Source organism: Rathayibacter sp. Leaf299 (assembly GCF_001423055.1).
GTDB classification, from domain to species: Bacteria; Actinomycetota; Actinomycetes; order Actinomycetales; family Microbacteriaceae; genus Rathayibacter; species Rathayibacter caricis.
This window is the reverse complement of sequence record NZ_LMNT01000001.1, coordinates 1,237,502-1,292,847: the sequence shown is the minus strand read 5'-3', so window position 1 is coordinate 1,292,847 and position 55,346 is coordinate 1,237,502. Positions and strand designations below refer to the sequence as shown.

Genomic DNA, 55,346 nt, shown 5'->3' with positions numbered 1-55,346 from the left:
ATCAACGAGCCCGGCCCGGCGATCAGCCCCGAGGAGGCGAAGGCGCTCTCGGAGCTCATCTGCGACCACGTCGTCGCCGCACCGCGCTGGCTCGTCGCGTGCGGCAGCGTCCCTCCGGGACTCGGCGACGACTTCTACGCGTCGCTCGGCCGACTCGCCCTGCACTTCGGCGTCCCGCTCGCCGTCGACACCTCCGGAGCCCCGCTCACCGCGATCATCGCGGCCGGCACGGCGACCCTGGTGAAGCCCAACCTCGAGGAGCTCGAGGAGCTCCTCGGCCGCTCGCTCCCGACGGTCGGAGACGTCGTCGCCGGAGCACGCGAACTCCTCCGCCTCCCGGACGCGCGAGCGCTCGTGAGCCTCGGAGAGCACGGCGCCCTCCTCGTCACGGCCGACGCGTCGTGGTGGGCGGGCGCACCCGCCGTCGTGCCCCTCAGCACCGTCGGCGCCGGGGACAGCACCCTCGCGGGCTACCTCTCGGCCACCGACGCCACGGAGGCGGAGCGCCTCGCGACAGCAGTCGCGTGGGGCACCGCCGCCGTCCGGCTCCCGGGCAGCGAAGCCCCGGGGCCCGACTCCCTCCGACTCGACGACGTCACCGTCGTCGCGTCCCCCGACCCCCACCTCCCGATTGGAGAACTGAGCGCATGACTGCACTCACCGAGGCCTCGACCGTCATCGTCGACCTGACCGCCGCCACCAAGGACGAGGCCACCGCGCAGCTGGCGAAGACGCTGGCCGACGCGGGCCGCGTCACCGACCTCGACGGGTTCCTCGCCGACGTCCGCGACCGCGAGGCGCAGATGGCCACCGGCATGCCCGGCGGCATCGGGATCCCCCACGCCCGCTCCTCCCACGTCGTCGCCCCCAGCGTCGCCGTCGGCATCGCGAAGCAGGGCGTCGACTTCGGCGCCCCCGACGGACCGGCCGACCTGATCTTCCTGATCGCCGCCCCCGACGGAGCCGACCAGGCGCACCTCAAGATCCTCGCCCAGCTCGCCCGCAAGCTGATCCACGAGTCCTTCACCGGGTCCCTCCGCGCCGCGTCCAGCGGCCAGGAGGTCGCCGACATCATCGCCCGAGAGGTCGTCGTCTCATGAGGATCGTCGCCGTCACCAGCTGCATCGCCGGCATCGCGCACACCTACATGGCCGCCGAGGCCCTGGAGCAGGCCGCGAAGAAGAAGGGGTACGAGATCCAGGTCGAGACCCAGGGCGCTGCGGGCTCCGACCCGATGTCGGACCAGACCATCGCCGACGCCGACGTCGTCATCCTCGCCGCCGACCTCGAGGTCCGCGGCAAGGAGCGCTTCGCCGGGAAGCCGACCCTCGAAGTCGGCACCTCGGAGGCGCTCGCGAAGGCCTCGGAGGTCATCGACCGCGCGGTCGCCACCGCCCAGGCCGCACCGCCCGCCGCTGATGCGACCTCCTCCGACGCCCCCCGCTTCGTGGCCGTCACGAGCTGTATCGCGGGCATCGCGCACACTTACATGGCCGCGGAAGCGCTCGAGCAGGCCGCGAAGAAGCGCGGCTACCCGATCCACGTCGAGACCCAAGGCGCCGCCGGCTCCGAGGAGATGACCGCGGGCGACATCGCCGCCGCGGACGTCGTCATCCTCGCCGCCGACCTCGAGGTCCGCGGCAAGGACCGCTTCGCCGGCAAGCCGATCCTCCAGGTCGGAGTCGCCGAGGCGCTCGCCAAGCCGGACGAGGTGCTCGACCGCGCACTCGCCCTGCGCAGCGCGAAGCCCGCCGACGCCCCTGCCCGCGCGCAGGCCGCCGCCGCTCCCGCCGCCGCCCCCAAGAAGGTCGGCGTCGGCACGCGCATCCGCCAGAACCTGATGACCGGCGTGTCGTACATGATCCCGTTCGTCGCGGCTGGCGGTCTGCTGATCGCCCTGTCGTTCCTGTTCGGCGGGTACCAGATCGTCAGCTTCACTCCGCAGCAGATCATCGACAACGGCTTCAACCCGGTGAACATCACCGACTGGGCCGGAATCATGTTCCTGATCGGAGGAGCGACCTTCGCGTTCCTCGTGCCCGTGCTGTCCGGCTTCATCGCCTTCGGCATCGCCGACCGCCCCGGCATCGCCCCCGGCTTCCTCGGCGGCGCGGTCGCCGTGACCGTCGGAGCCGGCTTCCTCGGCGGACTCGCCTCGGGCTTCATCGCCGGATACGCGGCGCTGTACATCTCGCGGATCAAGCTGCCCGCGGCCTTCAAGTCTCTGATGCCCGTCGTGATCATCCCCCTGATCGCGACCTTCATCACCGGCTTCCTGATGTTCGTCGTCCTCGGAGCGCCGCTGCGCGCGCTGAGCGAGGGACTCTCGTCCTGGCTCTCCGGCCTCACCGGCGGCAACCTGATCGTGCTGGGGGTCATCCTCGGCCTGATGATGGCGTTCGACATGGGTGGCCCGGTCAACAAGGTGGCCTACGCCTTCGCGACCACCGGTCTCGCCTCCGTCCCCGCCGACGGCGACCCGAACTCGGTGCAGTTCAAGGTGATGGCGATCGTCATGGCCGCCGGCATGACGCCGCCGCTGGGTCTCGCCCTGGCGACGACGCTGCGCAAGCGCCTCTTCACCGACGCCGAGCGCCAGAACGGCAAGGCCGCCTACCTGCTCGGCGCGTCCTTCATCTCGGAGGGGGCCATCCCGTTCGCCGCGGTCGACCCGCTGCGCGTGATCCCCTCCGCGATGATCGGCTCGGCCGTCACCGGCGCGCTCGTCGCCCTGTTCGGCTCGACCCTCCGCGCCCCGCACGGCGGAGTCTGGGTCACCGGCCTCGTCGGACAGCCGATCCTCTACCTCGTCGCGATCCTCGTCGGAATGGTCGTCACCGCGATCGCCGTCATCATCGCCAAGAGCATCAAGCGCGCCCCCGTGGTCGCCGAGGTGCCCGAGCCCGTCACCGCTCGCCCCGTCGCCGCGGTCTGACCCGCGCCGACCCCCGAACGACCGTCCTGAGCGGTCTCTCCGACAGCCCGCGCCTGCGCCGCCTTCTTCTTCTCCGAGGGAAGGTGGCGCAGGACGCGGGCTGTTCCTTTTTCCGCGGCGGTCCCCGCCCGCCGCGGCGCAGTCGGCTTCGCGACGGGGACGCGTTTCCGAGAGCGGGGCGCGGACGGCTACGACGAATCGCTGGGACGCGATCCGCCGGTTCACCTGAGCGGTGGCGCAGCGGTCCCCGCCCGCCGYGGCGCAGTCGGCTTCGCGACATGGTCCGTTTACGGGAGCGGGCAGCGGACGTCTACAGCGAATCGCTCACACGCGATTCGCCGGTTCGCCGTCACCACGGGCGGCGGTCCCCGCCCGCCGCGGCGCGGGTGGCTTAGCGGTGGGGCGCGTCAGCGAGGGCGAGGCACGGACGGCGAGGACGAATCGCCGGCATGCTGTTCCCCGGGGCGCCTCCTCGACGGGCGGCGGCGGTTTCGCCGTGCGCAACCTCAACTCGGAGAGGGGTATCCCGGCTGTCAGCGGTTTCACCCCTGTCACAGCTGAGGTTGTGATGCCGGGGCCGACGCGGAGGTGAGGACACCGGGTGCGCCGCGGATGGCCCCCGACCGTCGGGGGGTCGGGGGCCAGAACCTGAGCTGTGACGCGTGCTCGGCCACCATCGTGGCTGAGCGGCCCTCCTGGCTGACGTTCTGCGCAGCGGGAAGAGACGCGGCGCCCGGGAGGGCCGTGTCGGCGGCCGAGAATAGACTGCTCCGGTGACCAAGAAGCTCCTCCGCATCGCCTCCGTCAACGTCAACGGGGTCCGCGCCGCGTTCCGCAAGGGCATGGGCGACTGGCTCGCCGCGCGCGACGTCGACATCCTCGCCCTGCAGGAGGTGCGCGCCTCCACCGACGACCTCACCGGGCTCCTCGGCGACGACTGGGACGTGCTGCACGACGAGGCGACCGCGAAGGGCCGCGCCGGAGTGGCGCTCGCGTCCCGCAACCGCGCCACGATCCACCGGGTCGCCCTGGGCGCCGACGACTTCGACTCGGCCGGGCGCTGGCTCGAGGCCGACTACGAGGTCGGCGACCGCACGATCACCGTCGTGTCGACCTACGTCCACTCCGGTGGCGTCGGCACCCCGAAGCAGGACGAGAAGGTGAAGTTCCTCGACGCGATGACCGAGCGGCTGCCCCAGTTGCAGGCGCACAATCCGCTCGCCGTCGTGATGGGCGACCTCAACGTCGGCCACCGCACCCTCGACATCAAGAACTGGAAGGGCAACGTCAAGAAGGCCGGCTTCCTCCCCGAGGAGCGCGCCTACTTCGACCGCTTCCTCGGCGCCGAGGGCGAGGAGGGCTACAACGCCGGTGCCGGGCTCGGCTGGATCGACCTCGGCCGCCGCTTCGCGGGCGAGGTCCCCGGGCCCTACACCTGGTGGTCGCAGCGCGGCCAGGCCTTCGACACCGACACCGGCTGGCGCATCGACTACCAGCTCGCCACCCCCGAGCTCGCCGCGCTCGCGCGCAGCTACGAGATCGACCGTGCCGACAGCTGGGACACCCGCTGGTCCGACCACGCCCCCGTCGTCGTCGACTACGAGCTCTGACCCTCCACCACTCCCCCGCGCGATCACCGCGCCACCGCACCGCAACTGAGGCCTCACCATGACCCCCACCGCTCCGGGCGCGAAGCCCGTCATCTTCTCGGGCATGCAGCCCTCCTCGGGCTCGCTGCACCTCGGCAACTACATCGGCGCGCTCACGCAGTGGGTCGCCATGCAGGAGGACTTCGACGCGTACTTCTGCGTCGTCGACCTCCATGCGATCACCGTGCCGCAGGACCCGGCCGAGCTGCGCGAGCGCACGCGCGCGACCGCTGCACAGTACATCGCGGCCGGCATCGACCCCGAGCGCTCGACTCTGTTCATCCAGTCGCACGTGCCCGCGCACGCCGAGCTGGCGTGGATCCTGAACACGGTGACCGGCTTCGGCGAGGCGAGCCGCATGACGCAGTTCAAGGACAAGTCGGCGAAGCAGGGCACCGAAGCCGCCTCGGTCGGCCTCTTCACCTACCCGATCCTCATGGCGGCCGACATCCTGCTCTACCAGACCGACGCCGTGCCCGTCGGCGAGGACCAGCGCCAGCACCTCGAGCTCACCCGCGACCTCGCGGGGCGCTTCAACACGCGCTTCGGCGAGACCTTCGCGATCCCGGAGCCGCACATCGCCCGCGAGACGGCGAAGATCTACGACCTGCAGAACCCCGGCGCCAAGATGTCGAAGTCGGCGGAGTCGGACGCGGGCCTGCTGAGCGTGCTCGACGAACCGAAGGCGACCGCGAAGAAGATCATGCGGGCCGTCACCGACACGGAGTCGGAGGTGCGGTTCGACCGCGCCGCCAAGCCCGGCGTCTCGAACCTGCTCACGATCTACTCCGTTCTGGCCGACCGCACGGTCGAGTCGCTCGAGCAGGAGTACGCCGGCCGCGGCTACGGCGACCTGAAGAAGGGTCTCGTCGAGGTCGTCGCCGCGACGTTCGACCCGATCCGCGCCCGGACGGCCGAGCTGCTGGCGGACCCGGCCGAGCTCGACCGCGTGCTGTCCCGTGCGGCCGACCGCGCCTCCGAGACGGCGGAGAAGACGCTCGCGACCGTCTACGACCGCATCGGCTTCCTCCGCCGCACCCGCTGAGCCGTGCTGCGGCTCGCGCTCTTCGACCTCGACGACACCCTCTTCCAGCACGCCCGGGCGGTCCGGAAGGGGATCGTCGCGCACGCGACGGCGCTCGGCGACGCGTACTCCGGCGAGGCGGGTGAGATCCAGCGCCGCTGGTACGACCTCGAGGAGGAGCACTACCACCGCTACCTGGCGGGCGAGCTCGACTACGAGGGGCAGCGGCGCGCCCGTGCGACGGCCTTCGCAGCCGACGCGGGCGTCGAGCTGTCGCCGGAGGAGGCGAGCGAGTGGTTCGCCGCCTACCTCGAGCAGTACGTGGCCGCGTGGACGCTGCACGACGACGCTCTGCCCGCCCTCGACCGGCTCGACGCGGCGGGCGTCCGGATCGGCGTGATCACGAACGGCGACCTCGAGTTCCAGACGCGCAAGATGGACGCGATCGCGCTGTCGGAGCGCGTCGAGCACCTGATCGCGTCGGGCGAGGTCGGCGTGACGAAGCCGGATGCGCGGATCTTTCAGGTCGCCTGCGAGCGGTTCGGAGTGGCTCCGTCCGATGCGCTGTACGTCGGCGACCGCCTCGGCACCGACGCGATCGGCGCAGCGCGAGCGGGACTCCACGGGATCTGGCTCGACCGGGTGGGCGGGCCGGAGCACGGCCGCGGGCTGCCCGCCGACGCCGTCGAACTCGGCGTCCGACGCATCGGCTCACTCGACGGGCTCGACGATCTGGTCGAGCGCCTTCGCTGATCGTTGCCGACGACCGACCGCCTCCGAGCCGTCAGCGGCCGCGGGCGGCCGCGATGAAGGCCACCAGGGCGCACGAGTCGCAGATCACGGCCGTTCCCACGCTGTGCGGCGTGGCCTGGGGAGCGGTCAGCGCGAGTACGGCACCGATGCTCACGGCGATGCCGAGGACCAGGTTCCAGGCCCGGCGACGCCGACGGCCACCCTCCCTACAGCGGCAGGGGTGCCGCCTACTGTGATGTCGTCGCTGTCATCCACCCTGTCGACCTCCTCCGGGACACTGTTCTGGCGTTCCAGCTTGCCATACCAGTATGGCTCGTGCCGCTCTGGCGCTGGAGAAGTCATGCGATGTCCCTCCGCATCACCACGACCGCCGAGACCATCGCCGCCGCGATCAGCCACCCGGCTCCGACGAGGATGCCGATGCCCTGATCGCCCGTCCCGGTGGCGCCGCTCGGGTCGCGTCCGGTCGCCAGCAGCCAGGCGACGATCGGAGCAGTCCACCGCGCCCACGGCTGGGTCGCCGCGAACGGCATCGACGCGACGAGCAGCGTCGGAACGAGGAACAGTGCCGGGATGTGGAGCCCGATCACCGCGCCGACCGAGAGCCCCCAGAATCCCGCGCCGGCACTGAGTCCGGCAGGCGGCCACGAGCCCGGCTCCCGGGCCCCCGGTGCCGGCCACCGAGTCGAAGGCCAGCGCCCCCGAGAACGCCACCAGCACTGCGAGCAGCGCAGATTGGCGCGGAACACGCGAGGGCCCGCGCACGGGATGTGCGCGGGCCCTCGTCGAGCGGTGCGGCGGTGCTACGACACGTCCTCGTCGACCCAGTCGAAGGTCTTCGTGACGGCCTTCTTCCAGAGGCGGTACTGGCGGGCGGCCTCGTCCTGGTCCATGGAGGGGGTCCAGCGCGAGTCCTCCTGCCAGTTCTGGCGCAGGTCGTCGAGGTTCTCCCAGAAGCCGACGGCGAGGCCCGCGGCGTACGCGGCTCCGAGCGCGGTGGTCTCGGCGACGACCGGGCGGACGACCGGGACGCCGAGGATGTCGGCCTGGAACTGCATGAGCAGGTTGTTGGCGATCATGCCGCCGTCGACCTTGAGCTCCTGCAGGGGCACACCGGAGTCGGCGTTGACGGCGTCCAGCACCTCGCGGGTCTGGAACGCGGTCGCCTCGAGCGCGGCGCGGGCGATGTGGCCCTTGTTCACGTAACGGGTCAGGCCGACGAGCGCACCGCGCGCATCCGACCGCCAGTACGGAGCGAAGAGACCCGAGAACGCCGGCACGAAGTAGGCGCCGCCGTTGTCCTCGACGGTCGCGGCGAGTGCCTCGACCTCGGGCGCCGAGCCGATGAGGCCCAGGTTGTCGCGCAGCCACTGGATGAGCGAGCCGGAGACCGCGATCGAGCCCTCGAGTGCGTAGTGCACCTCGCCGTCGCCGAGCTTGTAGCCGATGGTGGTGAGGAGGCCGTTCTTGGAATGGACGATCTCGGTGCCGGTGTTGAAGATGAGGAAGTTGCCGGTGCCGTAGGTGTTCTTCGCCTCGCCCGGATCGAACGCCGCCTGGCCGAAGGTCGCGGCCTGCTGGTCGCCCAGGATGCCCGCGATGGGCACCTCGCGCAGCAGCGACGAGGACTCGACGTGGCCGTACACCTCGGAGGAGGAGCAGACCTCGGGGAGCATCGACTTCGGGACGCCGAACGCCTCGAGGATGTCGTCGCGCCACTCGAGGGTCTCGAGGTCGAGGAACAGCGTGCGCGACGCGTTGGTCACGTCGGTCTTGTGCACGCCGCCGTCGATGCCGCCGGTCAGGTTCCAGAGGACCCAGGTGTCGGTCGTGCCGAAGATCAGGTCGCCGGCCTCGGCCTTCTCGCGCGCACCCTCGACGTTCTCGAGGATCCAGACGATCTTGGTGCCCGAGAAGTAGGTCGCGAGCGGGAGGCCGACGATCGACTTGAAGCGGTCCGCTCCCTCGTCGCCCGCGAGGCGGTCGACGATCGACTGCGTGCGGGTGTCCTGCCACACGATCGCGTTGTAGACGGGCTTGCCGGTGGTCTTGTCCCAGACGACCGCGGTCTCGCGCTGGTTGGTGATGCCGACCGAGGCGATGTCGTGGCGGGTCAGGTCGGCGCGGGAGAGCGCCTGGCCGATGACCTCGCGGACGTTGTTCCAGATCTCGATCGGGTCGTGCTCGACCCAGCCCGCGCGGGGGAAGATCTGCTCGTGCTCCTTCTGACCGGTGGAGACGATCGAGCCCTTCTTGTCGAAGATGATCGCGCGGGACGACGTCGTCCCCTGGTCGATCGCGATGACGTAGTCAGCCATGTGCAAGTACTCCTTCGTAACGAGTGTGGGAGGAAGCGGCGCGGAGCGCGTCAGAGGATGGGGAGCAGGACCAGCGAGGACCAGCCGGCGAGCAGTCCACCGACGATCGGGCCGGCGATCGGCACCCACGAGTAGGACCAGTCGCTCGAGCCCTTGCCCTTGATCGGGAGCAGCGCGTGGGCGATGCGGGGGCCGAGGTCACGGGCCGGGTTGATGGCGTAGCCGGTCGGGCCGCCGAGGGAGGCGCCGATCGCGATCACCAGGATCGCGACGGGCAGCGCGCCGAGCGCGGCGAGTCCGCCGTCGCCCTGACGACCGCCGCCGAATCCGATGACGACGAAGACGAGCACGAAGGTGCCGATGACCTCGGTGACGAAGTTCCAGCCGTAGGAGCGGATCGCCGGGCCGGTCGAGAAGACGCCGAGCTTGTTGGCGGGGTCGGGCTCCTCGTCGAAGTGCTGCTTGTACGCGAGCCAGCAGAAGACGGCACCGAGGATCGCACCGAGCAGCTGCGCGGCGATGTACGACAGGATCGACACGATGTTGACCGGGACGCCGGAGCCGAACTCCTCAGCGCCGCTCGCGACGAGGCCGAGCGTGACCGCGGGGTTGAGGTGCGCGCCCGAGTTGTACGAGACGATCACACCGGAGAAGACCGCGAAGCCCCATCCGATGTTCACCATCAGGAACCCGCCGTTGAAACCCTTGTTCTTCACCAGCGCGACGTTGGCGACGACGCCGCAGCCCAGGAGGACGAGCAACGCCGTCCCCACCAGCTCCGCTAGGAACACCACTCCGAGATTGTCCACGATGACCTTTTCCTCCGATTCGAGCGGACGCGCGCACGCATCCGAGTCGAGCACCGATGCCCGACGTGTGTGAAGTTATCCGCGCCCCGGCACTCCGACAAGGAGCGACGCGTGCACGTTCGTGCGTAAAACCACGGAAGTCCCGGCGCGATCGTGCTCGTGCCGGGACTTCCGCTTCGCTCCGCCTGTCTCCGCTTACGACGCGGGGACGGCGGTCGGCGTCTGGACGGAGGTGCCTCCGACGTCCACGCCGTTGTACTTCTTCAGGTGCGAGATGGTCGCGTCGACCTCCTCGGCGCGCTTCGCGTCGTCCCAGCCCAGGACGGCTCCGGTGTGCTCGGCCAGCTCCTCGAGGAGCTCGCGGCTGAGACCGCCGGTGAAGGCGTGGTTGGTGCGGCGCATGACCAGGTCGATCAGGTGCACGACGCTCTCGCGCTGCGCCAGGTAGCGGATCTCACCGGTGGTGAAGTCCTTGTCGAAGTCGAGCGCCTCGTCGTGGCCGTCGGCCAGGGCCTCGATGACCTCCTTCGCCCGGGTGCCGTAGCGCTCGAGCAGCTGGCCGGTGCGGGCCGAGGACAGGCCGGAGCGGTGCTGGCTGATCCACTGCGCGCGGGACGCGTCGGTTCGGGGGAAGCCCTTGCCGCCTCCGATGGCCGTCTTCACGGTCGAGACGCGGCGCGTCACTCCGATCTTCGTGAAGACCTCGTCGGCGAGGTGCTCGGAGAGGGCGCGGAACGTCGTCCACTTGCCGCCGACGAGGCTGAGGACCGGGGTCTTCCCGCCGGGCAGCGTCGAGGGCTCGATGCGGTAGTCGCGGGAGACGAAGCCGGGGGCCTCGTCGTCGTGACGCGGCAGCGGGCGGATGCCGGAGAACTTGAAGACGATCTGCTCGCGGGTCACCGGGATGGAGGGGAACACGTGGTTCACGAGGTCGAAGAAGTAGTCGATCTCCTCCTCCGTGCACACCGACGGCTCGTTCGGGTCGGCCTCGATGTCGGTGGTGCCGACCATCACGCGGCCCTTGAGCGGGTAGATGAGGACGATGCGGCCGTCGCTGTGCTCGAAGAACATCTCGCGGCCCTCGCAGGCCTCGACCAGCTCGGGGTTGTCGAGGACGATGTGCGAGCCCTTGGTGCCGCCCATGAACTTCGTGGTGGTGCCCAGCGCGGTGTTGGTGAAGTCGGTCCAGGGGCCGGAGACGTTGACGACGACGTCGGCCTGGAAGGCGAACTCCTCGCCGGTCTCGCGGTCGCGCAGCAGGACGCCGCCCTCGGAGGTGCCGACGGCCTCGACGTAGTTCGCCGCGCGGGCCTTCGCTCCGCCGACGAGCCCGTCGCGGAGGACGTCCAGCGCGAGGCGCTCCGGCTCGTGCACGGAGGCGTCGAAGTAGGTGGCGGTGTACTTGATCTTCGGATCGAGCTTCGGCAGCTCGTTCAGCGAGCGCTTGCGCCCGTGGAACTGGTGGCGCGGGACGACGCCTCCGTCGCGCGAGAAGAAGTCGTACAGCGTGAGGCCGACCTTGATCAGCAGCGCGCCGCGCTCCTGCGGCTTGCCCGACTTGTGCGTCAGGAAGCGCAGCGGGGCCGCGAGGATGCCCGAGAAGGTGGAGTAGATGGGGATGGTGGTCTGCAGCGGCTTCACGTAATGCGGCGCGATCTTCAGCAGGCCGTTGCGCTCGTGCACGCCCTCGTTGACGAGGCGGAACTCGCCGTTCTCGAGGTAGCGGATGCCACCGTGGATCATGTGGCTCGAGGCGCTGGAGGCGCCCGAGACGTAGTCGCCGCGCTCGACGAGCGCGACGTCGACCCCGTTGAGCGCGAGCTCGCGGAAGGTTCCGATGCCGTTGATGCCACCGCCGATCACGAGGACGGTCGCTCGGGGGGTGTCCCGCAGGGCGGCGACGCTCTCGCGGATGGCGGGGGTTCCGGGAGTTCCGACAGACTGTGCCACTTCGTACTCGCCTTCGTGTCGTGTGTGATTCGTCCAGTGGTTCTTCGACCAGCCTCCGCATCAGTCTCGGCACCCGAGGTGGACGATTGATTTCGCGAAGGAATACAGCCATCCTTGACCCGGGAACACATCCGGTCAAGACGGGTGGAAATACGTGCAAGGAGCATCAGTGACCCCTGTCCGACCGGTCGTCGAACTCGACGAGACGACGCACGCGACCCACCCCGACAAGACGCGGGACGCGCTCCGCGCCGCCCAGCTCTACTACATGCAGGACCTGACGATGGACGCCATCGCGCACGAGCTGCACACGTCGCGCTCGTCGGTCTCGCGGCTGCTGTCGCACGCCCGCGCGACCGGACTGGTCGACATCCAGATCCGCTCCCCGCTCGATCGCGCGAGCGCTCTCTCGGCGGAGGTGCGCGCGCACTTCGACATCACCGCGCACATCGTGCCGGTACCGGACCACACGAGCGAGATCGACCGGCTCGAGCGGGTCGCCCTGTCCGCGGCGCGGATCCTCGGCCAGTTCATCGACTCCAACATGATCGTCGGCATCGCCTGGGGCTCGACGATGAGCGCCATCAGCCGCCACCTCATCGCCAAGGAGACCCACAACACCCAGATCGTGCAGCTGAACGGCGCGGGCAACACCGAGACGACCGGCATCAACTACTCCAGCGAGATCCTCCGCCGTTTCGGGGACGCGTACGCGGCGAAGGTGCAGCAGTTCCCGGTGCAGGCGTTCTTCGACGACCCGCTGACCAAGCAGGCGGTCTGGCGCGAGCGGTCGACGAAGCGGGTGCTCGAGCTGCAGCAGCGGATGGACGTGGCGCTCTTCGGCCTCGGCTCACCGTTCGCGGCGGTGCCGTCGAAGGTCTACATCGGCGGCTACCTCGAGCCGGACGACTTCACGTCGCTGAGCGCGTCGGGGGTCGTGGGCGACGTGGCGACGGTGTTCTACCGTGCCGACGGGACGTGGGACGACATCCCCATGAACGAACGTGCAAGCGGTCCGGACCTCTCCACGGTGCGCCGCGCGGCGCGCCGGATCTGCGTGGTGTCGGGGGCGTCGAAGCTCCCGGGTCTGCGCGGGGCGCTGGCGGCCGGGCTGATCACCGACCTGATCCTCGACGAGGGCACGGCGCGCGCGCTGATCGCGGACTGACGCGACTCGGCGACTCCCGCGAGAGGCCACTCCGGTCGGTCCGCCGCGGCTTCTCGCGGCGCGCGACGGCGGAGAGGTCAGGATTCGCGGGCGTGGGAGTCCAGGAACTCGTAGACCTCGGCGTCGTCGATGCCGGGGAACGTGCCGGAGGGCAACGGAGCGAGCACGTGGGCGTGCAGGCGCGCGCTCGGCCAGGCGTTGCCGTCCCAGCGGGCGGCGAGGTCCGCCGGTGCGCGGCGGCAGCACGACTCGTCGGGGCAGCGGGACTGCTCGCGGCGGTCGGTGTCCCGACCGCGGAAGAAGCGCGCCTCGGCGAAGGGCACGCCGACGGTGATCGAGAACTCCTCCGTCGCCGTCGTGCCCGTCTGCGACGCCGACCAGAACGTGCCGGCGGGGGTGTCGACGTACTGGTAGTACTCGGTCGTGCGGTTGGTGCGGCTGAACGCGGAGCGGGCCGACCAGTAGCGGCAGACCACCTGTCCCTCCACCGCCCCCGTCACATCGGTCGGCAAGGGCAGATCGTCGTTCTCGTACGCCTTCTGGATCGACCCGTCGCCGAGGACGCGGAGGAAGTGCATCCGGATGTCGAGGTGCGAGGTCAGGAGGTTCGTGAAGCGCAGGGCGGCCGCCTCGTGGGTGACGCCGAAGCCGTCGCGGAAGTCCTCGACGGAGATGTCGCGGCCGCGCTTCGCCTCCTGCAGGAACGCGACCGCCGGCTCGAGCGGCATGAGGCAGGCGGCGGCGAAGTAGTTGATCTCGAGGCGCTGGCGGAGGAAGTCGGCGTAGGTCACCGGGCGCTCGTGCCCCAGCAGCCGGTGCGCCATGGCCTGCAACGCGAGCGCGCGCAGCCCGTGGCCGCCGGGGATCGAGGCGGGAGGGAGGTAGATGCGGCCGTTGGCCAGGTCGATCACCGACCGGGCGGAGTGGGGCAGATCGCCGACGTGGATGATCTCGAAGCCGAGGTGCCGCGCCATCCGCGAGACCGAGCTGTGCGTCAGCGCTCCCCCGCGGTGCCCGACGGTCCGCAGCATCTCGCCGGCGACCGTCTCGATCTCGGGCAGGTAGGCGTTGCTGTCGCGCAGCTGCAGCCGCTGCGCCGTGTTGGCGCGCCGCGCCTCCTCCGGCGTGGCACTCGCCTCGTTCCTGCGGCGCGCCAGCTCGCGGTAGACGCCGAGGAACGCCTGGAGGACGGGCGTCGTGAGCCCCTTGTTGACCTTGAACTCGGGCAGCCCCAGTGAGCGGTAGAGCGAGCCCTTCTGCACGCGGGCGAGCTCGATCTCGAGCGCGGCGCGCTCGCTCGGCGGCTCGTCCGAGAGCAGAGCGGCCAGCTCGACTCCGAGCGCCGTGGCCAGCCCCTGCATCAAGGAGAGCCTCGGCTCCCGGCGACCGGTCTCGATGAGCGAGAGCTGACTCCCCGAGACGCCCACGTGCTCCGCGAGCTGACCGAGGGTCAGGCCCCGGCGGGTGCGGAAGTGGCGGATGCGCTGCCCGAGCAGCGCGGCGTCGGTCCCGGTGGGGGCGGCGGAGGGGTCTGTCACGTCGAGCTCCTGCGATCGGTTGTGACGTACGGAGAAAAAGGGCCGTTCTTGACGGGTCGGACCGCGTCAAGACACCCCGATCCTCCTCCATTCTGGCTCCAGGCGCCACACGACGCCCCTCGACGCAGACGACTGATCGAGGCCGACTCCCCACCCGTCGACGACGACACACGAGAAAGCGGAGCGACCATGACCATCTTCACCAACACCGTGCGGCTCGAGCCGAACACCCTGACCGCGCCCACGGCGACGCCCGCGCCGGTCGTACCCCCCGCTCCCCTCGCTCTGCGCAGGTGGGTGCGCGAGATGGCCGCGATCCTCGAGCCCGACGCGGTCGAGTGGACCGACGGCTCCCCCGAGGAGTGGTACCGGCTGACCGGTCGCATGGTCGAGGAGGGCAAGCTGATCGCTCTGAACGCGGAGTGGCGCCCCGGATCGTTCCTGGCGCGCACCGATCCCGACGACGTCGCCCGCGTCGAGGACCGCACCTTCATCTGCACCACCGACGAGGCCGATGCGGGCCCGACCAACAACTGGCGCGAGGCGTCGTCGATGAAGGCCGAGATCGCTCCGTACTTCGCGGGCTCGATGCGCGGCCGCACGATGTACGTCGTCCCGTTCTCGATGGGCCCGGTCGGCGGTCCGCTGTCGCAGCTGGGCGTGCAGCTCACCGACTCCGCCTACGCGGTGCTCAACATGCGGATCATGGCGCGCGTCGGCGCCGCTCCGCTCGCCGCCTTCACCGAGGACACCGCCTTCGTGCGCGGAGTGCACTCGGTCGGCTTCCCGCTGCGGGACGCCGACGGCACGACCCGCGAGGACGTCGCCTGGCCCTGCAACGAGACGAAGTACATCACGCAGTTCCCCGAGACCCGCGAGATCTGGTCGTTCGGCTCCGGCTACGGCGGCAACGCCCTGCTCGCCAAGAAGTGCTTCGCGCTGCGCATCGCCTCGGCGATGGGCCGCGAGGAGGGCTGGCTCGCCGAGCACATGCTCCTCATCCGCATCGTCTCGCCCGAGGGCCGTCGCTACCACGTGGCGGCGGCGTTCCCGAGCGCGTGCGGCAAGACGAACCTGGCGATGATGCAGCCGGCCCTGCCCGGCTGGCGGGTCGAGACGCTGGGCGACGACATCACCTGGATGAAGAAGGGCGAGGACGGGAGGCTCTGGGCGATGAACCCCGAGACCGGGTTCTTCGGCGTGGCTCCCGGCACCGGGCAGACCTCGAACCCCAACGCTGTGCAGACCCTCTGGGGCAACACGATCTTCACCAACGTCGCGCTGCGCGAGGACGGCGACGTGTGGTGGGAGGGGCTCACCGACGACGTGCCCGAGCGCCTGACCGACTGGCGCGGCGAGCCCTGGACGCCCGCCTCGTCGACGCCGGCCGCGCATCCGAACGCCCGCTTCACGGCGCCCGCGCTGCAGTGTCCGTCGCTGTCGGACGACTGGGACGCCTTCGAGGGCGTGCCGCTGGACGCGATCGTCTTCGGCGGCCGCCGCGCCACGAACGTGCCGCTCGTGACGCAGGCCACCTCCTGGCAGCACGGCGTGTTCCTCGGCGCGACCATCGCCTCCGAGAAGACCGCGGCGGCGGAGGGGACTGTCGGCGAGCTGCGCCGCGATCCGTTCGCGATGCTCCCCTTCTGCGGGTACAACATGGCCGACTACTTCGCGCACTGGCTCGCGATCGGCGAGGACCTCGGCGCGAAGGCGCCCGCGATCTTCCAGGTGAACTGGTTCCGCAAAGGTGCCGACAGCTCCTTCCTCTGGCCGGGCTTCGGGGAGAACGCCCGGGTGATCCAGTGGCTGGTGCGCCGGCTCGAGGGGGCCGCCGACGCGCGGCGCAGCCCTCTGGGCGACCTGCCCGTTGAGATCGACACGCACGGGCTGAACCTGTCGGACGCCGTGAAGCGCGAGCTGTTCGCCGTGCCGGTCGAGGCGTGGCTGGACGAGTGCGCGCTGACCGAGGAGTTCTTCGCGAAGTTCGGCGACCGGCTCCCCGCCGAGCTCACCGCCGAGCTGGAGGGACTGCGCTTCCGGCTGCTCGCGCAGGAGCTCACCGCGGAGCCCGCGGTCTGACCGACTCGCAGGCCCCGAGCCTGCGCACCCTGTGGCCCGCGGGAGGAGCATCCCCCTTCTCGCACCCCCTTCCGCGGGTCCACGTCCTTCAGAACCGCGGATCGCCGCGGAGCAGGAACACTGGAGCACATGACCGACCGCATCACCCTCCGCTTCCTCGCCGCTCCGCAGGACGCCACCGCCGACGGCCGCAGCGCCCAGGCCGGCCGTGTGCTCGAGTGGATCGACAAGGCGGGCTACGCCTGCGCCGTCGGCTGGAGCGGCGGGTACTGCGTCACCGCCTACGTCGGCAACGTGCATTTCACGCGGCCGATCGTCGTGGGCAACCTCATCGAGGCGACCGCGCAGGTGATCCACACGGGACGCAGCAGCATGCACGTGCTCGTCCGGGTCGGCCAGGCGGATCCGCGCACGGGCGTCTACGAGCCCGCCACCCACTGCCTCCTGATCTTCGTGGCGGTCGACGGCGAGAAGCGGCCGCGCGCGGTGCCGGAGTGGCGGCCGCGCTCGATCGAGGACGGCGCGCTCGCCGAGGGCGCCGCGGCCCGCATCGCCGGTCGCCGCGCGCTGCACGAGGTGATGCGGGAGCAGCGGTACACCGACGAGGGCACCGGACCGCGGATCGTCTTCCGCTTCCTCGCGGCCCCCGGCGATGTCAACTGGGGCGGCAACGCGCACGGCGGCATCGTCATGCGCTGGATCGACGAGGCGGCCGACACGGTCGCGCAGCGCTGGAGCGGGCGCGACGCCGTCGCGGTCTACTCCGGCGGCATCCACTTCTACCGCCCGGTCCGCATCGGGCACCTCGTGGAGGTGGAGGCGCGACTGATCCACACGGGCGGCCGGAGCATGCACCTGGCGATCCACGTGCGCTCGGGCGACCCGCGCACCGGCGAGCTGGAGCTCACGACCCAGTGCATGAGCGTCTTCGTGGTGCCGGGACCGGACGGCACCGCGGAGCCGGTGCCGCGGCTCGAGCAGGTGACCGACGAGGACCGCCGACTGGATGCCCACGCCCTCGAGCTGATCCGCCTGCGCGCGGAGCTGCCGCCGCTCCCCCTGGACCTCGCGGCGCTCGCTCCGGTGGAGTGAGGATCCTCGACGCTAGGGTCGGAGCGTGACCCTCCCGATCCTCGTCGTCAACGGACCGAACCTGAATCTGCTCGGCACGCGCGAGCCCGAGCTGTACGGCTCGGCGACGCTCGCCGACGTCGAGTCGCTCGCGACCGATCGCGCCGGCGCCCTGGGCCTCGACGTGGAGTTCTTCCAGGCGAACTCGGAGGGCGCGATCATCGACCGCCTCCACGCGGCGCGCAGCACCTGCTCGGGGGTCGTCCTCAACGCGGGCGCCTACACCCACACCTCGATCGCGATCCGCGACGCCGTGCTGGCGACCGAGCTCCCGATGGTCGAGGTGCACATCAGCAACGTGAACCGCCGCGAGGAGTTCCGGCACCGCTCCTACCTCTCGGACATCGCGGTCGCCGTGATCGTCGGGGCCGGCATCGCGGGGTACGGCTACGCGATCGACGTGCTGCACCGCGGCCTCGTAGCCTCGGAGGCATGACACAGCAGGATCCCGCCCGTTCCTTCGGCAGTGCCGTCGACGCCTACGACCGCGGGCGGCCCGGCTACCCGGACGACGCGGTCGACTGGATCGTGGCGCACGCGCCGGCCCGGGCGCCGGGCGCTCGTCTGCCGGAGCGCGCTCGTGCCGCCGGGGCGGACGCCTCCGATCGCCTGCGCGCGCTGGACCTTGGTGCGGGGACCGGCAAGTTCACGGCGTCCCTCGTGGCGCGGGGTCTCGACGTCACCGCCGTGGAGCCCGACGGCGCGATGCGCGGGCGGCTGGTGGAGTCGCTGCCCTCGGTGACCGCGCTGCCCGGCACTGCGGAGGAGATCCCGCTCGCGAGCGCATCGGTCGAGCTCGTGACGATCGCGCAGGCCTGGCACTGGGTCGATCCCGTCCGGACGAGCGAGGAGATCGCGCGGGTGCTCGTGCCGGGCGGAGTCGCGGCTCTCGTCTGGAACATCCGCGACGAGAGCGTGCCGTGGGTGCGCCGCCTCGGCGAGGTGGCCGGCTCCTCCCCCGCGGAGCGCTTCGAGACGCTGCAACCGCCGCTGGGACCTGCGCTGGTGCGCCGGGCCTTCGCGGCGTTCGACTGGACGTTCGAGCTCGAGCGCGCCGCCCTGCTCGACATGTTCGCCTCGCGGAGCTACGTGATCGCCCTGCCGGAGGAGGAGCGGGCTGCGGTGCTCGCCGCGGTGTCGGGAGTGGTGGAGGGGCTGCCGGGCGACCGCGTCGGGATGCCCTACGCGACCCGGGTCACGCTCGCGGGGCGCGCGGGCTGACGCCGCTCTGCCGGTCCTACGCGACCTCGTTCGGGTCGCCGCCCACGCGGCCGGCCCGCTCGAGGGCCGTGATGGCGTCCCGCTCGTCGTCGGTCAGCTCGAAGCCGAAGACGTCGATGTTCTCGACGATGCGCGCCCTCGTCGACGACTTGGGGAACACGATGTGCCCGCGGTCGAGGTGCCAGCGCAGTACGACCTGGGCCGGAGTCACGTCGTGCGCCTCCGCGGCTCCGGTGATCACGGGCAGCTCCAGCAGCGGGTACTTGCCCTGCCCCAGCGGGCCCCACGCCTCTGTCGCGATGCCGTGCTGCGCGCCGAACGACGTCACGGTCGGCTGCTGGTGGTACGGGTGCAGCTCGATCTGGTTGACGGCGGGCACCACCTCGGTCTCGGCGAGCACGCGCTCCAGGTGCGGCACGAGGAAGTTCGAGACGCCGATCGAGCGGGTGCGGCCGGCCGCCTGCAGCTCCTGCATCGCCTCCCAGCTCTCGACGTAGCGGTCCTGCGCGGGGCTGGGCCAGTGGATGAGGTAGAGGTCGACGGAGTCGAGGCCGAGCTTCTCGAGGCTGCGGTCGAGGGCTCCCGGCGCGGTGTCGCGGCCCTGGTCGCCGTTCCACAGCTTCGTGGTCACGTAGAGCTCGTCGCGCGCGAGCCCGGAGGAGGCGATCGCACGGCCGACGCCCTCCTCGTTGCCGTAGATCGCGGCCGTGTCGATGTGCCGGTAGCCGGCCTCGAGCGCCTCGGACACGATGCGCTCCGTCTCGTCGGGGTCGACCTTGAAGACGCCGAAGCCGAGCTGCGGGATCGAGGTGCCGTCGTTGAGCGGGAGGGTGGGGATGCTGGTCATGCGTCCACTCTGGCGGCGAACGCCGACATCCGGCACCGGCTTGCGCTCGCGGACGGCTGCGCTCACGGAGGTCCGCGCTCACCGCCGGGGCGAGCCGTCTGGGCGACTACCCTCGAAGGGCGCCCGCGCGGGTGCACCGACCGCACGAGGAGCAGTACGTGAGCATCATCGCCGCCGCAGACGGATCCGCCCTGGGCAATCCCGGCCCCGCGGGCTGGGCCTGGTACGTCGACGACGCGCGCTGGGCCGCGGGCGGCTGGTCGCACGGCACGAACAACATCGGCGAGCTGACCGCGGTGCTCGAGCTGCTGCGCTCCACCGCGCACGAGGACGGGCCGCTGCACATCCTCTGCGACAGCCAGTACGCCATCAAGGCGTGCACCGAGTGGCTGCCCGGCTGGAAGCGGAAGGGCTGGCGCAAGGCCGACGGCAAGCCGGTGATGAACGTCGAGATCATCAAGGCCCTCGACGAGGCCCTCCAGGGCCGCGCCGTCACGTTCGAGTGGGTCAAGGGCCACGCGAACCACCGGATGAACGAGGCCGCGGACGTCCGCGCCCGCGCCGCCGCGACGGCGTTCCAGCGCAGGCAGCCCGTCGATGCCGGACCCGGCTGGCCGAGCGCCGCACCCGCTGCCGCCCCGTCCGCGACGGCCGTCGAGGACTCTTCCGCGACGCTGTTCTGAGCATCCGCACGGAAGCGGCCGTGGTCAGGGCAGGACGAGCATCCCGGTCGCGATCAGCTCCCGCACTCCCGGCAGCACGGAGGCGCTGACCGCCTCCTCCTCGACCTGCAGGATCGACGCCACGGCGGCGATGATCGCCGCGAGCGAGAGCTCGCCGTCGCAGGCCCCGACGACCGCGGCGAGGGCCGTGTCGACGTCCTCGGTGCGCGAGAAGCCGCCGCCCTGGCGCAGCCGCAGCACGGTCGGGTCGTCGTTGCCCGGCCAGTAGTGGCGCTCCTCCGTCACATCGCGCGCGACGACGAGCGACAGCCCGGCGAGCGCGCGGTCGCCGAGGTCGGCGAGCCGCTCGAGCGCATCGAGGCAGTGCGCGAGATGGCCGCCCAGGCCCGCCGTCGAGAGGGCGCCGTCCACCCGCTCGAGGCGGCGGAGCGGGGGCCGCGGACGGGCGGGCAGCCGCAGGGTGACGTAGCCGAACCCGACCCCCGTCACTCCGCGGTGCTCGAAGTCCTCGAGCCAGGCGTCGACCAGCGCGTCGAACTCCGCACCGCGGGTGGTCCCTCCGTCGCGGATCCACGTCTCGGCGTAGACCGCCGGGTCCTGCTGCTCGCGCTCGACCACCCAGACGTCGAGCGGCGACGCGGAGCCGTCGATCCACGCGTCCAATCCCGCACGACCGGGTTCTAGCGCCTGCTCGAGCGGAGCCCTCGCATCGGCCAGCCACGCGCGCACCCGGTCGAAGGCGTCGGCCGTGGCGCGGTACTCCCAGTTGCCGAGCAGCTGCGCGATGCCGCCCGGAGCCAGGTGCTCGGCAGCGCCGAGCACGACGCGGCGCACGATCTCGTCGCCCTCGAGCCCGCCGTCGCGGTACTCGTACGACGGCACGCTGGCACTGCGCGGAGTGATGACGAACGGCGGATTCGTGACGATGTGATCGAACCGCTCGCCGGCGACCGGCTCGTACAGGCTGCCGTGGCGGAACTCGATCGAGTCGATCCGGTTCAGCTCCGCGTTGAAGGCGGCGATCGCCAGCGCCCGGTGCGAGATGTCGGTGGCCACCACCCGGTCCGCGTGCCGCGACGCGTGGAGCGCCTGGATGCCGCAGCCGGTGCCGAGATCGAGGACGCTGCCGACCGGGCGCTGGATCATCAGTCCGGTCAGGGTCAGACTGGCGCCGCCGACGCCGAGGACGTGGTCCTCGGACAGCGCGCGGCCCAGCGCCAGCTCGCCCAGATCGGAGGCGATCCACCAGGACGCGGCGCCGTGCAGGTCGACGAGGTCGTAGGGCCGCAGATCCAACGCGGCGACGACGACGGCTCCGGCCTCCGCGCGGACGAGCTCGAGGCCGATCGCTCCCTCGAGTCCCAACGACGCGAACGCCGCCCCGGCCTCCGCGGCGGTCACCGGATCGGCGAGCAGGAAGAGCCGCGCGAGGACGGCGCGCGCCTGCTCCTCGGGCGACGAATCGAAGCGGCGCTCGAGCGCTCGGCGCGCGGGCACGCGGTCGCCGCGGTGGAGGGCCTCGGCGGCCGCCTCCCCCCACAGCTCGCGGACGGCGTCGACGCCGTAGCGGGCGCGGAGGAGGTCGTCGCGGAGGCGCGCGATCAGCGCGCGGTCGATCTGGTCGGGAGCCTGCACCGCTCCATCCTCGTGCACGTCCGGAAGCGATCGCGCACCCGTGGCTACGATCGGAGCATGCCCCTCACCGGAGAATACGAACCGAGCACGTCCGCCTGGGCCCGCGAGCAGGCCGAGCTCTACGAATCGACCGGAGGCGCGGAGGGCAACCTCCTCCGCGGCAAGCCGATCATCGTCCTCACCACCGTCGGATCGCGCAGCGGGAAGCTGCGCAAGACCGCGCTCATGCGGGTCGAGCACGACGGCGAGTACGTCGTCGTCGCCTCCAAGGGCGGCGCCCCCGAGCACCCCGTCTGGTACGGCAACATGCTGAAGGAGCCGCACGTCGAGCTCCAGGACGGGCCCGTGAAGAAGGACTACACGGCGCGCGTCCTCGAGGGCGACGAGCGCGCGGTGTGGTGGGAGCGCTCCGTCGCGGCCTGGCCGGACTACGCGGAGTACCAGACGAAGACCGAGCGCGAGATCCCGCTCGTGCTGCTCACGCCCTGGAGCTGACCCGCGATCGGCCGGGCGCGCCTCGGCGCCCCGGCCCCGTCACTCCGGATCGACCCTCGACGCGATGAGGTCGAGCACCTTCAGGTGCGACAGCAGCGCGAAGTGCCCGACGACCGACACCGCGATGTTCTCGCGCGCGCCGGTCAGGCGGCTGCCGCCGGGGATGTACTGGTCGCGCATGCCGTAGATCGACGTGATGCGCGCATCGGCGTCCCGCTCGGCGAGCAGGGTCCGGATGACCGGGCGGTGCGGATCGAACTCGCGCAGGGCGCGGGCGGGTGCGATCCGTGCGAGCGGCGAGCCGGAGAAGGGCGTCGAGACCGCGATCATGCGGTCGATGCGCCGCTCCTGGAGGTCGTCGACAACCATCATGTGCTTGCCGATCAGCCCGCCCTTGCTGTGCGCGACGACGACCACGTCGCGCAGGTCGTGCTCGCGGAGGTACTGCTGCCCGAGGGCCGCCGAGGCGACGATCGGACGCGTGTTGTGGCCGAGCGCCGGCAGCACGTGGATCGGATGGCCGGCGCCGTTCAGCCGGTCCGCGACGGGTCGGAGGAACTGCCACGTCTCGTAGACGCCCGGGATCAGCAGCACCGGCGCGCGATCGCCGTCGGAGTAGTGCGAGACGTCCCAGCCGTCGCGCAGATGCGCGAAGCGCGACCCGTAGGCGTAGCGGTAGTCGCGGAGGTAGGCCCGCCGGAGGGAGACGGAGCGGCGCGCCGTCCCGGACCTACGCGCCGGCATAGGCCTCTTCGAGCGCGCGTATGTCGAGCCGGTCCATCGCGAGCATCGCCTGCATGGCGCGGGAGGCGCCCTCGGCGTCGGCTCCGCCGAGGAGATCGCCGAGGACGGACGGGACGATCTGCCATGACAGCCCCCATCGGTCCCGGAGCCACCCGCACCGGCTCTCCTGACCGCCGTCGGCCGCGAGAGCGTCCCAGAGCCGGTCGAGCTCGGCCTGCGACTCCACGGTCACCACGATCGAGACCGCCTCGGTGAAGGGGAAGCGCGGGCCCGCGTTGATCGCCTGGAACCGCTGCCCGTCGAGCTCGAACACCACCGAGAGCAGCGCTCCCGGTGACGGCGACCCCTCGGGCAGCACGCGGCTGTCGAGGATCCGCGAGTTCGGGACGAGCGACGTGTAGAACGCCGCCGCCTCCCCCGCTGCGTCGTCGAACCACAGGAAGGTGCTGACTGCGCCCATGGGCGCCTCCTCGTCCTCGTGCCGCGGACCGCGGATCAGAGCGGATTCACTCCGAACGCCGTCGCGAGCTTGTCGATCTTCTTGGCCCGGCCCAGGCGCGGCAGGTCGCTGCCGTCGCGGATCACGCGACCGCGCGCCTCGAAGTCGTCGAGGAAGTCGCGCGCCCACGCCACGTCGGACGGGGTGGGGCTGATGACCTCGTTGATGACCGCGAGCTGCTCGGTGTCGAGGCAGAGCTTGCCGGTGAGCCCGAGCGACACGGTCAGAGCCGACTGCTCGCGGAGCACGGGGTGGCTGTTCGAGACGGTCGGACCGTCGATGGGGCCGGGCAGATCCCCGATGCGCGAGGCAACGACGAGGCGCGAGCGCGGGTAGGCCATGGCCAGGTCGTCGGCGCTGGTGCCGGTGTCGCGGCGGTAGTCGCCGCTGCCGAACGCGAGCCGGAAGCAGCCGCGGGCGCGGGCGATGGAGACCGCCTCCTCGATCCCGAGGGCCGATTCGACGAGGGCGAGCACCGGGGTCGAGCCGCCGAGGCGGTCGAAGGTCTCGGTGACGTGCTCCGCCGCCTCCGTCTTGGCGAGCATGACGCCGGCGAGGCCGGGCAGGCCCTTCAGCGCATCGACGTCGTCCGACCAGAACGGAGTGGAGTGGTCGTTGATGCGGACCCAGGCCTTCTTGTCGCCCTTCAGCCACTCGACGACATCGGCGCGAGCGGCGGGCTTCGCCTTCGGGTCGACCGCGTCCTCGATGTCGAGGACGATCTGGTCGGCGCGCGACGCGTGCGCGGCGTCGAAGGTCTCGGTGCGCGTGGCGTTGACGAGGAGCCACGAGCGGGCGATCTCGGCGGGCACGTCGCGCCCCTTGCGCGTCAGGGGGGCGGGGGCGGTGGTGGTGTCGGGCGACGTCACGTGGTGGTCCTCTCGGTGGCGCGGTCCTCGCTCCGCGGACTCCGCCGCTGGGCGGCGGTGCCGGCTCCAGGGTAGCGGCATCGCGAGTGCGGCCGACGTCGGACGGGACTCAGGCGCGCTCGGCGAGGCCCTTCGCGAAGGCGGCCTGGCCCACGTGCTGGGCGTCGTCGTCGACGACCGAGACCAGGCGCACGCCGAGGGTCACCGGCGGGTCCCACTGGCGGTCGACGACTTCGGCGAGGTCCTCGTCCGAGAGCGTGTCGAGGTAGGCGAGCGTCATCGTGTGCACGGCGTCGTGGTACTCGGCGAGCAGGTGCGTGGGAACCGCGGCGAGCGCCGCCACCTCGGACGGCTCCTGCCCGTAGCCGCTCGCACCCGGCTCGAAGGGCAGAGCGGAGCGACCGTGGAAGTCCTCGGCGGTCCAGACCTGCTCGTGACCCGCGAGCGGGGCGAGGTGGTCGTCCTGCACGCGCGTCAGGTGCCAGATCAGCCAGGCGGGCGAGTTGGCCTGCGCATCGGCGCGGAAGCCGAGCTGCTCGGGAGTGATGTCGTCGAGGACCGCGTGCACGTTCTGGTGCACCCGGTCGAAGGCGTCGCGGAGGAGGTCGATGGCTGCGCTCATCGCTCCAGTCTGCGCGGAGGCCCGCCTCCGCCGTCACCCCCTCGCCCCGGGCTCGGAGCAACCCCGGAGGCTGATGCCCGATAGTGGCTCCGTGACTCCCGGAACCCCGTACCTGGCGACGAAGCCGTGGCTGACCTCCTACGCGGAGGGCGTGCCGAGCGAGATCGATCCGCCCACCCAGACCCTCGTCGACCTCCTCGAGGACTCGGTCGCCCGCTACCGCCGCGGCACGGCCCTCGAGTTCTTCGGCGCCGGCACCACCTACGCCGAGCTCGGCGAGAAGGTGTCCCGGGCCGCGGAGGGGCTGCGCCGGCTGGGCGTCCGCCCCGGCGACCGCGTCGCGCTCGTGCTGCCCAACTGCCCCGAGCATGTGATCGCGTTCTACGCGGTTCTGCGGCTGGGCGCGATCGTGGTCGAGCACAACCCGCTCTACACGCCGCGGGAGCTGCGTCGGCAGTTCGAGGACCACGGCGCGCGCATCGCGGTGGTCTGGGACAAGGTCGCCGACACGGTCGCGGCGATGCCCGCCGATGTCGGCGTCGAGCGCGTCGTCGCGGTCGACCTGACGGAGTCGTTCCCGCTGGCGAAGCGCCTGGCGCTGCGCCTGCCGCTGCCGAAGGTCCGCGCGGCTCGCGCGAAGCTGACGGGGCGGCCCCGCTCCCGCTCGGTCCTCCCGTTCTCCCGCCTGCTCGGCGGCCGCCGGCTCTCGCGCTCGCACCCCCGTCCCTCCCTCGGCGACACCGCACTGCTGCAGTACACGAGCGGTACCACCGGCACGCCGAAGGGCGCGATCCTCTCGCACGCGAATCTGCGCGCGAACGCGATGCAGGGTCAGGCGTGGGTGCCGGGGCTCCGCGAGGGCGACGAGACGTTCTACGCGGTCCTCCCCCTCTTCCACGCCTACGGACTCACGCTCTGCCTGACCTTCGCGATCAGCATCGGGGCGAAGGTCGTGCTGTTCCCGACGTTCGACGTGGGACTCGTGAAGGCGGCCGCGAAGTCGTCGCCGCCCACGTTCCTGCCTGCAGTGCCTCCCGTGTACGACGCACTGGCCCGGGCGTCCGAGCGCGGCGAGCTCGACCTGCGCGGCATCCGCTTCGCCATCTCCGGAGCGATGGGGCTCCCCGTCGCGACCGTCGATCGCTGGGAGCGAGCGAGCCGCGGGCTCCTCGTCGAGGGCTACGGCATGACCGAGAGCTCGCCCGTCGCGATCGGCAACCCGGTGGGGCCGACTCGGCGGCCGGGCACCGTGGGCGTGCCGTTCCCGAGCACCGAGATCCGCCTCGTCGACCCGGCCGACCCCTCCGTCGACCGCGGACCCGGCGAATCGGGTGAGCTGCTGCTGCGCGGGCCCCAGGTGTTCCAGGGCTACTGGAGGCGCCCCGGCGAGACCGGCGAGACGCTGCTGGCCGACGGCTGGCTCCGCACGGGCGACATCGCGACGGTGTCGGCGGACGGCTTCGTGACGATCGTCGACCGCGCCAAGGAGCTGATCATCACGGGCGGGTTCAACGTGTCGCCGTCCGAGGTCGAGGGCGTCCTCGAGTCGCACCCCGACGTGTCGCGCGCGGCCGTGGTCGGGCTGCCCCGCCCGGAAGGCGGCGAGAGCGTCGCGGCCGCCGTCGTGCTGCGGGCGGGCGCGGCCGTGGACCCCGAGGCGCTGCGCGACTTCTGCCGCGTGCACCTCACCGCCTACAAGGTGCCCAAGCGCGTCGTCCCGGTCGACGAGCTGCCGACCTCGCTGATCGGCAAGGTGCTGCGCCGCGAGGTGCGCGACCGGCTGCTGGGCTGACGGACCCCGGAGGAGGACGACGTGGCGAGGATCGTGCAGTACCGCCGGATCGGCGGGCCCGAAGTGCTCGAGGTCGTCGACGTGCCCGAGCCCGAGGCTCCCGAGGGCGGCCTCGTGGTCGCGATCCGGGCTGCGGGCGTGAATCCGATCGAGTGGAAGATCCGCTCGGGGGTGCGGCCGAGCCCCCCTCTCACGGAACCGCGTCGGCTCGGCTCGGACGGGGCCGGCGTCGTGACCGCGATCGGCGCCGGAGTCGACGGCCGGCGCGTCGGCGACGAGGTCGTCGTGCAGGGCGCCTCCGGCACGTACGGCACCTCTGTCGTGGTCCGTCCCGAGAACCTCGATGCGAAGCCCCCGACCGTCTCGTTCGAGCAGGCGGCCGCGCTCGGCATCCCGATCGGCACCGCCTACCAGGCCGTCGTCTCGCTCGGCGTCGCCGAGGGCTCGACCTTCCTCGTGCATGCGGGCGCGGGGGCGGTCGGGCAGGCCGCCGTGCAATTCGCCCGGGAGCGGGGCGCCCGCGTGATCGCGACCGCGAGCCCGGCGAACCACGGGGTGCTGCGTGCGCTCGGGGCGGAGCCGGTGGCTTACGGCTCGGGCCTGCTGGCCCGGTTGCGCGAAGCGGCTCCCGACGGCGTCGACCGGGTGCTCGACGCCGCAGGCACCGACGAAGCCGTCGCCGCCTCGCTCGCCCTGGTCGAGGATCCGCAGCACGTGGGCACCGTCGTCGTGGGGGCGCGCGCCGCGGAGCTCGGCATCCGCGCCTGGTCGGGCGGCAACCCCGTGCCGCTGACCCCGGAGGAGCTGACCCTCCGCCGCGAGGCGATCCCGCACGCCCTCCGGCTGCTCGCCGAGGGCCGCTTCACGGTCGAGCTCGGGCCGCGCTTCGCCCTCGAGGACGTCGTCGAGGCGCACCGGGCGAGCGAGGACGGGCACGTCCGCGGGAAGATCCTCCTGGTGCCCTGACCGGCACCGTCCGCTCTCACCGTCGAGAAGGAGCCCGCCGTGGCCGCAGACGACCTCGTCCCCGTGATCCTCGGGGGTGCGCGCACCCCCTTCGCCCGCTTCGGCGGTGCGTTCGCCACCCTGTCCGCGACGGAGCTCGGTGCTCACGCGGTCCGCGCGGCCCTCGAGCGCTCGGGCGCGGACGCGCCCGACGTCGACGCGGTGATCCTCGGCCAGGTGATCCAGGCCGGGGCCGGGCAGGGGCCGGCGCGCCAGACGGCGATCCTCGCAGGCCTGGGCTGGCACGTGCCCGCCGTGACGATCAACAAGCTCTGCCTCTCGGGTCTCACCGCGGTGATCGATGCGGCCCGGCTCATCCGGACCGGCGAGGCGGCCGTCGTCGTCGCCGGTGGGCAGGAGTCCATGACGCGTACCCCGCACCTGCTCCTCGGCGCCCGCGACGGCGTCGGGGTCGGTGCGCAGCCGCTCGAGGACGCGCTTCTGCACGACGGGCTGCTCGACCCGTTCGACCAGCGGATCATGGGCCGGGTGACCGACGACGGGAACGCCGAGCGCGGCATCCGGCGGGATCGCCAGGACGCCTACGCCGCCCTCTCGCACCGACGGGCCTCGGCCGCCCGGGCGGCGGGGGTCCTCGCGGAGGAGATCGTGCCGGTGGCCGTGCCGCAGCGGCGGGGCGAGGACGTCGTCGTCTCGGAGGACGACGGGATCCGACCGGAGACGAGCGAGGAGATCCTCGCCGGCCTCCGACCCGCCTTCTCTCCGGAGGGGACGATCACCGCCGGCAGCTCCTCCCCCCTCAGCGACGGAGCCGCGGCGCTCGTCGTCGCGAGCCGGGGCTGGGCGCGCTCGAGAGGGCTGACCTGGATCGCCGAGATCGCCGAGCACGGGCAGGTCGCCGGCCCCGACAACTCGCTGCACTCCCAGCCGTCCGCGGCGATCCGGCAGGCGCTCTCGCGCCGGGGAGCGGCGGTGGCCGATCTCGACGTGATCGAGATCAACGAGGCGTTCGCCTCGGTGGTGCTGCAGTCGGCGGACGACCTGGGCGTTGCGTCGGAGGCGGTGAACATCGACGGAGGCGCCATCGCTCTCGGTCACCCGGTCGGCGCCTCCGGCGCGCGGCTGGCCCTGCACCTCGCGCTCGCGCTGCGGCGACGAGGCGGAGGGCTCGGCGTCGCCGCGCTCTGCGGCGGCGGCGGGCAGGGCGAGGCACTGCTCCTGCGGGTCTGAGCGGAGGATCATCGGCCGCGCAGCGCGTCCAGGCCCCGGCCGCGTGGAGCGAGAGCCAACCCGGCGAGCGGGATCAGGGTCACCAGCGCGACGAGCGCTCCCACGTCGCTCCCCGCCAGCTGGAGTGCGAGCGGCGTCCACGGAAGCAGGACCGTCGCGGCGGCCGCTCCGGTCAGCACCCCCAGCCCTGTCAGCACGGCCGTCTCGACGGTCAGGGACAGGAGCAGGCGCCCGCTCGAGAGGCCGAGGCTGCGGTACAGCGCCAGATCGCGGCGCCGCGCCAGCCAGGACGTCGACAAGCCGGTGACGCAGAGGACGGCGCCGAGCGGAGGACCCCACGCCGACAGCCTTGTCGCGAGTCGGTCGTCGAGCGCACCGGCGGAGTCGGCGGCGGGCGCGAACGGAGCCGTCGTCGTCTCGTACTCGGCGGGGAACCACGAGAGGGCGACGGCCTCGACGCCCGCCACCGCCCCGCTCTCTGCCTCGATCAGGCACTCGGCGACGGAACCCGCTGCGGGCTCCGCGATCACGACCGCCCGGTCGACGAAGGGGATCCGCGGCGAGGCTCCCGCCACCTGGTCGAGCGCGATCGACTCGCTCCGCCCGTCGACGAGGAGACCCGAGAGCGTGCTGCGGCCGCTGACTCCGGCGCGTGAGCCGAGCAGCACTCCCGCCACGGCGGAGGTCGGCTCGTCGGGCCGGAGTGCGTCCGCCGGCCAGACCACGTCCGCGTAGCCCGGAGTCGCGCGCACGAGCGTGACGGACGAGCCCCCCTCGGAGGGCAGGTCCTCGCTCGCGACCACACCGCCCGCGGCGACGACACCCGCGACAGCGCGAAGGGCGTCGCACCGGGCGGCCGGAAGCGGCACGCGATCCTTCGCGGAGACCGTGAGCACCGTGGAGCCGGCGAGCACCTGCTCCCTCGCCTCGGCCTCGAGGGCCCCGACCTCGACCGACGTGAGCGCGGGCACAAGGAAGCCCGACAGGATCGCCGCGGAGACAGCGAGGACCCCGAGGGCAGGGTGGGCCCTGACGGTGCGCACCGCCTCCTGCACGACGATCCCGAGCCGGAACCTCCTGCCGGTCACTCCGCACCTCGGGTTCCGAGTGCCCGCCGCGTGTCGAGGGGAACGCCTGCGTCAACCCCTGACTCGACCAGGAGCCCGGAGTCGATCCGCACGACGCGGTCGCAGGAGTCGGCGACGACGAGATCGTGGGTGGCGACGACGACGGCCGCACCCGACTCTGCGGCCGTCGCCAGAGCGGCCACCACGAGGGAGCGGGACACCGCGTCGAGTGCCGCGGTCGGCTCGTCGGCGAGGATGAGAGTGCTGCGCGCCGCCATGGCGCGGGCGACGGCGACTCGCTGGCGCTCCCCGCCGGAGAGCCGGTGCACCGTCTGATCGGCCAACGCCTCGACACCGAGTGCCGCCATCGCGGCGAGCGCGTCGGCTTCCGCGGCCCGACGCGAGGCGCCCGCCGACAGCGCACCGAGAGCCACGTTGTCGAGAGCCGTGCGCCGGGTGAGCACGGGTGTCGACTGGACGATCCACGCGGAGCCCGCCTTCGGCACGGTGCGCACCGCACCGCTGGACGGGCGGAGGTCGCCGGCCACCACGCCCAGCAGAGTCGATTTGCCCGCACCGGAGGGCCCGACGAGGGCGACCGTCTGCCCCGCGCCGATCGTCAGGGAGACGTCGCGCAGGACCGTCCGGCCGCCGAGGACGACGCCGACGTCGGCGAGGGTCACGAGCACGGCGCTCCTCCCGTCGCGGTGGAGACGAGCACTTCGTCGCCGTCGGCGAGCGGCCCCGAGACGGTGCTGCGACCGAGCGTGCTGGACGCCACGGTGACCGCGATGCGCTCGCTCGGCCCGTCGTCGCCACGGCGGACGAGGCAGGATGCTCCCGTCTCGTCGATGCCGACGGCGGCACCCGGGACGATCCACGTCCCGGGCACGGGTTCGGCGACCAGGACCGCGTCGATCCTGGAGCGTGCGGGGTCGATCATCCCGTCGAGGGCGTCCCAGCCGCTCACCTCGACACCGAGGCGGTCCGGCGCGAGCGGAAGCTCACGTCCGCCCACCTCCAGCCGCTCGCCTTCGCCTGCAGTGACGGCGGTCTGCACCGTGCCCTCGTCGCCCTCGCCCGCCTCGGAGGTGCCCACCGCGTCGAGCAGGGCGCTCGACAGTCGCGGACGGCTCGTGACGATCACCTCCCCCGCCGCGGGTGCGGGTGCTCCGACGTGGAGTGCCGACGCGGCGACGCGGACGTCGGGCAGTGGCAGGAAGACGACCCAGGCGGGATCGAACGACTCCACCGTGCCGGACTGCGGAACGCCCAGCTCCTTCGCCAGCGATCGCACGGAGGCCAGCGTCCGAGCCGTGAACTCGTCGGAGTCGGGAGCGACGAGCCCGCGCCGGGACAGCAGAGCGTTCAGCGACGCCACGTCGGAACCCTCGTCGTCCCGGTGCAGCTCCCGGCCGAAGGGACGCTCGGACGTCACCGCGATCCGATCGATGCCGCCCACGGTCGCCAGGACGTCCCCCTCGTGGAGGACCGTGCCGGACCCGACGTCCGTCGCTTCGACGAGCCCGCTCCAGGCCGGGGCGTAGAGCTCGACCACTGGTGCTCGCCCGACGACGACTCCGATCGTCCGTCGCGTCGGGACCGTGCTCGCCTGCACCGGAGCCCAGACGTCGACCGCCGGGGCGAGCGACGCGGCCCGAGTGGATTCGTTCAGCTTCAGGTATCCGGCGACGGGCAGCGCGACCCAGACGAGCAGCCCGAGCACGAGGAGGGCGCGGAGGACCGCGCGACCGGCGCCGATCAGCGGCCCCCGCACCACTCCCCGTGCCATCTCAGTACCCCACCGACAGCGAGGTCATCTCGGGGTAGAGGCGTGCCGCCTCGTCCAGGACGCAGGCCGTCACCTCGTCGTCCTCGCCCTCGCCGACCGAGTCGACGAAGTCCGCGACAGCGGTCTCCTCCCCCGAGACCGAGAGCCCCTTCTCGGTCAGGCAGTCCGCGGTCGCCTCCGCCAGAGGAGGATCCATGACCTGGGGCTGCGACAGCTCGTATGCCTGAGCGACGCTCGTCGAGTACGCGGCGTGGCACTCGTCGATGTCCGCGAGGGCGGCCGACTGCTCCCGCGTGCCGATGTCCGTCGTCGACTCGTACCGCACGCCGTCCACCGGGCTGACCTGCGGACCCTCGACGGTGAACCCCTTCGCGGCGAGGCAGTCGGCGTAGAGCACGAACGACGCGTCGTACTCCTCGAACGTCACGAGACCGTCCTCGAGGAACGCGGCCTGCTCCTCGTGACCCGCTTCGCGCTCCTGATCCGCGAGTGCCTCGATCTGCGCCGACGACAACGGCTCGTGGGAGGCGGACTCGTTCGCGGGCGCGCCCGAGCAGCCGGCGAGCACGAGCATCAGGAGGGCGCCCGCACCCGCGAGCGCAGGGACCGAGAGCCTCATCAGGTGTTCCGGACGTAGCCGCCGTTGATGGAGTGGTTGCCGTAGACGGTCGCCGACGCCGGCTTCGCGATCGTCACGGTGACCGAGGCCCAGTTGTACTGCCAGGTGCTCACCGCCGAGCCGGCGATGGCACGGGCTCCCGCGGACTTGTTGCCCCAGCAGTAGCCGTCGAACGAGGTGAACGCGACCGCGCGGCCACTGCTGGCGTAGCTCCGATAGGCGTAGTTGCCCGCGTTGCAGCCCTGTGCCGGGGTGACCCGCGTCTGCCCCGAGCCGGCGGCGTCGGCCGGTGCGGCGACGATCCCGGTGAGCAGGGCGGCGACGACCGCTCCCGTGGCTGCGATCCGTCGTGTGCGTAGGGACATGGTGCTCCTCCTCCGTGCGGAACCGCCGATCGGTTCCCGCGGAATGAGGATATGTCGGAATACCACCTCCGTATGCCATTCGGCGCGCGGCGAGGTGCAGCAGGAGTGGAGATCGACCCTGTGGAGGACCGGCTCGGGCATCGCCGTCGTTGCGCGGACCCGCTCCTTCGCAGCCCTGTCAGCACCCCCGGCTACGCTCGCGGCATGAGCATCCTCAGCCCCGACGGCCTCGAGTTCGTGACCGAGCGCCACCTGGCCACCCTCTCCACTCCCGGCCGCGGTGGGCGCCTGCACGTCGTCGCCGTCGGCTTCACCTACGAGGACGGCGTGGTGCGCGTGATCACCTCGCGCGAGAGCCAGAAGGTGCTGAACGTGCGCCGCGGAGGCACCGCCACCGTCGGCCAGGTCGACGGCATCCGCTGGCTCAGCCTCGGCGGCCCCGCCTCGATCGAGGAGGAGCCCGACGCCGTCGCGCACGCCGTCGACCTCTACTCGCTCCGCTACCGCGTGCCCCGCGAGAACCCCCTCCGGGTCGCGATCCGCATCGACGTCGACTTCGCACTCGGCTCCTCGGGCCTGCGAGCCGGGTAGCGCGCGTGCGCTCGACCGACGCGCTGCGGGCCGACGGCACCCTCTCGTCGCTGCGCACCCATCGCTACGTCCGCGTCTCGCTCTGCGCGGCCGTCCTGCTGCTCGGGGTCGCAGTGCTGTGGCACCTTGTAGCCGTCGGTCCCCTCCGCTCGATCAGCGCGGCGTACTACACGCCCGTCCGCTCCGTCTTCGTCGGTGCCCTGTTCGCGGTCGCGGTGGGCCTCGTCGTGCTCGCCGGGCGGAGTCTGCGGCGGTACCTCCTGCTGCTCGGCGGCATGACCGCGCCCCTGATCGCGCTGGTCCCCGTGCCGCTGCGGTCCGACGAGCTCGCGCGACTGACCGGCGCGGGCTGCCCGGAGGGCATCGTCCGGTGCCTGCCGCCGGGTGCGACCGACGAGATCGCCGCCGGGATGCTCGCCTACCTGGTCGTGGCCGGAGCGGTCCTCGTCGCCTCCACGGTGTTCCTCGCCCTCGATCGGGCACTCGACCGCGGCGCCCTCGTGAAGGTGGCGATCGCCGCCGCCCTCCTGGCCGCGCTGGCGGTGTGCGCCACGACCCCCGTGTTCGCCGCCGTCGCCCACTACGCCGCCGCCGCGGTCTTCTTCCTCCTGATGGCGGCGGTCGCCGCCGTGCACGCGCACGCTGTGCGGTCGGAAGGCGTCCTCGGCCCGGGCACGCCGCGGGGCTACTCGATCGTCTACGCCGTGCTCGCAGCTCTTCTCGCCGGGATCGATCTCGCCCTGGTCGCGCTGGTCGCGAGCGGAACCGGGGAGGCGCTGCTCGGCAAGCAGTGGCTCCTGCTGGTCGAGGCCGCCGCCCTCGCCCTCTTCACCGCGTTCTGGGTGCTCCAGACGGTCGAGAACTGGGACGACCCGGATCCGTCGCTCCGCTGATACCGACGGAATCCGAACGCTAAGCGCCTGGAACACGGAAGGCCCGCTCTCTCGAGCGGGCCTTCTGCAGTACCGGTGGATCCGAGGGGATTCGAACCCCTGACCTCTTCATTGCGAACGAAGCGCGCTACCAACTGCGCCACGGACCCGTGCCTTTCGAGCCGTCACCGGCCCGAACAACTCGTCCACACTAGCACGCCGTGAAGCGGGCTCCGAATCGACGAGCGGAGCCGTCAGGCTCCCCGTCGGCGCTGCAGAGCGCGGTCGAGGTCGATGGCGTCGACGCCGTCCACGACGCCCATCGACGCGAAGCGCGAGGTGGGGCGAGGGGCCTCCGGAGCCGGCGCGGGAGCGGTGGCGCGGGGGGTGCGGATCGGGGCGACCTCGGGAGCGGCGGCGGCGGCGCGCTGCGCCAGCTCCGCCTCCGCTGCTGCGGCGCGCAGGCGCTCGACGGCGTCGATGGACGCCATGGCGCTCGCGGCCACGGTGCCCCGCGAGAGGTACAGCGGCTTCGGGAGCGGCTTGGGCGTCCAGCTCGCCGCCTCCTCCGCGACGGCCGACTCCTCCTCCGCGGGCGCGTCCTGCGCGAGCTCGGCCTCGAAGACCTCGGCGGGGCGACGCGAGACGGGGACCGACGTCGACGCCTCCGCGGCGGGAGCCGCCGCACGACGGCGCCCGGGAGCCAGCACCAGCAGTGTCGCGACTCCTGCGACGAGGAGCAGTGCGCCGAGCGAGGGCACCACCGCGGTGCCGCCGAACGGCAGCATCACGAGCCCGACCAGGCCGGCGACCATTCCGACCAGGACCGCCGCCGCCGCACCCTGACGCCAACGCAGCACACCCGGCTCCGTGCGAGTGCTCTGCTCCGTGGTCGCGGATGCTCGTCGCAGCGCCTCGCGCGCCGCCTTCTCCGCCTGTGCCAGCTCCATCGCCTGTGCCTTCTCTTCGGCTCGTCGTCGTGTCTCGGTGGCCCGGAGGGTGCGCTGCTGCAGCGCGACCTCGCGGGCCGTCGCCTCCGCACGCACGTGCTCGGGCACCTCCGCGGTCTCGGCGAGGATCCGCAGCGTCTGCTGCAGCCTCACCGCGTTGCGCTCGGTCGCGTTGTACGACCGTCGGCGCATCCACGTGGGGATCAGGTAGGCGACCCACAGAACGGCGGCGAGCGCCCAGACGACGCCACCACCCAGCCAGTCGCTACTCATGCGACCCACGCTAGGAGTCGGAGGGTGTCCCGTCCGTCATTACGGGTAGGTGTGTCCGCGCGGATCGCCGAGAAGGCGGCTCCCCGTCCGGGGGATCCCCGCGCCGTCCGGCGGTCCGGAGAGACCCGAACGGTGCGACGCGCGCTGGTCGGCCTCGCTCGGAGTGCCCACGTCGTGCGGCACCTGGCCGTCGAGGTAGCGGCGCAGGACGCCGCGCGGCACTTCCTCCGCCACGAGGGCGAAGCAGAAGTGGTCGCGCCAGTCGCCGTTGATGTGGATGAACCGGCGCCGGAGGCCCTCGTAGCGGTAGCCGAGCTTCTCGACCACGCGCAGGCTCGGGCGGTTCTCGGGTCGGATGCAGATCTCCATCCGGTGCAGACCCAGATCGAGGAACGCGTGGTCGGTGGCGAGGGCGACGGCGATCGGAGTGATGCTGCGGCCGGCGAACCGCTCGGCCACCCAGTAGCCGATCGATCCCGACGAGAGCGAGCCGTAGCCGATGTTCGAGATGTTCAACTGCCCGGCGAGCTCGCCGTCCCACTCGATCAGGAACGGGACCCCTCCCCCGGCGCGGGCGTTCTGCTGCAGCGAGCGGATGCTCGCACGCACGTCGAACGCTGCGCCGCCGCGGGGATCGGACGCCTCCCACTGCCGCAGCCAGGCCCGGTTGGCGATCAGCTCGCGCTCGAGCGGGCGGGCGTCGCGGACCCGGATCGGGCGGATGGTGACTCGACCCTCGGAGAGCGTCGGGACTGGCAGCGGCATGTCCCGACTGTACTGCGCGATCCGAGGGGCGGAGAGGGGTGGACCGGAGCGGTCGGAAGGCTCACCGGGCCCGCGGATCCGGCCCGCACGCACGGGATCCCCCGCCGGAGCAGGGGATCCCGTCGGTGCTGCGCGAGGCGCGACCTCGTCGTCAGAGCGTGCTGACGAAGTCCTTCAGCCACGGCTTGAGGTCCTCGCCCAGGTCGGGACGGTCGGACGCGAGCTGCACGATCGCCTTGATGTAGTCGAGCTTGTCGCCCGTGTCGTAGCGGCGTCCGCGGAACACGACGCCGTAGACGCCGCCGAACTCGGCCGGGTCCTGCGCCATGCGCTCGAGAGCGTCGGTCAGCTGGATCTCGCCGCCCTTGCCGGGCTGGGTCTCCTCGAGCACGCCGAACACGTCCGGCTTGAGGACGTAGCGGCCGATGATCGCGAGGTTGGAGGGCGCGTCCTCCTTGGAGGGCTTCTCGACGAGACCGGTGATGCGCACCACGTCGTCCTCGTCGGTGGCCTCGACCGCGGCGCAGCCGTACAGGTGGATCTGGTCGGGATCGACCTCGAGCAGTGCCACGACGGTCGTGTCGCGCTGCTCGGCGACGTCGATCATGCGGGTCAGGAGGGGGTCGCGGGCGTCGATGAGATCGTCGCCCAGGAGGACGGCGAAGGGCTCGTCACCCACGTGGCGCTGCGCGCGGGAGACGGCGTGGCCGAGGCCCTTCGGCTCGCCCTGGCGGACGAAGTGCACGTCGGCCAGGTCGCTCGCGTACTTGACGTGGGCCAGCTTGGCGTCGTCGGCCTTCTTGCTGAGGTTGAGCTCGAGCTCGGGGACCGAGTCGAAGTGGTTGGCGAGCGCGTTCTTGTTGCGCCCGATGATGACGAGGACGTCCTGGAGACCGGCGTCCGCCGCTTCCTCCACCACGTACTGGATCGCCGGCTTGTCGACGACCGGCAGCATCTCCTTGGGGATGGCCTTGGTCGCCGGCAGGAAGCGGGTGCCGAGACCGGCGGCAGGGATGACGGCTTTGCGGATACGAGTGCCCATGGGGCGTCACTATAGCGGCGGTGATGGTCGCGGATGTTTCGCGGAGAGCCGGGGAGCAGGCGGTCGGCCCCTGTTCTGGGTCACCCCCGGATGAGCGGCACTCAGCGCGCCCCACCACCGCCGATCCCGCCGGTCACCCCCGATCTAGACTGAGCGCATGCCAGCCGACACCACTCACGAGAAGCGGGCGCTGCGCGCCGAGCTGCGCGAGCGCCGACGCACGCAGACGACCACCTCTCGCGAGCAGGCCACGGCCCGCATCACGGAACACCTCATCGACCTGGTCACCCGTCACGGGGCCGGGTCGATCGCGTGCTACCTGTCGGCGCCCGACGAGCCGAGCACCCGCCCGTTCCTCGGCTGGGCCGAGAGCCACGGCATCCGGGTCCTCTTCCCCATCTCCCGCCAGGACGGGCTGCTCGACTGGGCCGTCGGCGACGGGCACACCGAGACGCAGGGCCTGTTCGGGATGCCGGAGCCGGTCGGCGCCCTCCTCGGACCGATCGCGATCAACGACGTCGACCTGATCATCGTCCCCGCCGCCTCCGTCGACCGGACCGGCATGCGGATGGGCTGGGGCCGCGGCTACTTCGACAAGACCCTCGGCTCGATGGAGAAGTGCCCGCCGGTCTACGCGGTCGTCTTCGACAGCGAGCTCGTCGACCATGTGCCCAGCGAGGTGCACGACCAGGCCGTCGACGGCGTCGTGACGCCCTCCGGCGTCCTCGACATCGCGCGCTGAGCGCACTCCTCCTCCTCCCCCTCCTCACTCCCCCTTCGCTTCAGGAGCACCAGTGCCCACCTACTCCTACCGCTGCACGCAGTGCGGCAACGCCTTCGACATCCAGCAGAAGTTCACGGACGACACGCTGACGGAGTGCCCCAGCTGCCAGGGCGCGCTGCGCAAGGTCTTCAGCGCGGTCGGCGTGACCTTCAACGGGTCCGGGTTCTACCGCACGGACTCGCGCTCGTCCGGAGCGAAGGGGTCGTCGTCGGGGTCGGACTCGTCGTCGTCGGGGGGCTCGACGCCGGCGCCGGCGTCCACGGGCGGGTCGTCGTCGGGAGGCTCCTCGTCGGGAGGGTCGTCGTCGTCGTCGGGTTCCTCGGGATCCTCGTCCTCGGGCTCCTCCTCCGGATCCTCCTCCTCCTCCGGGTCGTCGTCCTCAGGGAGCTGACCTCGGCGTCTCGCACTCGGCGACACACCTCCGCGCACGACCCTCCGCCCGCCGGCAGAAACGGAACAGACCATGATCAACGGCTTCAAGGAGTTCATCCTCCGCGGCAACGTCATCGACCTGGCTGTCGCCGTGGTCATCGGCGCGGCGTTCACCACCATCGTCAACGCGATCGTGACGGGCATCTTCAACCCGCTCATCGGAGTGATCTTCGACGCGTCGTCGCTGCAGGCGCTCGGTTGGACGATCCGCGAGGGCGTCGGCGGCGAGGACGACACGGTCATCGCCTACGGAGCCGTCCTCTCGGCCCTCATCCAGTTCGTGATCGTCGCGTTCGTGCTGTACTTCGCCTTCGTCCTGCCGATCAACCACCTCAAGAACGCGGCGTTCAAGAAGAAGATGGACGACGCTCCCGCTGCCGAGGACAAGGCGCCGACCGAGCTCGAGCTCCTCGCTGACATCCGCGACCTGCTCGCCAACGGCGGCACCGCCACGACCGCCAACTCGGGCAAGCACGTCGACTGAGTTCTTCTGTTCTTCCTCGCCGGCGGCGAGGAAGAACCGCGGTCGGCTTCCCGAGGTGGGCGCGTTCCGCAGAGCGTTGTGCGGACGGTGCGTCCGAAACGCTCGCACGCGTTTCGGACGACACCTGCACCCTGCGGAGGTCGCCCTCCGGAGGCTTTTCTGTGGCAGCGCGCTGGTCGAGCAGCCAGAGTAACGACACCACCTGTCCTCGCGCGTGCAGATCCCGACACGGCCGCGGAGGGTGCCGCTCGATGGACAGGCGGCGCCGGACGTCGACGCACGGCTCAGTAGTGGGGCGGGACGTCCTGGCGGAGGCGGAAGTCGTTCGGGCCGGTGTCGGGCCGGAGAGGCGGCACCTCGGGGTCGGGCACGGGGGCGTCGTGCGGCGACGGGTCCGTGCCGGGCTTCGCGGGCAGGGTCGCCCGCCGACCGCCGCGCGAGCGCCGGAGCGGGCGATCGGCTCCGGCGGGTGCGGCGGTCGGCGGGTCCTCGGTCACGCGTCGTCGCGCGGCTGGATCTCGATCGGCTGGGTCTCGCTCGACACGGGCGCCGGCGCCGCCGTCGCGACGACCGCGGGAGCCGGCGTCTCGGGCTCGGGTGCCGGAGCCTCGTCGGCCGGACCCCCGATCAGCCCCGCGACCCGCGCGGCCACGGCCTCGGGGTCGGCGAACAGCTCGAAGTTGTGCACGCGCAGGTAGTGCCAGCCGAGACGGCGCAGCAGCTCCGGACGCAGCCGCAGCGAGACCCGGAGGCTCTGCGTGCTGACGTCGCGGTCGGTCTCGACCACGACGGCCCGCGTCCCGTGCGCGGCCACCAGCGCCAGCTTGCCCTTGTGCCCGATGTTCACCCTCAGGCCGCGACGCTCGAGGCGTGCGGCCAGGTCGACCAGCATCGGCTCGGAGTAGTCGTCGCGGTCGCTCGGCTGGACGCGGTCCTCCGCCTCCTGCAGCACCTGCGCGAGCGCCACCATGCCGTGCCGCATCCGCGACTCGTCGATGTCGCCGGGCCGGAAGCACGAGACGATGTCCATCGAGCGACGGGCCCTGGTCATGCCGACCGCGAGCAGCCGCTCGCCGCCCGCCTCGGCCAGCGCGCCGAAGTTCGACAGCAGCCGTCCGTGCGGAGTGCGGCCGTACCCGATCGAGAAGATGACCCGGTCGCGGCTCTGCGCGACCGACTGCTCGAGGGTCACGACGGTGAACGGCTCGGGCCGGTCGCCGAGGATGAAGTCGTTCAGATCGGTGCGCTTGGCGAACGCCGTGAGCACGGCCTGCTGCACGCGCACGGCGTGACGCGGGCTCGCGGTGATCACCATGAGCGACTCACGCGGGCGGATGACCGCGTGCTCGAGGACCAGCTCGACGACCTTCGCGACCTCGGCGTCGACGGACTCGACCGCTCCGGAGTCGTTCTCGGGCATGCCGTGACCGCTCGCGATGTAGTGGAAGCGGAGCGAGTCGTGGCCGAGGAAGGATCCGGCCCAGGGCAGGGAGTCGATCCGGCCGCCGTAGAAGCGGCGGTTGACCAGCTCGGCGAGGTCCTCGCCGCCGGCCCGGTAGCTCCGGGTCAGCGTGACCGTGTTGAGCAGCTCGCCCAGTCGCGCGAGCGCCGACTGCGCGTGCAGGGCCTCGACGTCGGTGCGGGTCGCGGTGCTGCCGAACTCGACCGACTCGTCGACGCGCAGGCCGAACGGAGTGGGCGTCTGCGTCACCGGATCGCCGAACGCGACGACCTGCTTCGCGCGGCGGATCGCTCCGACGTTCTCGGCGAGGGTCGTGGCACCGGCGTCGACGAGGAAGACCGTGTCGAACGTGGTCTCGGTGCCGATGCGGTGCACCTCGTAGGGCGACACGAGCCACGCCGGAGCGAGCACGCGCGACAGGTGCGGAGCCGCCTTCTGCAGCTCCTGCGGAGTCGTCGCCGCCTCGGTGCGCAGCAGCGCGCGCAGGGCGTCGCGCTCCTGCGGCCAGTCGACGAGGCCGATCTTCCAGGTCTCGGACAGCTTCCAGGCCAGCAGCTCGGCGCTGGAGGCGGCGTGCGCCTCGTCGACGAGCTTGAAGTCGGCCTCGAGGCGGTCGAGAACGGAGGTGTTCCCGCCGAGCAGCGCGCGCTCGTCGGTCAGCATGATCTCGAGGGCCGAGCGCCACCAGGCGAGGTCGAGCTCGATCGCGACCAGCTCGGCGGGCACGTGGCGGCGCGAGAGGTCGGCGAGCAGCGGATCCAGGCCCCACTCGCGCAGCGTCGAGAGCAGCGTGGTGCGCTCCTGCAGGTTGGCCAGGACCTCGCTGTCCTCGGCGAGCCCGGAGACCATCGAGGCGAGCTCGGCCAGCGGGAGCGAGGCGAGCTGGACGTTGGTGCCGCGGCGGCCGAGCGGCTCGTCGAGCCGGCCCAGGTCGTCGGCGACCTGCTGGTACGCGACCTGCACGTCGGCGACTCCGACGGGCACCTCGGGCACCGTGCCGGCGACGGCGTAGCGCTGCCAGAGGGTGCGCTGCTGCTGCACGCGGCGCAGCGAGGCGTTGAGATCGGTGACGTGCGCGCCGGGCCGCATGTACTCGCGGGCGAGCTTCTTCAGGCGGCGTCGGTTCGTCGAGGACATCTCGGCGGCGTCCCGACGCGGCGAGGTCGCCACGATGAGGTCCTGGATCGACCGGTCGAAGACGGCCGGCTGGAACTTGTCGAGGGTCTCGCGGACGTCCTGGAGCAGGCGCAGGTAGATGCCGAGCTCGGCGACCGACTCGAACGGGCGCATCCGGGTCTGGCCGATGACGTCCTGGGCGCGGTCGAGCAGTCGCGGCAGGTCGCGCAGGTGCAGGCGCTTGGCGAGCTCGTGCGCCGCCTCCGCCTCGCTGGTCGAATCGAAGTGCGCGCCGTACCACGGCGAGTCGCCCGGACCGTAGCGGAACTCCCCCAGCCGGGCCGACTCGATCAGCATGCGCGTGGCCTCGGGGCGGCTGTGCGCGAGCGCGGTCACGGCACGGCGCTCGAGGCGCGCGGTGGTCGACGGAGGAGTGCGCAGCTGCGACAGGCGCGCGAGCTCCTCGAGGGCCTGCAGCGCCGAGACGCCGAAGCTGTCGTCGCGACGCGAGAGGGCGCCGCGGTAGTCGAGGAGCACCTTGCGCAGGCGCAGCAGGGCGTCGTCGATCTCGCTCACGGAGGGGCGCGCGGCCTTCTCGTTGCGGCCGATCGACTGGATGAGGTCGCGGCGCAGCGTGCGCGGGCCCACGGCGATGCCGCCGAGGCCGGCCGAGACGAGCCGCTGGTGGATGCTGTCGAGGCTCGAGCGGCGGGCGCCCACCACGAGCACCCGCTTGTGCTGCGCGGCGAGGGCGCCGATCGCGTTGACGATCGTCTGGGTGCCGCCGGTGCCCGGCAGAGTCTTGACGACGAGGGAGTTGCCGGCCGCGATGTTCGCGATGACCTGCTCCTGCTCGGCATCGGCGTCGAGCAGGAGGTTGTCGGTCGCGGGCGGGCGCTCGTCCTGCGGGATGATCGAGGCGACCTTCTGCGACTGCTGGAGCGAGCGCTTGGCAGCGGGGTTGCCCGCGACCGCGTCCAGCACCGGGTGCTCGAGCATCCGGGCGTCGCGGAGCATGTCGCCCGCGACGTCGGCGAAGCTCGAGACCACGAGGCGGGGGTGCACGGCGAACCAGGGCAGGTGCGACGTCAGTCCGCGGAGCTGGTCGATGACCGGCTGCGGCTTGAAGACGCCGCTCTGCACGGCGAGCTCGACGAACTGCGCGGGATCGACGGTGATCCCGAACTGCTGCTTGAGGGCGCGCGCGAGCTGCGGGTTGAAGAACGGTTGACCCTTGAGCTTGAGCTCGAAGTCGCGGCCGTAGCGCCGGATCGCGAGCGGACGCAGCAGGACGGGAGCGGTGAACTCGGTCTCGCCCGCGCGCCACTGCGCCAGCCCGATCGCGAGGTGGACGCCCTCGATGCCGCGGACCGAGCGCAGCTCGATGCCCTTGTCGGTGATCGCCGCGGCCGCGTTCTTCGCGGTCCGCAGGGCGAGCTCGTCGCGGATGAGCGAGGAGAGGAGGGTCGTCTTGCCGGAGATGAAGGGAGGGAGGCCGCCCGGATGGGTGGTCGACAGCTCGATCCGCGTCCGGGGCGAGTCGACGAAGTGCAGGAGCGGCGACGGGCCGCCCACCTTCGCCAGCTCGTCACGCCACGACTGCCACACCGGATCCGCGACGTTGCCGCTGCGGTAGCCCGCCTCACCACTGGTCACCTGTCCGGGGGACGTGGTGGTGGAGGAGAGCTGGAGAGCGGACGCCTCCCGCGGGTCACCGGATTCGGGTGAGGTCGCCACCGGTCCGGCTCCTGGGAAATCGTCGACACGTTGCACACGGACACCCTAAACCGGGCACATGCGAAAGCCTGTAGCGACGCGGAGGACGCCCGGACGGGGGCGGCGGATCGAACGGGAGCCGTCTCAGAGCGCCCAGGAGCCGAGCGGCGGGACGGTCTCGACGCTCCGGCGATCAGCGGAGACGCGCACGCGACTGCCCGAACGATCGTGCCCGCCGACGCACGCGACGACCGTCATCACGAGCTCGGCGTGATCACGGGTGAGGTAGCCGAGGGCGGCGCGCAGGTCGATCGGGAGCCCGGTCGCCAGCGACAGCGCGATGCGGGCGACGGCCTCCTCAGAGAGATCCAGCGCGTGCACGTGACGCTCGAGCGCGGCGAAGTCGATCGACCGGTGCCCGCCGGAGCGGGTGCGCAGGACCCAGGGACGGGCGGAGTCGGCGCATCCTGCGCGGGCGAGGAGCTCCTCCGCGAGCCGCACGGCGGGACCGGCGGGCAGCCGGCTCACGACGAGGCCCGCGTGCGGCGTCGACGGACGGAGCGGACGACGACCGGCACGGCCGCGACGACGATGCACAGCGCCCCCGCGATCGCCGGGGTGAGCCAGCCGAGCGCGCTGACGCTCTCGACCGACGCGCCGAGGTACTGCCACTCGGCGAGGGCGTGGACGAAGAGGGAGAAGAAGCCCAGGGCCACGCCGGTCAGAGCGGCGACGAGGTCGGCTGGGCGGACGACGCCGCGGCGCCCGGGCGCCGGTGGGGTGTCGCTCGGAGGAGTCCCGGTCGAGAGGGTGTCGACGAGGCCGGTGAGGGTGGGGTCGGGCATCCACCGATCACAGCAGCCCCGGCGGTACCGCGACATCGTCCTCGAGCATGATGTCGCGGTCCGAGAGGCTGGTCGTGCGGGCCGGTCAGGCCGGAGCCGGACGCGATCCGAGCGGGGACTGGAAGCGGAGGAGGTAGCCGTCGGGGTCGACGACCAGCAGCTGGCGGACGCCGGCAGCCCGCTCCCCCGTCCGGTACCAGCGCGTCTCGGGCTCGAGGAAGAGCGCGACGCCCGCCTCCCGGAGCGCCACCGCCACGGCGTCGGCGTCGTCGACGCGGATCTGCAGGTTCAGGCCGCGACCGAGCGGACGCTCGAGCGCGCCCGTGATCCAGTCACGCCCCGCGCCGATGCGGTCGAGCATGACGTGGGAGCCGCCGCGGACGAGGTAGGCGAACCCCTCCTCGGGGCGGGAGTAGCGGACGGAGAAGCCGCAGGGGCCGCACCAGAAGGCCAGGCTGCGCTCGAGATCCCCGACCAGCAGCTCGGGCACGAGGTCGGGGTCGTCGGAGCTCACCGGCACAGGGTGCCACAGCACCGGGCGGGCACCCCTCCTCAGTAGGGTGAGGTGATGACCGAGCCGCGATCCTCCGACGAGTGGCCGCTGCGGCAGGCGCCGCCCGCGTTCCCCCTCTCGGCCCTGCTGGTGGTGCCGATCACGATGGCGGTCGCCGGGACCCTCGGGGTGCTCGCGATCTCCCAGCTGGGGTTCGTCCCCGTGCAGATCCTCGTCGTCGGCGGCCTGCCGTATGCGGTCCTGGCGCTCCTCGTGTCCGCCGCCCTGCGGATCCGCGTGCTCCGCCGACCGATCGACGAGCAGGCCGACGACCTCTTCGCGACCGGCCGGAGCCCCGCTCAGCGGATCACCTTCGCCGTCGCCGTCTGGCTGCTCGTGCTCTGGCTCGTCTGGGCCGCGCTCTGGGTGGCGACCGCCGAGGGGGCGTTCCTCCTGCTGGGCGGTCCGCTGGTCGTCGGAGCTGTGATCTCGATCGCGGCGAACGCCCGCCTGCTCTACTCGCCGCGGGTCGCGCTGGCCGAGGTGGAGGCGGTGCGCGCCCACGCACCGGGTCGGGGCGCGATCCTCGCCAACTGGGTGCTGGCTCCCGTCTCGTGGTTCGCCTTCGCGATCCCCGCGACCGTGCTCGTCAGCGACGGCGTCCTGTTCTGACGGCGGCCCGCGTCGCGGGCGCGTGCTCCGGCAGCCCGTTCTCGCGGCGAAAGCGCGCGGCGGCCAGGGTCGACTTCCCGCTGGTGGTCGGGCCGATCACGCAGATCCGCTCGCCCAGATCGTCGAGGGCGGGCGGGAGCGTCAGCGCGCCTCCTCCGGCGTCTTCGTGCGACCGGGGAGCAGCAGCAGCCCCGAGACGCCGACGACGATGAGCAGGATCGCGACGACCGTGACGAAGGACGTCAGCGCGAGCACCGGCATGATGATCGTCAGGATCCCGGCGATCACCGAGGCGATCCCCGCCGCGATCGGCAGCCAGGCCGGGCCGGACACTGTGCGGCCGCTCGTGATGCTCGAGACGCCGTCGAGGATCCAGCCGAGGCCGATCACGAGGCCCAGCACGGTGAGGGACTCGAACGGGTTCGAGAGGCACAGGATGCCGGTCACGAGGATGAGGGCGCCGAGCAGGCCCGCGAGCCACCGCACGCGCGCCTCCAGGCGGGAGGCGGTGAAGGCGAGGAGGAGGCGGAAGACGCCCGCTGCGATCAGGTGGATGCCGAAGACGATCGCGACCGTCAGCAGGGTCGGCCCCGGGATGAGCACAGCGATCACTCCGAGCACGATCGCGATCAGCGAGACGCCGATGATCCAGCTCCGCTCGACGGCGGTGCGGGACAGGGCGGGAGCGGCGTTCTCGGACATGGTGTTCCTTCGCATCGGGAGTGGACGCCTCGAACGCTAGGGCACGTCCGCCGCGCCGCGCACCGCCTTGCGCCCGCGCCGCTCGCCTGTCAGAGGCGCAGACGGCGCAGCAGCTGCGCGTTGAGCGCGACGATCACGGTGCTCGCGCTCATCAGCAGGGCGCCGACCTCCATCGGCAGCACGAAGCCGATCGGAGCGAGCACTCCCGCCGCCAGCGGCACGGCCGCCAGGTTGTAGCCGGCGCCCCAGGCGAGGTTCTGCCGCATCTTCGCGGCGGAGGCACGCGAGAGCGTGAGGATCCGCACCACTCCCCGCAGGTCGTCGGAGGCGAGGACCAGACCGGCCGAGGCGATCGCCACGTCCGTCCCCGCGCCGATCGCGATGCCGACATCGGCTCCGGCGAGCGCGGGGGCGTCGTTCACGCCGTCCCCGACCATCGCAACGCGCCGGCCGTCGGCCCGCAGCCGCGCGACGACGTCGCTCTTGCCGCCGGGCAGGACGCCCGCGACGACCTCGTCGATGGCGAGCTCGGCGGCGACCCGTCGGGCGACGGGCTCGGCATCGCCGGTGACCAGGGCCACGCGCACGCCCTCGCGGCGCAGCGCCGCCACCGCCTCCGCGGACTCCGGGCGCACCGCGTCCTCGAGCACGACGACGCCGAGGACGGCGTCCTCGCGCAGGACGTGCAGCACGGTCGCGCCGCGCTCCGCTGCTCCGGCGCTCTCGGGAAGCGGGGCGAGGCCGCGCTCGGCGAGGAGCGCGGGGCCGCCGACGGCGATCCGGGCGCCGTCGACGACGGCCTCCACTCCGATGCCCCCTCGCGTGAGGAAGCCCTCGGCGCGCCGCTCCGACCCGCCCGCCGCGCGGACGATCGCCGCGGCCAGCGGGTGCTCGCTCTCGTGCTCGACGGCGGCGGCGAGGGCGAGCGACTCCGGGGCGCCGAGCACGTCGACGACCTCGGGACGACCCAGGGTCAGGGTGCCCGTCTTGTCGAAGAGCACGGTGTCGACGGTGCGCATCGCCTCGAGCGCGGCGCGATCGGTCACCAGGATGCCGGCGCGGGCGGCCTTCTCGGTCGCGATCGACACGACGAGCGGGATCGCGAGACCCAGCGCGTGCGGGCACGCGATGACGAGGACGCTGACGGTGCGCACGAGAGCCGTGTCGGGCATCCCGAGCGCGACCCAGACCACGGCGGTGACGACGGCGGCGCCGAGCGCGAACCAGAAGAGCAGCGCGGCGAAGCGGTCGGCGAGCCTCTGCGCGCGCGACGAGGAGGACTGAGCCTGCGCGACCAGGCGGCGGATGCCGGCGAGCGCGGTGTCGTCGCCGGTCGCATCGACGCGGAGGCGCAGGCGGGCGTCGGTCGCGACGCTGCCCGCGACGAGGCGGTCGCCGACCGTGCGCGCCACGGTGCGCGACTCCCCCGTCAGCACCGACTCGTCGATCTCGGCGGACCCCTCGAGGATCTCGCCGTCGGCCGGGACGCGGGCTCCGGGCCGGACGAGGACGACGTCGCCGACCGCGAGGCCCTCGGGCCGGATCCGCTCGACGCCGTCGGGCGTCTCGCGCTCGGCCTCGTCGGGCAGGAGAGCGGCGAGCGAGTCGAGGGCGCTGGAGGCCTGCGCGAGCGAGCGCATCTCGATCCAGTGGCCCAGCAGCATGATCACGATCAGGAGCGCGAGCTCCCACCAGAAGTCGAGGCTGTGCGGCAGCAGTCCGGTGCTCGCGCCGAGCGACGACACGAAGGCGACGGTGATCGCGAGGGCGATCAGCAGCATCATGCCGGGGGTGCGGGAGCGGATCTCGTCGAGCGCGCCCGTGAGGAACGGGCGGCCGCCGAGGACGAAGAGCACCGTGCCGAGCACGGGCGGGACCCACGCGATCCAGGAGGCGGAGGGGAGCCGGTAGCCGACGAGGTCGGCGAACATCGGGCTCAGCAGCACCGTGGGCACGGCGAGGACCAGCATCGACCAGAAGAGGCGGCGGAACATCGCGACGTGGCAGGCGTGGCCGTTTCCTCCGTGGCCGGAGTGGCCGTCGTGGTCCTGCTCTCCGCGGTCGGAGTGCCCTTCATGTCCGGAGTGGTCCTGCTCTCCGTGCCCGGCGAGGCTCTGAGCGTCGTCTCCTCGGTCGCGCTCGTGCTCGACCGCGGCAGCCTTCTCGTGCGTCATGCGCTTCTCCTTCCAATACCCCCTGGGGGTATCAACGGAGGGAGGCGCGGTCTATTCCCGGTCCGCCGATGCGGGCCGCTGCCGCAGCAACGGGCCGACCCGAGCTCAGTGCTTCGGCGACGACCCCGCCGCGCGGTGACGGCGGATGCTGCGGACGACGAGCAGCAGCACCAGGACCCCGATCGCGCCGTAGATGATCGCGTCGAGCACCCCCGCGTACTGGTCGACGAGCTCGTACTGCGTGCCGAGTGCGGCACCCAGGCCGATCAGCAGGCCGTTCCAGACGCCAGAGCCCAGGATCGTGAGGGCCGAGAACAGCAGGAGGTTCATCCGCTCGGCACCCGCCGGGAGCGAGATCAGGCTGCGCACGCCCGGGATCAGCCGGCCGAACAGCACCGCCCAGGTGCCGTGACGGCGGAACCAGCCGACCGCCTTCTCGAAGTCCTCGCGGTCGACCAGCGGCAGCTTCGAGAGCAGGCGGATCGAGCGCTCGGTGCCGATCCGGTAGCCGAGCCAGTAGAGGACGAGCCCGCCCAGGTACGCGCCGAGGGTCGCGGTGATCACGACGAGCACGAGGTTCATCCGGCCCTGCTGGGCGAGGAAGCCCGCCAGCGGCAGCACCAGCTCGCTCGGGATCGGCGGGAACACCGTCTCGATGAGCGTCAGCAGTCCGACGCCCACCTCGCCGAGCGCGGCGATCACCCGCGCAGCGACGCCGACGAGCCCGGAGAGCTGGTCGATGCTGTCGGAGGAGGTGGAGGCCGTAGAGGCAGGGGCGAGGGCGAGGGTCGCGATCGTCATGACTGAGAAGCTACTCAGTGCCCGAGCGCTCCACCTGGGAATCCGACGGCGTGGTCGATCCGGGCGGTCAGGGAGCGCCGGTGAGGACGACCTCTCCGGACTCCTGCAGGCGGACCTCGACCGAGGCGATGTCGGCGAGCGGCAGGCCGGTCGCGAGGGTCGGGTGCATCGAGCTGCCGGGCGTGCTCGTCCACGATCCGATCGGCTCGGAGCCGCCCGAGGTATCGGTCACGTACATCACGTACCCGACCGATCGCGCACCGGGCGAGGACCCCTCGGCGCTCTCGCCCCAGCTGCAGTCCATGTCGATCCGCGTGCCCCAGTCCTCGGCGACGAACTCGACGGTCGCCTCCACGGGCACTCCCGGCTCGCTCGCGAGCGAGACCGTGTAGCCCGTGGTGTCGACGGTCGCGGCGGTCTCGCCGACGACCATCGGCAGCGCGATCGCGGCGGCGGCCGAGACTCCGGCGGCCGCGAGCACGAGGCCCGCGACCCGCACGCGCGTGCGGCGCCGGACGGAGTCGGTGGCCGCGGCGAGCCGGGACAGGAGCGCGGGCGGCGCGGTCTCGGCGGGCTGCTCCCGAGGGGTCTCGAGCAAGCGCAGCGCCTCCTCGGCCGGCAGGTGCGCGAGGAGACCGGGCAGCGGCACGAACTCGCCGAGGCCCTCCCGGCACGCGGGGCAGGCTCGGAGGTGCTGCTCGTAGGCGCGGCGGTCGGCGCTCGACAGCGATCCGAGCAGGTAGGCGGCGTCCCAGTCCCGGAAGGCGTCGCCCTCGGGTGCGTCGTCACGCGGATCGGTGCTCACAGCTCGGTCACTCCTCTCTCCTGCAGTGCGAGCTTGAGCGCCCGCATGCCGTAGTGCATCCGCGACTTCACGGTGCCGGGCGCGATGCCCAGCAGGTCGGCGATCTCGGCGACGGACCGGCCGCCGTAGTACGCGTGCACGATCACCGTGCGGTGCTCGAGGCTGATGCCGCTGAGCGCGTCCGAGAGCAGCCACGCGTCGAGCACCTGGTCGGTGCGGTCGGCCGACGAGCGCTCCGGCACCTCGTCGGTGCCGATCTCGCGGGCGTAGCGGGCGCTGCGACGGTCGTCGATCACGAGGTTGCGGGCGACGGTGTAGAGCCACGAGCGCGCCGCGGCCTCGCCCTGAGCGAGGATCGCGGGGTTCTTCCACGCGCGCAGCAGCGCCTCCTGCACCACGTCCTCCGCCATCTGGCGGTCGCCGGTGAGCCGGAGGACGAACCTCCACAGCGCCGCCGAGTGCTCGTCGTGCAGTGCACGCAGCAGCTCGGCCTGATCCTCGGACATGCACCACCTCTGACCCGTCCAACGTAACGGCGGCCCGTCCGGTTCATCCACGCCCCGGTTCGCGCCGACGGCCGCACTCTGGTACTCCGGGTACGGTGACCTTCCCCGACGCCGCCGATGCGGCCCGCGTGCGCGTGTTCCTGCGCGAGAACCGCGAGCAGATCCTCGCCGACGTCCGCCACCTCGTGATGATCGAGAGCCCGAGCGACTCGCTCGAGGCCCTCGGCGAGCTGCACGCCTACCTCGTGCACTGGGTCGGCGAGCGCCTCGGCCACGCCGCCGAGATCGAGCACCAGCGCGAGCAGGACGCTCCGCGCGCCTCGAGCTGGACCTTCCCGGGCAGCGCGCCGGGCCGGGGCCCGCGGGGGTCGCGGCCGTTCGTGGCGCTGCTCGGCCACTACGACACGGTCTGGCCGCTCGGCACGACCCGGGCCTGGCCCTTCGCGGTCGACGGCGACCGGCTGAGCGGGCCGGGCACCTACGACATGAAGGTCGGGCTCGTGCAGATGGTCTGGGTCGTCGCGGCGCTGCGGCACGCGCGCCTGGAGCACCCCGCGATCCGACTCGTGATGAACGGCGACGAGGAGGTCGGCAGCCTCGTCTCGCGCTCGTTCCTCGAGCACCAGAGCCGGGGCGCCGAGGCCGCGCTCGTCTTCGAGGGCGCCATCGGCGACGCGGTGAAGACCGCTCGCAAGGGCATCGGCAACTTCGTCGTCGACGTCGTCGGCATCGAGGCTCACGCCGGCGTGGAGCCCGAGAAGGGCGCGAGCGCGATCCACGAGCTCGGCGCCCTGATCCCCCGGGTGCTCGGCATCGCGCGGCCCGAGGCGGGGACCACCGTCAACATCGGCCTGATCGGCGGCGGCAGCCGGGTCAACGTGACGACCGCGAAGGTGCGGCTCGAGCTCGAGGCGCGCATCCGGAACTCGGCCGAGGCGGCTCGGGTCGAGGCCGAGATGAACGCCCTGCAGGCCAGTGACGAGCGGATCCGCATCGAGGTCCGCGGATCGTGGCAGCGCCCGGTGTTCGAGCGGACCGCCGCCGTCGGCGCCCTGTTCCGCCGGGCCGAGCGCCTCGCCCGCTCCATGGACCTGCCGCTCGTCGAGACCGCGGTCGGCGGAGCGAGCGACGGCAACCTGATCGCGGCCCTCGGCATCCCGGTGCTCGACGGCCTCGGCGCCCCCGGAGCGGGGGCGCACGCCCGCGGCGAGTCGGTGAGCATCGAGGGGATCCTCGAGCGCACCACCCTCGCCGCCCTGCTGGTGGCGAGCTTCGCCGCGGAAGGGGAGCGACTCCCGTGATCCATGAATCGAGACCGGTCGGGATCGTCATCGACGCGCCCGCCGACGAGGTCTACTCCTTCATCGTCGATCCCTCGAACCTGCCCCTCTGGGCCGCGGGGCTCGCGGAGTCGGACGTCGAGGAGGTCGACGGGCACTGGTTCGCCGACTCCCCGATGGGGCGCGTGGAGGTGGTCTTCGCTCCGCGGAACCCCTTCGGCGTCGCGGACCACCGCGTGATCACCGCCGAGGGGCGCGTCTTCGACAACCCGCTGCGGGTCCTGGCGAACGGGGACGGAGCCGAAGTGGCCTTCACCGTGCGCCGGTACGAGGGGATGACGCTCGAGCAGTGGGACGAGGACTGCGGTCGCGTCGCGGCCGATCTGGAGACCCTCCGCGGACTGCTGGAGCGCACCGGCGACTGAGCGTGCTCTAGATTCGTTGCAGCCCGGCGAGCGCCGGTCGCCCGCGCGAGAACGTTGGATGCGATGACCTCTCCCGACCAGACTCCCGTCCGCCCCGCCGGCGGCATCGAGCTCAACGGCCTCGACACGATCCAGGAGTCGGAGCGGCACGGCCGCCCGCGCGACCTGTTCTGGCCGTGGTTCGCGGCGAACGTGTCGGTGCTGGGTCTGAGTTACGGCTCGTTCCTGCTCGGATTCGGCCTCTCCTTCGCGCAGGCCACCGCCGTCGCCGTCATCGGCATCGTCGTGTCCTTCCTCTTCTGCGGGTTCGTCGCTGTGGCGGGCAAGCGCGGCTCCGCACCCACGATGGTGCTCAGCCGCGCCTCGTTCGGGGTGAACGGCAACCGACTAGTCTCGGTGATCTCGTGGCTGCTCACTGTGGGCTGGGAGACCGTGCTCGCCTCGCTCGCCGTGCTCGCGACCGCCACCGTCTTCGAGGAGTTCGGCTGGGACGGCGGAGTGCTGACGAAGGTCGTCGCGCTGATCGTGGTGGCCGCGCTGATCGTGATCGCCGGGGTCGTGGGCTTCCGCCTGATCATGCGCCTCCAGCTCGCGATCACCGTCGCCACCGGCGTGCTCACGGTGGTCTACGTCGCCCTCGTGCTCGACGACATCGACCTCGGCGCGGTCGCGAGCCTGCCCTCCGGCTCGGCCGGGGCCGTGATCGGCGGACTGGTGTTCATGATGACCGGCTTCGGACTGGGCTGGGTGAACGCGGCGGCGGACTACTCCCGCTACCTGCCGCGCACGGCGGGGACCGGCGGGGTCATCGCCTGGACGACCCTCGGCGGCGCGGTGGCCCCGGTCGTCCTCGTCGTGGTGGGCCTCCTGCTCGCCGGCTCGTCGCAGGAGCTGTCGGACGCGATCGCGGCCGACCCGATCGGCGCGCTCGCGACGATCCTGCCGACCTGGTTCCTCCTCCCGTTCATCGTCGTGGCCCTGCTCGGACTCATCGGCGGCGCGGTGATGGACATCTACTCCTCGGGCCTCGCGCTGCTCAGCACCGGGCTCAAGGTCTCGCGACCGGTCGCCGCCGGCATCGACGGGGTGCTCATGGTGCTCGGCGCGATCTACGTCGTGTTCGTCGCGGGCGACTTCCTCGGCCCGTTCCAGGGCTTCCTGATCACGCTGGGCGTGCCGATCGCCGCGTGGCTGGGCGTGTTCCTCGCCGACCTCCTCCTCCGTCGCCGCGACTATGACCAGGAGGCGCTCTACGACGCGCGGGGCCGCTACGGCAGCGTCTCGATCGCGCCGGTGCTGCTCGTGGTGGTCGGCTCGGTGATCGGCTGGGGCCTCGTGGTCAACTCCTCGCCCGGCTTCGGCTGGGAGGGCTACCTGCTCGGGCCGATCGGCGGACGCGAGGGCGAGTGGGCCTACGCCAACCTCGGAGTCCTCGCGGCGCTCGTGATCGGGTTCGTCGGCGCTCTCGTCTCGTCCTCGGCGAGCGTGCGCCGGCAGGAGTCGCGCGCGTGAGCCTGCTCGTCGCGATCGACCTGCAGCACGTCTTCGCCGACGCGGACTCGCCGTGGGGGTCGTCGGAGTTCGCGCGGGCGGCCGCCGGGACGGCGCGGCTCCTCCCCCTCTTCGGCGACCGGGTCGTGACCACCCGGTTCACGGCGCCGACCGAGCCGCAGGGCGCCTGGGTGCCGTACTACCGGGACTGGCCGTTCGCGCTCGTGCCGGACGGCGATCCGCTCTACGCCCTCGTGCCCGGCTTCGACGGTCACCGGGTGCTCACGGCGAGGACGTTCGGCAAGTGGGGGCCCGAGCTCGAGGCGCTGCTCGACGACTCGCGCGAGATCGTGCTGACCGGGGTGTCGACGGACTGCTGCGTGCTGTCGACGGCGCTGGCGGCGGCGGACGCGGGGGTGCGCGTGCGCGTCGTCCAGGACGCGTGCGCGGGCGCCTCCGAGACGGACCACCAGCGCGCGCTGGACGCGATGGCGCTCTACGCGCCGCTGATCGAGCTGACGACCGTGGACGAGGTGCTCGCGGAGGGCATTGCACGCAGCTGAGCGGCGCTCCCGACCGCCGCTGTGCCTCGGACGCCGTCTACCGGCATGATGGGCGGATGCCCAGCACGGACGGCCGCGAGTCGGCAGCACCCCGGATCCTCGTCGTCGGCGAAGCGCTGATCGACATCGTCGAGCGCGACGGCGCGAGCAGCGAGCACGTCGGCGGCTCGCCCGCCAACGTCGCGCTCACCCTGGCGCGACTCGGACGCGACGCGACCCTCGTCACCGACATCGCCGACGACGAGCGCGGACGCCGCATCGGCGAGCACCTCGGCGCCTCGGGGGTGAGCGTCGTGCACGGCGACGCTCCCCGCACCTCGACCGCGAAGGCCCGGATCCGGCCCGACGGCTCGGCGGAGTACGAGTTCGACCTGTCGTGGAACCCGCCCGCCGCAGACCCGACGCCCTTCGGGCACGTGCACACCGGCTCGATCGCCGTCTACCTCGAGCCCGGCGGATCCGCGATCCTCGACCTGCTGGAGGCGCTGCCGGCCGGCACGACCGCGAGCGTGGACGCGAACATCCGCCCGGCCCTGGTCGGCCCGCACGCCGCGGCGCTCGCGCGCTTCGAGCGGGTCGCCTCCTCGTGCGAGATCGTGAAGCTCAGCGACGAGGACGCCGAGTGGCTCTACCCCACGGTGCAGCTCGACGAGGTGCTCACCCGGATCCTCGGCCTGGGCGCGCGGCTCGCCGTCATCACCCGCGGCGGGGAGGGACTGCTCCTCGCGTCCGCCGTCGCCCGGGCGACGGTGCCGGCCGCCCGCATCGTCGTGGCCGACACGATCGGAGCCGGCGACTCCGCGATGGGCGCGATCCTCGACGAGGCGTTCCGGCAGGGGCTCGGCGCGCCGAACGGGATGCTGCTCGACGAGCCCGCCCTGCGGGCGATCGGACGCTGGGCGGCGCGGGTCGCCGGCATCACGACCTCGCGCGCCGGGGCGAACCCGCCCACCCGCGCCGAGGCCGAGACGGAGTAGATCGTCACGGACCCGTCACACGACGGGTCTTCCGCGCGGGGTGGGGGCTGTTCCTAGACTCGGACATGGGAACAGCACCGAGCTCCACCGCCACGGTCGTCCTGCTCGTCGGTCCGGGGACCGACGGCCTGCTGCGCGACCTCGACGCCCTGCCCAACGTCGACGCCCGTCCGGGCACCGGCCCGGGCGCGCACCCGTCCGCCTCCACCTACCTGCTGCACGACGCGGATCCGCTCGAGCACGTCGCGAACGCCTGGATCGAGTTCTTCGAGGACCGGGCGACGCACGGCGCGCTCGACGTCGAGATCGAGACCGCGCTCGG

General features: G+C 72.2%; 58 protein-coding genes, 1 tRNA gene and 1 pseudogene (2 of these 60 running past the window's edge). 28 read left to right on the top strand and 32 right to left on the bottom strand.

Features of this window, described 5'->3' with window-relative positions:
* The 6 genes from ASF48_RS06195 to ASF48_RS06170 all read left to right on the top strand — a co-directional run.
* Positions 1–651 carry the 3' portion of a 1-phosphofructokinase family hexose kinase gene (locus ASF48_RS06195; protein WP_055787981.1) on the top strand. The gene continues 309 nt to the left of window position 1, outside the view, so only the last 651 of its 960 coding nucleotides appear in the window; its start codon lies off the left edge, out of view; its stop codon occupies positions 649–651.
* Positions 648–1,100: a PTS sugar transporter subunit IIA gene (locus ASF48_RS06190; protein WP_055787979.1), complete on the top strand. Its 453-nt coding sequence runs from the start codon at positions 648–650 to the stop codon at positions 1,098–1,100. The genes ASF48_RS06195 and ASF48_RS06190 overlap by 4 nt, the downstream gene beginning before the upstream one ends.
* On the top strand, positions 1,097–2,935 hold the full coding sequence (locus tag ASF48_RS06185) for a PTS fructose-like transporter subunit IIB (RefSeq protein ID WP_082481017.1): 1,839 nt from the start codon (positions 1,097–1,099) through the stop codon (positions 2,933–2,935). Before ASF48_RS06190 ends, ASF48_RS06185 begins: the two co-directional genes overlap by 4 nt.
* 773 nt (positions 2,936–3,708) lie before the next feature.
* Positions 3,709–4,545, top strand: a complete 837-nt coding sequence (locus ASF48_RS06180) for an exodeoxyribonuclease III (protein ID WP_055787977.1) — start codon at positions 3,709–3,711, stop codon at positions 4,543–4,545.
* 58 nt (positions 4,546–4,603) lie between these two features.
* Positions 4,604–5,629: a tryptophan--tRNA ligase gene (gene trpS / locus ASF48_RS06175; protein WP_082481016.1), complete on the top strand. Its 1,026-nt coding sequence runs from the start codon at positions 4,604–4,606 to the stop codon at positions 5,627–5,629.
* 3 nt (positions 5,630–5,632) lie between these two features.
* Positions 5,633–6,361, top strand: coding sequence for an HAD family hydrolase (locus ASF48_RS06170; RefSeq protein WP_055787975.1), 729 nt, complete (start codon positions 5,633–5,635; stop codon positions 6,359–6,361).
* Positions 6,362–6,392: 31 nt separating this feature from the next.
* On the opposite strand, the gene ASF48_RS20015 is transcribed toward ASF48_RS06170, so the two are convergent.
* The 5 genes from ASF48_RS20015 to ASF48_RS06150 all read right to left on the bottom strand — a co-directional run bounded on the left by ASF48_RS20015 (position 6,393) and on the right by ASF48_RS06150 (position 11,438).
* Positions 6,393–6,515, bottom strand: coding sequence for a hypothetical protein (locus ASF48_RS20015; RefSeq protein ID WP_268788499.1), 123 nt, complete (start codon positions 6,513–6,515; stop codon positions 6,393–6,395).
* A 184-nt stretch (positions 6,516–6,699) separates the two neighbouring features.
* Positions 6,700–6,951: a hypothetical protein gene (locus tag ASF48_RS06165; protein ID WP_055787971.1), complete on the bottom strand. Its 252-nt coding sequence runs from the start codon at positions 6,949–6,951 to the stop codon at positions 6,700–6,702.
* 213 nt (positions 6,952–7,164) lie between these two features.
* Positions 7,165–8,679: a glycerol kinase GlpK gene (gene glpK / locus ASF48_RS06160; RefSeq protein ID WP_055787968.1), complete on the bottom strand. Its 1,515-nt coding sequence runs from the start codon at positions 8,677–8,679 to the stop codon at positions 7,165–7,167.
* Between the two features lie 50 nt (positions 8,680–8,729).
* Positions 8,730–9,488, bottom strand: a complete 759-nt coding sequence (locus ASF48_RS06155; protein ID WP_082481105.1) for an MIP/aquaporin family protein — start codon at positions 9,486–9,488, stop codon at positions 8,730–8,732.
* Positions 9,489–9,683: 195 nt separating this feature from the next.
* The gene (locus ASF48_RS06150; RefSeq protein WP_055787964.1) at positions 9,684–11,438 is read right to left on the bottom strand and encodes a glycerol-3-phosphate dehydrogenase/oxidase; all 1,755 of its coding nucleotides are present in this window, start codon (positions 11,436–11,438) and stop codon (positions 9,684–9,686) included.
* 268 nt (positions 11,439–11,706) lie between these two features.
* On the opposite strand from ASF48_RS06150, the gene ASF48_RS06145 reads away from it, so the two are divergent.
* Positions 11,707–12,606: a sugar-binding transcriptional regulator gene (locus ASF48_RS06145; protein WP_077223710.1), complete on the top strand. Its 900-nt coding sequence runs from the start codon at positions 11,707–11,709 to the stop codon at positions 12,604–12,606.
* A gap of 77 nt (positions 12,607–12,683) precedes the next feature.
* Here the strand turns inward: ASF48_RS06145 and ASF48_RS06140 are convergent, their stop codons facing one another.
* Positions 12,684–14,144: a helix-turn-helix domain-containing protein gene (locus ASF48_RS06140; protein WP_055787958.1), complete on the bottom strand. Its 1,461-nt coding sequence runs from the start codon at positions 14,142–14,144 to the stop codon at positions 12,684–12,686.
* A gap of 189 nt (positions 14,145–14,333) precedes the next feature.
* On the opposite strand from ASF48_RS06140, the gene ASF48_RS06135 reads away from it, so the two are divergent.
* The 4 genes from ASF48_RS06135 (at position 14,334) to ASF48_RS06120 (ending at position 18,578) form a co-directional block, all read left to right on the top strand.
* Positions 14,334–16,226 carry a phosphoenolpyruvate carboxykinase (GTP) gene (locus ASF48_RS06135; RefSeq protein WP_082481014.1) on the top strand — a complete coding sequence of 631 codons (1,893 nt, stop codon included), beginning with the start codon at positions 14,334–14,336 and terminating at the stop codon, positions 16,224–16,226.
* Between the two features lie 129 nt (positions 16,227–16,355).
* Positions 16,356–17,318, top strand: a complete 963-nt coding sequence (locus tag ASF48_RS06130; RefSeq protein ID WP_055787957.1) for an acyl-CoA thioesterase — start codon at positions 16,356–16,358, stop codon at positions 17,316–17,318.
* 25 nt (positions 17,319–17,343) lie between these two features.
* Positions 17,344–17,793, top strand: a complete 450-nt coding sequence (gene aroQ, locus ASF48_RS06125) for a type II 3-dehydroquinate dehydratase (protein ID WP_055787954.1) — start codon at positions 17,344–17,346, stop codon at positions 17,791–17,793.
* Positions 17,790–18,578 (top strand): class I SAM-dependent methyltransferase, encoded by a 789-nt coding sequence (locus tag ASF48_RS06120; RefSeq protein WP_055787952.1) that lies wholly within the window; start codon positions 17,790–17,792, stop codon positions 18,576–18,578. Before aroQ ends, ASF48_RS06120 begins: the two co-directional genes overlap by 4 nt.
* 16 nt (positions 18,579–18,594) lie before the next feature.
* Here ASF48_RS06120 and ASF48_RS06115 read toward each other — a convergent pair whose 3' ends face one another.
* Positions 18,595–19,425, bottom strand: a complete 831-nt coding sequence (locus ASF48_RS06115; protein ID WP_055787949.1) for an aldo/keto reductase — start codon at positions 19,423–19,425, stop codon at positions 18,595–18,597.
* A 158-nt stretch (positions 19,426–19,583) separates the two neighbouring features.
* On the opposite strand from ASF48_RS06115, the gene ASF48_RS06110 reads away from it, so the two are divergent.
* Positions 19,584–20,108 (top strand): ribonuclease H family protein, encoded by a 525-nt coding sequence (locus ASF48_RS06110; protein ID WP_055789023.1) that lies wholly within the window; start codon positions 19,584–19,586, stop codon positions 20,106–20,108.
* Between the two features lie 24 nt (positions 20,109–20,132).
* On the opposite strand, the gene ASF48_RS06105 is transcribed toward ASF48_RS06110, so the two are convergent.
* The gene (locus ASF48_RS06105) at positions 20,133–21,743 is read right to left on the bottom strand and encodes a DUF7059 domain-containing protein (RefSeq protein WP_055787946.1); all 1,611 of its coding nucleotides are present in this window, start codon (positions 21,741–21,743) and stop codon (positions 20,133–20,135) included.
* Between the two features lie 57 nt (positions 21,744–21,800).
* On the opposite strand from ASF48_RS06105, the gene ASF48_RS06100 reads away from it, so the two are divergent.
* Entirely contained in the window at positions 21,801–22,238 is a 438-nt protein-coding gene (locus tag ASF48_RS06100) for a nitroreductase family deazaflavin-dependent oxidoreductase (protein ID WP_055789020.1), read from the top strand.
* A 39-nt stretch (positions 22,239–22,277) separates the two neighbouring features.
* Here ASF48_RS06100 and ASF48_RS06095 read toward each other — a convergent pair whose 3' ends face one another.
* The 4 genes from ASF48_RS06095 to ASF48_RS06080 all read right to left on the bottom strand — a co-directional run bounded on the left by ASF48_RS06095 (position 22,278) and on the right by ASF48_RS06080 (position 24,972).
* Positions 22,278–22,982 (bottom strand): esterase/lipase family protein, encoded by a 705-nt coding sequence (locus ASF48_RS06095; RefSeq protein ID WP_055787942.1) that lies wholly within the window; start codon positions 22,980–22,982, stop codon positions 22,278–22,280.
* A complete protein-coding gene (locus ASF48_RS06090) occupies positions 22,969–23,442 on the bottom strand; it encodes a VOC family protein (RefSeq protein WP_055787939.1) in 474 nt (157 codons plus the stop codon). The genes ASF48_RS06095 and ASF48_RS06090 overlap by 14 nt, the downstream gene beginning before the upstream one ends.
* A gap of 35 nt (positions 23,443–23,477) precedes the next feature.
* Entirely contained in the window at positions 23,478–24,350 is an 873-nt protein-coding gene (locus ASF48_RS06085; RefSeq protein ID WP_230671596.1) for an HpcH/HpaI aldolase/citrate lyase family protein, read from the bottom strand.
* A gap of 109 nt (positions 24,351–24,459) precedes the next feature.
* On the bottom strand, positions 24,460–24,972 hold the full coding sequence (locus ASF48_RS06080; protein ID WP_055787937.1) for a mycothiol transferase: 513 nt from the start codon (positions 24,970–24,972) through the stop codon (positions 24,460–24,462).
* 73 nt (positions 24,973–25,045) lie between these two features.
* On the opposite strand from ASF48_RS06080, the gene ASF48_RS06075 reads away from it, so the two are divergent.
* From ASF48_RS06075 to ASF48_RS06065, 3 genes are read left to right on the top strand one after another with little or no spacing between them, the layout of a single operon-like run.
* On the top strand, positions 25,046–26,764 hold the full coding sequence (locus tag ASF48_RS06075; RefSeq protein ID WP_055787932.1) for a long-chain-fatty-acid--CoA ligase: 1,719 nt from the start codon (positions 25,046–25,048) through the stop codon (positions 26,762–26,764).
* Between the two features lie 21 nt (positions 26,765–26,785).
* On the top strand, positions 26,786–27,730 hold the full coding sequence (locus ASF48_RS06070) for an NADP-dependent oxidoreductase (RefSeq protein WP_055787929.1): 945 nt from the start codon (positions 26,786–26,788) through the stop codon (positions 27,728–27,730).
* A gap of 39 nt (positions 27,731–27,769) precedes the next feature.
* Entirely contained in the window at positions 27,770–28,960 is a 1,191-nt protein-coding gene (locus ASF48_RS06065) for an acetyl-CoA C-acyltransferase (RefSeq protein WP_055787926.1), read from the top strand.
* A gap of 8 nt (positions 28,961–28,968) precedes the next feature.
* On the opposite strand, the gene ASF48_RS06060 is transcribed toward ASF48_RS06065, so the two are convergent.
* Genes ASF48_RS06060 through ASF48_RS06040 form a run of 5 tightly spaced genes read right to left on the bottom strand, consistent with a single transcriptional unit; the run spans position 28,969 to position 32,803 of the window.
* A complete protein-coding gene (locus ASF48_RS06060; RefSeq protein ID WP_055787924.1) occupies positions 28,969–30,048 on the bottom strand; it encodes an FtsX-like permease family protein in 1,080 nt (359 codons plus the stop codon).
* Positions 30,045–30,710 (bottom strand): ATP-binding cassette domain-containing protein, encoded by a 666-nt coding sequence (locus ASF48_RS06055; RefSeq protein ID WP_235577185.1) that lies wholly within the window; start codon positions 30,708–30,710, stop codon positions 30,045–30,047. The genes ASF48_RS06060 and ASF48_RS06055 overlap by 4 nt, the downstream gene beginning before the upstream one ends.
* Positions 30,707–31,819, bottom strand: coding sequence for a hypothetical protein (locus tag ASF48_RS19630; RefSeq protein WP_055787918.1), 1,113 nt, complete (start codon positions 31,817–31,819; stop codon positions 30,707–30,709). Before ASF48_RS19630 ends, ASF48_RS06055 begins: the two co-directional genes overlap by 4 nt.
* Position 31,820: 1 nt before the next feature.
* Complete coding sequence (locus ASF48_RS06045; RefSeq protein ID WP_055787916.1) at positions 31,821–32,438, bottom strand: hypothetical protein; 618 nt, start codon at positions 32,436–32,438, stop codon at positions 31,821–31,823.
* On the bottom strand, positions 32,438–32,803 hold the full coding sequence (locus tag ASF48_RS06040) for a hypothetical protein (protein WP_055787911.1): 366 nt from the start codon (positions 32,801–32,803) through the stop codon (positions 32,438–32,440). The genes ASF48_RS06045 and ASF48_RS06040 overlap by 1 nt, the downstream gene beginning before the upstream one ends.
* A gap of 204 nt (positions 32,804–33,007) precedes the next feature.
* Here ASF48_RS06040 and ASF48_RS06035 point away from each other — a divergent pair, with 204 nt between their 5' ends.
* Together ASF48_RS06035 and ASF48_RS06030 are read left to right on the top strand one after the other, a co-directional pair.
* Entirely contained in the window at positions 33,008–33,394 is a 387-nt protein-coding gene (locus tag ASF48_RS06035; protein ID WP_055787909.1) for a pyridoxamine 5'-phosphate oxidase family protein, read from the top strand.
* A gap of 5 nt (positions 33,395–33,399) precedes the next feature.
* Positions 33,400–34,287, top strand: coding sequence for a hypothetical protein (locus ASF48_RS06030; RefSeq protein WP_055787906.1), 888 nt, complete (start codon positions 33,400–33,402; stop codon positions 34,285–34,287).
* Between the two features lie 76 nt (positions 34,288–34,363).
* Here the strand turns inward: ASF48_RS06030 and ASF48_RS06025 are convergent.
* The 4 genes from ASF48_RS06025 to galU form a co-directional block, all read right to left on the bottom strand.
* Positions 34,364–34,436, bottom strand: a tRNA-Ala gene (locus tag ASF48_RS06025).
* 84 nt (positions 34,437–34,520) lie between these two features.
* Positions 34,521–35,489, bottom strand: coding sequence for a hypothetical protein (locus ASF48_RS06020; RefSeq protein ID WP_055787903.1), 969 nt, complete (start codon positions 35,487–35,489; stop codon positions 34,521–34,523).
* Between the two features lie 39 nt (positions 35,490–35,528).
* Positions 35,529–36,254 (bottom strand): GNAT family N-acetyltransferase, encoded by a 726-nt coding sequence (locus ASF48_RS06015; RefSeq protein WP_082481011.1) that lies wholly within the window; start codon positions 36,252–36,254, stop codon positions 35,529–35,531.
* A gap of 151 nt (positions 36,255–36,405) precedes the next feature.
* Positions 36,406–37,296, bottom strand: coding sequence for a UTP--glucose-1-phosphate uridylyltransferase GalU (gene galU, locus ASF48_RS06010; RefSeq protein ID WP_055787900.1), 891 nt, complete (start codon positions 37,294–37,296; stop codon positions 36,406–36,408).
* 157 nt (positions 37,297–37,453) lie between these two features.
* Between galU and ASF48_RS06005 the strand changes: the two genes are divergently transcribed.
* Positions 37,454–38,038, top strand: a complete 585-nt coding sequence (locus tag ASF48_RS06005) for a 5-formyltetrahydrofolate cyclo-ligase (RefSeq protein WP_055787897.1) — start codon at positions 37,454–37,456, stop codon at positions 38,036–38,038.
* A gap of 52 nt (positions 38,039–38,090) precedes the next feature.
* Positions 38,091–38,231: pseudogene (locus ASF48_RS20060) on the top strand (FmdB family zinc ribbon protein); the annotation flags it as partial.
* A gap of 14 nt (positions 38,232–38,245) precedes the next feature.
* Here the strand turns inward: ASF48_RS20060 and ASF48_RS20055 are convergent.
* The gene (locus ASF48_RS20055; protein WP_327205438.1) at positions 38,246–38,587 is read right to left on the bottom strand and encodes a hypothetical protein; all 342 of its coding nucleotides are present in this window, start codon (positions 38,585–38,587) and stop codon (positions 38,246–38,248) included.
* Between ASF48_RS20055 and mscL the strand changes: the two genes are divergently transcribed.
* A complete protein-coding gene (gene mscL, locus ASF48_RS05995) occupies positions 38,544–38,996 on the top strand; it encodes a large conductance mechanosensitive channel protein MscL (RefSeq protein ID WP_200930970.1) in 453 nt (150 codons plus the stop codon). The two genes, ASF48_RS20055 and mscL, sit on opposite strands and share 44 nt — an antisense overlap.
* A 284-nt stretch (positions 38,997–39,280) precedes the next feature.
* Here the strand turns inward: mscL and ASF48_RS05990 are convergent, their stop codons facing one another.
* The 5 genes from ASF48_RS05990 to ASF48_RS05970 form a co-directional block, all read right to left on the bottom strand.
* The gene (locus ASF48_RS05990) at positions 39,281–39,493 is read right to left on the bottom strand and encodes a hypothetical protein (protein WP_055787891.1); all 213 of its coding nucleotides are present in this window, start codon (positions 39,491–39,493) and stop codon (positions 39,281–39,283) included.
* Entirely contained in the window at positions 39,490–43,311 is a 3,822-nt protein-coding gene (locus tag ASF48_RS05985; RefSeq protein WP_082481009.1) for a DEAD/DEAH box helicase, read from the bottom strand. The genes ASF48_RS05990 and ASF48_RS05985 overlap by 4 nt, the downstream gene beginning before the upstream one ends.
* Positions 43,312–43,434: 123 nt before the next feature.
* A complete protein-coding gene (locus tag ASF48_RS05980) occupies positions 43,435–43,818 on the bottom strand; it encodes a hypothetical protein (RefSeq protein WP_055787882.1) in 384 nt (127 codons plus the stop codon).
* On the bottom strand, positions 43,815–44,135 hold the full coding sequence (locus ASF48_RS05975; RefSeq protein ID WP_055787879.1) for a hypothetical protein: 321 nt from the start codon (positions 44,133–44,135) through the stop codon (positions 43,815–43,817). Before ASF48_RS05975 ends, ASF48_RS05980 begins: the two co-directional genes overlap by 4 nt.
* An 85-nt stretch (positions 44,136–44,220) precedes the next feature.
* Positions 44,221–44,649 (bottom strand): bleomycin resistance protein, encoded by a 429-nt coding sequence (locus ASF48_RS05970; RefSeq protein ID WP_055789011.1) that lies wholly within the window; start codon positions 44,647–44,649, stop codon positions 44,221–44,223.
* 54 nt (positions 44,650–44,703) lie between these two features.
* Here ASF48_RS05970 and ASF48_RS05965 point away from each other — a divergent pair, with 54 nt between their 5' ends.
* Positions 44,704–45,300 carry a hypothetical protein gene (locus ASF48_RS05965; RefSeq protein ID WP_055787876.1) on the top strand — a complete coding sequence of 199 codons (597 nt, stop codon included), beginning with the start codon at positions 44,704–44,706 and terminating at the stop codon, positions 45,298–45,300.
* A gap of 141 nt (positions 45,301–45,441) precedes the next feature.
* Here ASF48_RS05965 and ASF48_RS05960 read toward each other — a convergent pair whose 3' ends face one another.
* The 5 genes from ASF48_RS05960 to ASF48_RS05940 all read right to left on the bottom strand — a co-directional run bounded on the left by ASF48_RS05960 (position 45,442) and on the right by ASF48_RS05940 (position 50,288).
* Positions 45,442–46,002 (bottom strand): HdeD family acid-resistance protein, encoded by a 561-nt coding sequence (locus tag ASF48_RS05960; RefSeq protein WP_055787874.1) that lies wholly within the window; start codon positions 46,000–46,002, stop codon positions 45,442–45,444.
* An 89-nt stretch (positions 46,003–46,091) separates the two neighbouring features.
* Positions 46,092–48,176: a copper-translocating P-type ATPase gene (locus ASF48_RS05955; RefSeq protein WP_055787871.1), complete on the bottom strand. Its 2,085-nt coding sequence runs from the start codon at positions 48,174–48,176 to the stop codon at positions 46,092–46,094.
* 105 nt (positions 48,177–48,281) lie between these two features.
* Entirely contained in the window at positions 48,282–48,977 is a 696-nt protein-coding gene (locus ASF48_RS05950; protein WP_055787868.1) for a DedA family protein, read from the bottom strand.
* 67 nt (positions 48,978–49,044) lie between these two features.
* Positions 49,045–49,782, bottom strand: a complete 738-nt coding sequence (locus ASF48_RS05945; protein WP_055787865.1) for an anti-sigma factor family protein — start codon at positions 49,780–49,782, stop codon at positions 49,045–49,047.
* Positions 49,779–50,288, bottom strand: a complete 510-nt coding sequence (locus ASF48_RS05940; protein ID WP_055787863.1) for a sigma-70 family RNA polymerase sigma factor — start codon at positions 50,286–50,288, stop codon at positions 49,779–49,781. Before ASF48_RS05940 ends, ASF48_RS05945 begins: the two co-directional genes overlap by 4 nt.
* A gap of 95 nt (positions 50,289–50,383) precedes the next feature.
* Here ASF48_RS05940 and ASF48_RS05935 point away from each other — a divergent pair, with 95 nt between their 5' ends.
* From ASF48_RS05935 to ASF48_RS19325, 6 genes are all read left to right on the top strand, one after another.
* Positions 50,384–51,589: a M20/M25/M40 family metallo-hydrolase gene (locus ASF48_RS05935; protein WP_055787861.1), complete on the top strand. Its 1,206-nt coding sequence runs from the start codon at positions 50,384–50,386 to the stop codon at positions 51,587–51,589.
* Positions 51,586–51,993 (top strand): SRPBCC family protein, encoded by a 408-nt coding sequence (locus ASF48_RS05930; protein WP_055787859.1) that lies wholly within the window; start codon positions 51,586–51,588, stop codon positions 51,991–51,993. Before ASF48_RS05935 ends, ASF48_RS05930 begins: the two co-directional genes overlap by 4 nt.
* A gap of 63 nt (positions 51,994–52,056) precedes the next feature.
* The gene (locus tag ASF48_RS05925) at positions 52,057–53,505 is read left to right on the top strand and encodes a purine-cytosine permease family protein (protein ID WP_055787856.1); all 1,449 of its coding nucleotides are present in this window, start codon (positions 52,057–52,059) and stop codon (positions 53,503–53,505) included.
* Positions 53,502–54,047, top strand: coding sequence for a cysteine hydrolase family protein (locus tag ASF48_RS05920; protein WP_082481007.1), 546 nt, complete (start codon positions 53,502–53,504; stop codon positions 54,045–54,047). Before ASF48_RS05925 ends, ASF48_RS05920 begins: the two co-directional genes overlap by 4 nt.
* A 56-nt stretch (positions 54,048–54,103) precedes the next feature.
* Positions 54,104–55,024, top strand: a complete 921-nt coding sequence (locus ASF48_RS05915) for a carbohydrate kinase family protein (RefSeq protein ID WP_055787846.1) — start codon at positions 54,104–54,106, stop codon at positions 55,022–55,024.
* Between the two features lie 65 nt (positions 55,025–55,089).
* Positions 55,090–55,346, top strand: the 5' portion of a protein-coding gene (locus tag ASF48_RS19325; protein ID WP_055787843.1) for a hypothetical protein. 259 nt of this gene lie beyond the right edge of the window; only the first 257 of its 516 coding nucleotides appear in the window; the start codon lies at positions 55,090–55,092; its stop codon lies beyond the right edge, outside the window.

Excerpts from the sequence above, each read along its gene's own strand:
- ASF48_RS06005 (WP_055787897.1), top strand. The coding sequence starts at position 37,454 with ATGCCAGCCGACACCACTCACGAGAAGCGGGCGCTGCGCGCCGAGCTG.
- ASF48_RS06120 (WP_055787952.1), top strand. The coding sequence starts at position 17,790 with ATGACACAGCAGGATCCCGCCCGTTCCTTCGGCAGTGCCGTCGACGCC.
- ASF48_RS06185 (WP_082481017.1), top strand. The coding sequence starts at position 1,097 with ATGAGGATCGTCGCCGTCACCAGCTGCATCGCCGGCATCGCGCACACC.
- ASF48_RS06100 (WP_055789020.1), top strand. The coding sequence starts at position 21,801 with ATGCCCCTCACCGGAGAATACGAACCGAGCACGTCCGCCTGGGCCCGC.
- ASF48_RS06130 (WP_055787957.1), top strand. The coding sequence starts at position 16,356 with ATGACCGACCGCATCACCCTCCGCTTCCTCGCCGCTCCGCAGGACGCC.
- ASF48_RS05975 (WP_055787879.1), bottom strand. The coding sequence starts at position 44,135 with ATGCCCGACCCCACCCTCACCGGCCTCGTCGACACCCTCTCGACCGGG.
- ASF48_RS05915 (WP_055787846.1), top strand. The coding sequence starts at position 54,104 with ATGCCCAGCACGGACGGCCGCGAGTCGGCAGCACCCCGGATCCTCGTC.
- ASF48_RS05960 (WP_055787874.1), bottom strand. The coding sequence starts at position 46,002 with ATGTCCGAGAACGCCGCTCCCGCCCTGTCCCGCACCGCCGTCGAGCGG.
- ASF48_RS06090 (WP_055787939.1), bottom strand. The coding sequence starts at position 23,442 with ATGGGCGCAGTCAGCACCTTCCTGTGGTTCGACGACGCAGCGGGGGAG.
- ASF48_RS06145 (WP_077223710.1), top strand. The coding sequence starts at position 11,707 with ATGCAGGACCTGACGATGGACGCCATCGCGCACGAGCTGCACACGTCG.
- galU (WP_055787900.1), bottom strand. The coding sequence starts at position 37,296 with ATGGGCACTCGTATCCGCAAAGCCGTCATCCCTGCCGCCGGTCTCGGC.
- glpK (WP_055787968.1), bottom strand. The coding sequence starts at position 8,679 with ATGGCTGACTACGTCATCGCGATCGACCAGGGGACGACGTCGTCCCGC.
- ASF48_RS06020 (WP_055787903.1), bottom strand. The coding sequence starts at position 35,489 with ATGAGTAGCGACTGGCTGGGTGGTGGCGTCGTCTGGGCGCTCGCCGCC.
- mscL (WP_200930970.1), top strand. The coding sequence starts at position 38,544 with ATGATCAACGGCTTCAAGGAGTTCATCCTCCGCGGCAACGTCATCGAC.
- ASF48_RS06135 (WP_082481014.1), top strand. The coding sequence starts at position 14,334 with ATGACCATCTTCACCAACACCGTGCGGCTCGAGCCGAACACCCTGACC.
- ASF48_RS06040 (WP_055787911.1), bottom strand. The coding sequence starts at position 32,803 with ATGTCCCTACGCACACGACGGATCGCAGCCACGGGAGCGGTCGTCGCC.
- trpS (WP_082481016.1), top strand. The coding sequence starts at position 4,604 with ATGACCCCCACCGCTCCGGGCGCGAAGCCCGTCATCTTCTCGGGCATG.
- ASF48_RS06115 (WP_055787949.1), bottom strand. The coding sequence starts at position 19,425 with ATGACCAGCATCCCCACCCTCCCGCTCAACGACGGCACCTCGATCCCG.
- ASF48_RS19630 (WP_055787918.1), bottom strand. The coding sequence starts at position 31,819 with ATGGCACGGGGAGTGGTGCGGGGGCCGCTGATCGGCGCCGGTCGCGCG.
- ASF48_RS05925 (WP_055787856.1), top strand. The coding sequence starts at position 52,057 with ATGACCTCTCCCGACCAGACTCCCGTCCGCCCCGCCGGCGGCATCGAG.
- ASF48_RS06095 (WP_055787942.1), bottom strand. The coding sequence starts at position 22,982 with ATGCCGGCGCGTAGGTCCGGGACGGCGCGCCGCTCCGTCTCCCTCCGG.
- ASF48_RS06190 (WP_055787979.1), top strand. The coding sequence starts at position 648 with ATGACTGCACTCACCGAGGCCTCGACCGTCATCGTCGACCTGACCGCC.
- ASF48_RS06015 (WP_082481011.1), bottom strand. The coding sequence starts at position 36,254 with ATGCCGCTGCCAGTCCCGACGCTCTCCGAGGGTCGAGTCACCATCCGC.
- ASF48_RS06045 (WP_055787916.1), bottom strand. The coding sequence starts at position 32,438 with ATGAGGCTCTCGGTCCCTGCGCTCGCGGGTGCGGGCGCCCTCCTGATG.
- ASF48_RS05940 (WP_055787863.1), bottom strand. The coding sequence starts at position 50,288 with ATGTCCGAGGATCAGGCCGAGCTGCTGCGTGCACTGCACGACGAGCAC.
- ASF48_RS05950 (WP_055787868.1), bottom strand. The coding sequence starts at position 48,977 with ATGACGATCGCGACCCTCGCCCTCGCCCCTGCCTCTACGGCCTCCACC.
- ASF48_RS06080 (WP_055787937.1), bottom strand. The coding sequence starts at position 24,972 with ATGAGCGCAGCCATCGACCTCCTCCGCGACGCCTTCGACCGGGTGCAC.
- ASF48_RS20055 (WP_327205438.1), bottom strand. The coding sequence starts at position 38,587 with ATGACGTTGCCGCGGAGGATGAACTCCTTGAAGCCGTTGATCATGGTC.
- ASF48_RS06035 (WP_055787909.1), top strand. The coding sequence starts at position 33,008 with ATGAGCATCCTCAGCCCCGACGGCCTCGAGTTCGTGACCGAGCGCCAC.
- ASF48_RS05955 (WP_055787871.1), bottom strand. The coding sequence starts at position 48,176 with ATGACGCACGAGAAGGCTGCCGCGGTCGAGCACGAGCGCGACCGAGGA.
- ASF48_RS06075 (WP_055787932.1), top strand. The coding sequence starts at position 25,046 with ATGCCCGATAGTGGCTCCGTGACTCCCGGAACCCCGTACCTGGCGACG.
- ASF48_RS05965 (WP_055787876.1), top strand. The coding sequence starts at position 44,704 with ATGACCGAGCCGCGATCCTCCGACGAGTGGCCGCTGCGGCAGGCGCCG.